The 55605-nt window shown below is 69.2% G+C and carries 59 protein-coding genes (1 of these 59 only partly in view); 36 read left to right on the top strand and 23 right to left on the bottom strand.

What is annotated here, in order from left to right:
* The 5 genes from Pph01_RS37795 to pknB all read left to right on the top strand — a co-directional run.
* A protein-coding gene (locus tag Pph01_RS37795) for an FHA domain-containing protein FhaB/FipA (protein ID WP_204078050.1) crosses the window boundary here: on the top strand, positions 1-83 show its end. 382 nt of this gene lie to the left of the window's left edge; 83 of the gene's 465 nt are visible here — the last part of the coding sequence; its start codon lies beyond the left edge, outside the window; its stop codon occupies positions 81-83.
* Positions 80-1363, top strand: a complete 1284-nt coding sequence (locus Pph01_RS37790) for a Stp1/IreP family PP2C-type Ser/Thr phosphatase (RefSeq protein WP_204078049.1) — start codon at positions 80-82, stop codon at positions 1361-1363. Before Pph01_RS37795 ends, Pph01_RS37790 begins: the two co-directional genes overlap by 4 nt.
* A gap of 26 nt (positions 1364-1389) precedes the next feature.
* The gene (locus tag Pph01_RS37785) at positions 1390-2745 is read left to right on the top strand and encodes an FtsW/RodA/SpoVE family cell cycle protein (RefSeq protein ID WP_204078081.1); all 1356 of its coding nucleotides are present in this window, start codon (positions 1390-1392) and stop codon (positions 2743-2745) included.
* On the top strand, positions 2742-4199 hold the full coding sequence (locus Pph01_RS37780; RefSeq protein ID WP_204078048.1) for a peptidoglycan D,D-transpeptidase FtsI family protein: 1458 nt from the start codon (positions 2742-2744) through the stop codon (positions 4197-4199). Before Pph01_RS37785 ends, Pph01_RS37780 begins: the two co-directional genes overlap by 4 nt.
* Positions 4200-4517: 318 nt before the next feature.
* Positions 4518-6374, top strand: a complete 1857-nt coding sequence (gene pknB, locus Pph01_RS37775) for a Stk1 family PASTA domain-containing Ser/Thr kinase (protein ID WP_204078047.1) — start codon at positions 4518-4520, stop codon at positions 6372-6374.
* 240 nt (positions 6375-6614) lie between these two features.
* On the opposite strand, the gene Pph01_RS37770 is transcribed toward pknB, so the two are convergent.
* Positions 6615-7193, bottom strand: a complete 579-nt coding sequence (locus tag Pph01_RS37770; protein ID WP_204078046.1) for an anthranilate synthase component II — start codon at positions 7191-7193, stop codon at positions 6615-6617.
* 225 nt (positions 7194-7418) lie between these two features.
* Between Pph01_RS37770 and Pph01_RS37765 the strand changes: the two genes are divergently transcribed.
* Positions 7419-7664 carry a cell division protein CrgA gene (locus Pph01_RS37765; protein ID WP_204078045.1) on the top strand — a complete coding sequence of 82 codons (246 nt, stop codon included), beginning with the start codon at positions 7419-7421 and terminating at the stop codon, positions 7662-7664.
* A 146-nt stretch (positions 7665-7810) separates the two neighbouring features.
* On the opposite strand, the gene Pph01_RS37760 is transcribed toward Pph01_RS37765, so the two are convergent.
* Both Pph01_RS37760 and Pph01_RS37755 read right to left on the bottom strand, forming a co-directional pair.
* Complete coding sequence (locus tag Pph01_RS37760; RefSeq protein ID WP_204078044.1) at positions 7811-8677, bottom strand: rhomboid family intramembrane serine protease; 867 nt, start codon at positions 8675-8677, stop codon at positions 7811-7813.
* 64 nt (positions 8678-8741) lie between these two features.
* On the bottom strand, positions 8742-9272 hold the full coding sequence (locus Pph01_RS37755) for a peptidylprolyl isomerase (protein ID WP_204078043.1): 531 nt from the start codon (positions 9270-9272) through the stop codon (positions 8742-8744).
* 153 nt (positions 9273-9425) lie between these two features.
* On the opposite strand from Pph01_RS37755, the gene Pph01_RS37750 reads away from it, so the two are divergent.
* Positions 9426-9911 (top strand): DUF5324 family protein, encoded by a 486-nt coding sequence (locus Pph01_RS37750; protein ID WP_204078042.1) that lies wholly within the window; start codon positions 9426-9428, stop codon positions 9909-9911.
* Positions 9912-10007: 96 nt separating this feature from the next.
* On the opposite strand, the gene Pph01_RS37745 is transcribed toward Pph01_RS37750, so the two are convergent.
* The 3 genes from Pph01_RS37745 to Pph01_RS37735 all read right to left on the bottom strand — a co-directional run bounded on the left by Pph01_RS37745 (position 10008) and on the right by Pph01_RS37735 (position 14531).
* Entirely contained in the window at positions 10008-12278 is a 2271-nt protein-coding gene (locus Pph01_RS37745; RefSeq protein WP_204078041.1) for a HelD family protein, read from the bottom strand.
* A 589-nt stretch (positions 12279-12867) separates the two neighbouring features.
* Positions 12868-14043, bottom strand: a complete 1176-nt coding sequence (locus Pph01_RS37740; protein WP_204078040.1) for a zinc-dependent alcohol dehydrogenase — start codon at positions 14041-14043, stop codon at positions 12868-12870.
* Positions 14040-14531: a hypothetical protein gene (locus Pph01_RS37735; protein ID WP_204078039.1), complete on the bottom strand. Its 492-nt coding sequence runs from the start codon at positions 14529-14531 to the stop codon at positions 14040-14042. The genes Pph01_RS37740 and Pph01_RS37735 overlap by 4 nt, the downstream gene beginning before the upstream one ends.
* A gap of 292 nt (positions 14532-14823) precedes the next feature.
* On the opposite strand from Pph01_RS37735, the gene Pph01_RS37730 reads away from it, so the two are divergent.
* Complete coding sequence (locus Pph01_RS37730) at positions 14824-16764, top strand: sensor histidine kinase (RefSeq protein WP_204078038.1); 1941 nt, start codon at positions 14824-14826, stop codon at positions 16762-16764.
* Here the strand turns inward: Pph01_RS37730 and Pph01_RS37725 are convergent.
* Positions 16687-17292, bottom strand: a complete 606-nt coding sequence (locus tag Pph01_RS37725; RefSeq protein ID WP_204078037.1) for a response regulator transcription factor — start codon at positions 17290-17292, stop codon at positions 16687-16689. The genes Pph01_RS37730 and Pph01_RS37725 overlap by 78 nt on opposite strands.
* 156 nt (positions 17293-17448) lie before the next feature.
* Here Pph01_RS37725 and Pph01_RS37720 point away from each other — a divergent pair, with 156 nt between their 5' ends.
* Positions 17449-17853: a VOC family protein gene (locus Pph01_RS37720; protein WP_204078036.1), complete on the top strand. Its 405-nt coding sequence runs from the start codon at positions 17449-17451 to the stop codon at positions 17851-17853.
* A 63-nt stretch (positions 17854-17916) separates the two neighbouring features.
* On the opposite strand, the gene Pph01_RS37715 is transcribed toward Pph01_RS37720, so the two are convergent.
* A complete protein-coding gene (locus Pph01_RS37715; protein ID WP_204078035.1) occupies positions 17917-18273 on the bottom strand; it encodes an ArsR/SmtB family transcription factor in 357 nt (118 codons plus the stop codon).
* Positions 18274-18544: 271 nt separating this feature from the next.
* Here Pph01_RS37715 and Pph01_RS37710 point away from each other — a divergent pair, with 271 nt between their 5' ends.
* Both Pph01_RS37710 and Pph01_RS37705 read left to right on the top strand, forming a co-directional pair.
* Positions 18545-19525, top strand: a complete 981-nt coding sequence (locus Pph01_RS37710) for a cation diffusion facilitator family transporter (RefSeq protein WP_204078034.1) — start codon at positions 18545-18547, stop codon at positions 19523-19525.
* 171 nt (positions 19526-19696) lie between these two features.
* Entirely contained in the window at positions 19697-20521 is an 825-nt protein-coding gene (locus Pph01_RS37705) for an EamA family transporter (protein WP_204078080.1), read from the top strand.
* Here Pph01_RS37705 and Pph01_RS37700 read toward each other — a convergent pair.
* The 3 genes from Pph01_RS37700 to Pph01_RS37690 all read right to left on the bottom strand — a co-directional run bounded on the left by Pph01_RS37700 (position 20508) and on the right by Pph01_RS37690 (position 23552).
* Positions 20508-21206: a flavin reductase family protein gene (locus tag Pph01_RS37700; RefSeq protein WP_204078033.1), complete on the bottom strand. Its 699-nt coding sequence runs from the start codon at positions 21204-21206 to the stop codon at positions 20508-20510. The genes Pph01_RS37705 and Pph01_RS37700 overlap by 14 nt on opposite strands.
* Before the next feature lie 211 nt (positions 21207-21417).
* Complete coding sequence (locus Pph01_RS37695) at positions 21418-22437, bottom strand: zinc-dependent alcohol dehydrogenase family protein (RefSeq protein WP_204078032.1); 1020 nt, start codon at positions 22435-22437, stop codon at positions 21418-21420.
* Positions 22438-22535: 98 nt separating this feature from the next.
* Positions 22536-23552 (bottom strand): alcohol dehydrogenase catalytic domain-containing protein, encoded by a 1017-nt coding sequence (locus Pph01_RS37690; RefSeq protein WP_204078031.1) that lies wholly within the window; start codon positions 23550-23552, stop codon positions 22536-22538.
* Positions 23553-23741: 189 nt separating this feature from the next.
* On the opposite strand from Pph01_RS37690, the gene Pph01_RS37685 reads away from it, so the two are divergent.
* The 6 genes from Pph01_RS37685 to Pph01_RS37660 all read left to right on the top strand — a co-directional run bounded on the left by Pph01_RS37685 (position 23742) and on the right by Pph01_RS37660 (position 28149).
* Positions 23742-24314 (top strand): TetR/AcrR family transcriptional regulator, encoded by a 573-nt coding sequence (locus Pph01_RS37685; RefSeq protein WP_204078030.1) that lies wholly within the window; start codon positions 23742-23744, stop codon positions 24312-24314.
* Between the two features lie 183 nt (positions 24315-24497).
* The gene (locus Pph01_RS37680; protein ID WP_204078029.1) at positions 24498-25694 is read left to right on the top strand and encodes an FG-GAP-like repeat-containing protein; all 1197 of its coding nucleotides are present in this window, start codon (positions 24498-24500) and stop codon (positions 25692-25694) included.
* Positions 25695-25779: 85 nt separating this feature from the next.
* On the top strand, positions 25780-26238 hold the full coding sequence (locus tag Pph01_RS37675) for a nucleoside 2-deoxyribosyltransferase domain-containing protein (RefSeq protein WP_204078028.1): 459 nt from the start codon (positions 25780-25782) through the stop codon (positions 26236-26238).
* Between the two features lie 69 nt (positions 26239-26307).
* A complete protein-coding gene (locus Pph01_RS37670; RefSeq protein ID WP_204078027.1) occupies positions 26308-26730 on the top strand; it encodes a DNA-binding protein in 423 nt (140 codons plus the stop codon).
* A 43-nt stretch (positions 26731-26773) separates the two neighbouring features.
* Positions 26774-27355 carry a TetR/AcrR family transcriptional regulator gene (locus Pph01_RS37665; protein WP_204078026.1) on the top strand — a complete coding sequence of 194 codons (582 nt, stop codon included), beginning with the start codon at positions 26774-26776 and terminating at the stop codon, positions 27353-27355.
* Positions 27356-27396: 41 nt separating this feature from the next.
* Positions 27397-28149 (top strand): SDR family NAD(P)-dependent oxidoreductase, encoded by a 753-nt coding sequence (locus tag Pph01_RS37660; RefSeq protein ID WP_204078025.1) that lies wholly within the window; start codon positions 27397-27399, stop codon positions 28147-28149.
* Positions 28150-28163: 14 nt separating this feature from the next.
* Here the strand turns inward: Pph01_RS37660 and Pph01_RS37655 are convergent, their stop codons facing one another.
* The 8 genes from Pph01_RS37655 to Pph01_RS37620 form a co-directional block, all read right to left on the bottom strand.
* Positions 28164-28607, bottom strand: coding sequence for a hypothetical protein (locus Pph01_RS37655; RefSeq protein ID WP_204078024.1), 444 nt, complete (start codon positions 28605-28607; stop codon positions 28164-28166).
* A 107-nt stretch (positions 28608-28714) separates the two neighbouring features.
* Positions 28715-29626: a GNAT family N-acetyltransferase gene (locus tag Pph01_RS37650; protein ID WP_204078023.1), complete on the bottom strand. Its 912-nt coding sequence runs from the start codon at positions 29624-29626 to the stop codon at positions 28715-28717.
* Between the two features lie 83 nt (positions 29627-29709).
* Positions 29710-30483: a class I SAM-dependent methyltransferase gene (locus Pph01_RS37645; protein ID WP_204078022.1), complete on the bottom strand. Its 774-nt coding sequence runs from the start codon at positions 30481-30483 to the stop codon at positions 29710-29712.
* Positions 30484-30595: 112 nt separating this feature from the next.
* Positions 30596-31186, bottom strand: coding sequence for a GTP-binding protein (locus Pph01_RS37640; protein ID WP_204078021.1), 591 nt, complete (start codon positions 31184-31186; stop codon positions 30596-30598).
* Positions 31167-31517 carry a DUF742 domain-containing protein gene (locus tag Pph01_RS37635; RefSeq protein WP_204078020.1) on the bottom strand — a complete coding sequence of 117 codons (351 nt, stop codon included), beginning with the start codon at positions 31515-31517 and terminating at the stop codon, positions 31167-31169. The genes Pph01_RS37640 and Pph01_RS37635 overlap by 20 nt, the downstream gene beginning before the upstream one ends.
* Positions 31514-31939, bottom strand: a complete 426-nt coding sequence (locus Pph01_RS37630; protein ID WP_204078019.1) for a roadblock/LC7 domain-containing protein — start codon at positions 31937-31939, stop codon at positions 31514-31516. The genes Pph01_RS37635 and Pph01_RS37630 overlap by 4 nt, the downstream gene beginning before the upstream one ends.
* Positions 31920-34415 carry a sensor histidine kinase gene (locus Pph01_RS37625; RefSeq protein WP_204078018.1) on the bottom strand — a complete coding sequence of 832 codons (2496 nt, stop codon included), beginning with the start codon at positions 34413-34415 and terminating at the stop codon, positions 31920-31922. The genes Pph01_RS37630 and Pph01_RS37625 overlap by 20 nt, the downstream gene beginning before the upstream one ends.
* 509 nt (positions 34416-34924) lie before the next feature.
* The gene (locus Pph01_RS37620) at positions 34925-35863 is read right to left on the bottom strand and encodes an SDR family NAD(P)-dependent oxidoreductase (protein ID WP_204078017.1); all 939 of its coding nucleotides are present in this window, start codon (positions 35861-35863) and stop codon (positions 34925-34927) included.
* 247 nt (positions 35864-36110) lie between these two features.
* Here Pph01_RS37620 and Pph01_RS37615 point away from each other — a divergent pair, with 247 nt between their 5' ends.
* The gene (locus Pph01_RS37615) at positions 36111-36995 is read left to right on the top strand and encodes a helix-turn-helix transcriptional regulator (protein ID WP_204078016.1); all 885 of its coding nucleotides are present in this window, start codon (positions 36111-36113) and stop codon (positions 36993-36995) included.
* Between the two features lie 46 nt (positions 36996-37041).
* Here Pph01_RS37615 and Pph01_RS37610 read toward each other — a convergent pair whose 3' ends face one another.
* Positions 37042-37602, bottom strand: a complete 561-nt coding sequence (locus Pph01_RS37610; RefSeq protein WP_204078015.1) for a dihydrofolate reductase family protein — start codon at positions 37600-37602, stop codon at positions 37042-37044.
* Positions 37603-37699: 97 nt separating this feature from the next.
* Here Pph01_RS37610 and Pph01_RS37605 point away from each other — a divergent pair, with 97 nt between their 5' ends.
* From Pph01_RS37605 to Pph01_RS37550, 12 genes are all read left to right on the top strand, one after another.
* Positions 37700-38221 (top strand): winged helix-turn-helix transcriptional regulator, encoded by a 522-nt coding sequence (locus Pph01_RS37605; protein WP_204078014.1) that lies wholly within the window; start codon positions 37700-37702, stop codon positions 38219-38221.
* 53 nt (positions 38222-38274) lie between these two features.
* Positions 38275-38856: a TetR/AcrR family transcriptional regulator gene (locus Pph01_RS37600; protein WP_204078013.1), complete on the top strand. Its 582-nt coding sequence runs from the start codon at positions 38275-38277 to the stop codon at positions 38854-38856.
* 94 nt (positions 38857-38950) lie between these two features.
* Positions 38951-39382 (top strand): nuclear transport factor 2 family protein, encoded by a 432-nt coding sequence (locus tag Pph01_RS37595; protein WP_204078012.1) that lies wholly within the window; start codon positions 38951-38953, stop codon positions 39380-39382.
* Between the two features lie 66 nt (positions 39383-39448).
* Positions 39449-40390, top strand: a complete 942-nt coding sequence (locus Pph01_RS37590) for an NADP-dependent oxidoreductase (RefSeq protein ID WP_204078011.1) — start codon at positions 39449-39451, stop codon at positions 40388-40390.
* A gap of 135 nt (positions 40391-40525) precedes the next feature.
* The gene (locus Pph01_RS37585; protein ID WP_204078010.1) at positions 40526-41629 is read left to right on the top strand and encodes a Gfo/Idh/MocA family protein; all 1104 of its coding nucleotides are present in this window, start codon (positions 40526-40528) and stop codon (positions 41627-41629) included.
* Between the two features lie 112 nt (positions 41630-41741).
* Entirely contained in the window at positions 41742-42971 is a 1230-nt protein-coding gene (locus Pph01_RS37580; RefSeq protein WP_204078009.1) for a serine hydrolase domain-containing protein, read from the top strand.
* A 133-nt stretch (positions 42972-43104) separates the two neighbouring features.
* On the top strand, positions 43105-43908 hold the full coding sequence (locus Pph01_RS37575; RefSeq protein ID WP_204078008.1) for a helix-turn-helix transcriptional regulator: 804 nt from the start codon (positions 43105-43107) through the stop codon (positions 43906-43908).
* Between the two features lie 221 nt (positions 43909-44129).
* Positions 44130-46376, top strand: a complete 2247-nt coding sequence (locus Pph01_RS37570) for a transglycosylase domain-containing protein (RefSeq protein ID WP_204078007.1) — start codon at positions 44130-44132, stop codon at positions 46374-46376.
* A 225-nt stretch (positions 46377-46601) separates the two neighbouring features.
* The gene (locus Pph01_RS37565; protein WP_204078006.1) at positions 46602-47186 is read left to right on the top strand and encodes a hypothetical protein; all 585 of its coding nucleotides are present in this window, start codon (positions 46602-46604) and stop codon (positions 47184-47186) included.
* A gap of 86 nt (positions 47187-47272) precedes the next feature.
* A complete protein-coding gene (locus tag Pph01_RS37560) occupies positions 47273-48442 on the top strand; it encodes a sensor histidine kinase (RefSeq protein WP_204078005.1) in 1170 nt (389 codons plus the stop codon).
* Complete coding sequence (locus Pph01_RS37555) at positions 48439-49107, top strand: response regulator (protein ID WP_204078004.1); 669 nt, start codon at positions 48439-48441, stop codon at positions 49105-49107. Before Pph01_RS37560 ends, Pph01_RS37555 begins: the two co-directional genes overlap by 4 nt.
* A 27-nt stretch (positions 49108-49134) precedes the next feature.
* Positions 49135-49341, top strand: coding sequence for a hypothetical protein (locus tag Pph01_RS37550; protein ID WP_204078003.1), 207 nt, complete (start codon positions 49135-49137; stop codon positions 49339-49341).
* Between the two features lie 92 nt (positions 49342-49433).
* Here the strand turns inward: Pph01_RS37550 and Pph01_RS37545 are convergent, their stop codons facing one another.
* Positions 49434-49859 carry a nuclear transport factor 2 family protein gene (locus tag Pph01_RS37545; RefSeq protein ID WP_204078002.1) on the bottom strand — a complete coding sequence of 142 codons (426 nt, stop codon included), beginning with the start codon at positions 49857-49859 and terminating at the stop codon, positions 49434-49436.
* A 154-nt stretch (positions 49860-50013) separates the two neighbouring features.
* Here Pph01_RS37545 and Pph01_RS37540 point away from each other — a divergent pair, with 154 nt between their 5' ends.
* Complete coding sequence (locus Pph01_RS37540) at positions 50014-50172, top strand: hypothetical protein (RefSeq protein WP_204078001.1); 159 nt, start codon at positions 50014-50016, stop codon at positions 50170-50172.
* Positions 50173-50185: 13 nt separating this feature from the next.
* Here the strand turns inward: Pph01_RS37540 and Pph01_RS37535 are convergent, their stop codons facing one another.
* Positions 50186-50791 carry a TetR/AcrR family transcriptional regulator gene (locus Pph01_RS37535; RefSeq protein ID WP_239117316.1) on the bottom strand — a complete coding sequence of 202 codons (606 nt, stop codon included), beginning with the start codon at positions 50789-50791 and terminating at the stop codon, positions 50186-50188.
* 102 nt (positions 50792-50893) lie between these two features.
* On the opposite strand from Pph01_RS37535, the gene Pph01_RS37530 reads away from it, so the two are divergent.
* From Pph01_RS37530 to Pph01_RS37515, 4 genes are all read left to right on the top strand, one after another.
* A complete protein-coding gene (locus tag Pph01_RS37530; protein ID WP_204078000.1) occupies positions 50894-51658 on the top strand; it encodes an SDR family oxidoreductase in 765 nt (254 codons plus the stop codon).
* A gap of 350 nt (positions 51659-52008) precedes the next feature.
* Positions 52009-52359, top strand: a complete 351-nt coding sequence (locus Pph01_RS37525; RefSeq protein ID WP_239117324.1) for an ArsR/SmtB family transcription factor — start codon at positions 52009-52011, stop codon at positions 52357-52359.
* Positions 52356-52808: an SRPBCC family protein gene (locus Pph01_RS37520; RefSeq protein WP_204077998.1), complete on the top strand. Its 453-nt coding sequence runs from the start codon at positions 52356-52358 to the stop codon at positions 52806-52808. Before Pph01_RS37525 ends, Pph01_RS37520 begins: the two co-directional genes overlap by 4 nt.
* Before the next feature lie 10 nt (positions 52809-52818).
* A complete protein-coding gene (locus tag Pph01_RS37515) occupies positions 52819-53601 on the top strand; it encodes an alpha/beta fold hydrolase (RefSeq protein WP_204077997.1) in 783 nt (260 codons plus the stop codon).
* Between the two features lie 35 nt (positions 53602-53636).
* On the opposite strand, the gene Pph01_RS37510 is transcribed toward Pph01_RS37515, so the two are convergent.
* Positions 53637-54488, bottom strand: coding sequence for a DUF72 domain-containing protein (locus Pph01_RS37510; protein ID WP_239117315.1), 852 nt, complete (start codon positions 54486-54488; stop codon positions 53637-53639).
* A 180-nt stretch (positions 54489-54668) separates the two neighbouring features.
* Between Pph01_RS37510 and Pph01_RS37505 the strand changes: the two genes are divergently transcribed.
* Positions 54669-55298, top strand: a complete 630-nt coding sequence (locus Pph01_RS37505; protein WP_239117314.1) for a GNAT family N-acetyltransferase — start codon at positions 54669-54671, stop codon at positions 55296-55298.
* Positions 55299-55605: the final 307 nt, after the last annotated feature.

The following is a 55605-nucleotide window of genomic DNA, read 5'->3' as shown; positions in this document are numbered from 1 at the left end:
GCTCTAAAGTGACCCGCCCGACCCCGGTGCCTCTCGGAGTTCCGATCCGCATCGGCAAAACCGTCATCGAATTGCGCAAATGACAATCGCACTCCGCTACGCCGCCCGCTCGGACGTCGGCCTCCTCCGCGAAGGCAACGAGGACTCCGCGTACGCCAGCGGCCGCCTGCTCGCCGTCGCCGACGGCATGGGCGGGCATGCTCACGGCGAGGTGGCCAGTTCGGTCGCCATCGCCGCCATGTCGTCCCTCGACAAGGACGCATTCGGGGGTGACCTGCTCGCCGAAATCGAGGCGGCGGTCCGGGACGCCAACCATCAGCTCCACGCGATGGTGGCCCGGGACCCGAGCCTCAAGGGCATGGGCACCACCCTCACCGCGATGCTCTGGAACGGGCCCCGGTTCGCGCTGATCCACGTGGGAGACTCCCGCGCGTACCTGCTGCGAAACGGCGAGCTCTACCAGATCACCCACGACCACACCCTCGTGCAGTCGCTGGTCGACGACGGCCGCATCACCCAGGAGGAGGCCGCCAACCATCCCCAGCGGTCCATCCTGTTGCGCGCCCTGGACGGCAGCGGCGAGGTCGACCCCGACCTGCAGGACCGGGAGGCCCTCGTGGGCGACCGGTACCTGCTCTGCTCCGACGGCCTGTCCACCGTGGTCAGCGCGGAGACCCTGCACCACACGCTCAGCACGGTCGACGACCCGGAAGAGGCCGTCCGCCAGCTCATCGACCTGGCCAACAGGGGCGGCGGGCCGGACAACATCACCTGTGTGCTGGCCGACGTGGTCGAGGTGGACGAGACCCAGCCTCCGCTCACGGCGGCGGTCGTCGGTGCCGCCGGGTCCGGGCGGGTGCGCGGCGTGCCGCCGGACACGCCGGCGGGCCGGGCCACGGTCGTCACCGCTCCGCAGCCCGTGATCGTGGACGACGACCTCGACGGGGAGCCGCTGGCCGAGTCGCGTGGGGCGGCCCGGCGGCCCAAGAAGCGCCGATCCTGGCCGCTGGTGACCGCCATGGTCGTGGTCGTGGCCGCCGTGCTCGGGGCCGGCGGCTACTTCGGTTACAAGTGGACCCAGGACCAGTTCTACGTCGGCGCCAGCGGAGGCGAGCTCGTGGTCTTCCGCGGCGTCGACGCGCAACTGGGGCCGCTGTCCCTGAACAAGGTCGCCTACACCGATCACGTGAAGCTTTCGTCGTTGTCCGCCGTCCAGCAGGACCAGATCCACAGCGGGATCCCGGTCGACACCCTTCAGGCCGGGATCACCACGCTCAAGGGCTTCACTTCGGACGCGCCGGACTCGGGCACGCCCCCGCAGGGCGGCAGCTCCACGCCTACCCCGTCGAGGTCCGCTAAGTGAGTGCTGTCGACGGCGCCCCCGTCCCGATGACCGCAAAGCGGCGCGGGGCCCAGTTGGCGATGCTGGCCTTCGCCGTGCTGATCGTCATGGGCGCCTACGCCAGCGTCGGCCTGGGGTTGGACGGCGAGATCCCCTCGGGCATGCTCACGTACGGCCTCGGCCTCGGCGCGCTGATGCTCGCCGCCTATCTCGTGCTCGCCAGATTCGCCCCGTGGGGCGATCCACTCCTGCTCCCTCTCGTGACGCTGGTGAACGGCATCGGCATCGTCATGATCTACCGGATCGAGCACTCCGGAAAGCTGGGCGCGGGGGCCAACGCCACCAACCAGCTCATGTGGACGGCGCTCGGCGTCGTGATGTTCTCCGCGACTTTGATCGTGTTGAAGGACCAGCGCGCCTTGCAGCGCATGACGTACACGGCGGGGTTCGTCGGAGTGATCCTGATGGCCATCCCGGCCGTCCTGCCCGGCAGCCTGAGCGAGGTGCAGGGCGCGAAGATCTGGATCCGCGTGGGCGGCTTCTCCATCCAGCCGGGCGAGTTCGCCAAGCTCGCGCTCGTCGTCTTCTTCGCCGGCTACCTCGTGGCCAAGCGCGACGTGCTGGCCCTCGCCGGGCGCCGCCTGCTGTTCATCGACCTGCCCCGCGCCCGCGACCTCGGGCCGGTCCTCATCACGTGGGCGTTCTCGATCGCCACGCTGGTCCTCGAGAAGGACCTCGGCACCTCGCTGCTGCTGTTCGGCACGTTCATCGCGATGTTGTACATCGCCACCCAGCGCACTTCATGGGTGCTCATCGGAATCCTGCTCTTCGTGGGCGGCGCCGTACTGGCCGGAATGGCCTTCAGCCACGTCGAGGCGCGTTTCAACGTCTGGCTGCACGCGGAGGACCCCACGCTCTACGACGCGGGGGGCGGCAGTTACCAGCTCATGCAGGGCCTGTTCGCCATCGGTTCCGGCGGCATCCTCGGCACGGGGCTGGGCCAGGGACATCCTCAGAACATCCCGTTGTCGTTCTCGGACTTCATCTTCCCGGCCACGGGCGAGGAACTCGGCCTCACCGGCCTGATGGCGATCCTCATGGTGTACGCGCTGATCGTCGAGCGCGGGCTCCGAACGGCGCTCGCGGCGCGCGACCCGTTCTCGAAACTGCTGGCCGGCGGCCTGTCGTTCATCCTCGCCTGGCAGGTGTTCATCATCATCGGAGGCGTGACCAGGCTGATCCCGCTGACGGGACTCGTGACGCCGTTCATGTCGGCCGGCGGGTCGGCGCTGCTGGCTAACTGGATACTTATCGCGGTGCTGGTACGCATGTCGGACGGGGCGCGGCGACCGCCGCCCCAGGCGATCCAGGACGAGGGACTCACCCAGGTGATGCAGCGATGAACGGCACGCTCAAGCGCGCGGCCGTGGCCTGCCTCCTCATGTTCGGCCTCCTCATGGCCAACGTGACGTATTTGGGGGTGGTCAAGGCCGACGGCCTGCGCCACGACAACCGCAACGTGCGGTCCTTCTACGAGCGCTACGCCGTGGACCGCGGCTGGATCACCGCCGACAACGGCAAGGTGACGCTGGCCAAGACGGTCGACACCGGGGACCCCACGTACCGGTTCGAGCGGAGGTATCCCCAGGGCAAGGCGTTCGCCCACGTCGTCGGCTACTTCGCGCCGGAAAGCGCGACGGGCATCGAGGGCACGGAGAGCAAGTACCTCGACGGCAGCCACCCCGACCTCGTCGTCCGCCGCGCGATCGACCTCATCACCAACAAGCCGGCCAAGGGCGCCAGCGTCGACCTCACGCTCAACGTGGCCGCCCAGCAGATCGCCTACAAGGACCTGGCGAACACGGGCAAGCGGGGAGCGGTCGTGGCGCTCGACCCGCGCTCGGGGGCGATCCTGACGATGGTCTCGGTGCCCTCCTACGACCCGAACCCGCTCGCTCTCGCGAACAAGGCGAAGGTCAACGAGGCCTACAACAAGCTCGACAAGGACTCGAACAAACCGCTGCTCGACCGGGCCATCGACCTGACCTACGCACCGGGCTCCACCTTCAAGACGATCACGTCGGCGGCGTTCCTCAGCGACAACTCGTCCAGGAGTGCGGAGACCATGGTCGACGCGCCGGACTCGAAGACCTTCAAGGACAGCAACACGCCGCTGGTCAACTATCACGGTGAGTCCTGCGGCGGCCGGGCCACGCTGCTCGAGGCGCTGACCATCTCCTGCAACACGCCCTTCGGCATCATCGGCGTCGGACTCGGCTACGACAAGCTGAAGGAGCAGGCGGAGAAGTTCGGCGTCGGCAAGAAGCTCGCCATCCCGCTGAGCGTCGCGGGGAGCACCATCGGCCCCGACAAGGGGGAGACCGCCCTCGCCCAGACCTCCATCGGGCAGCGCAGCAACCAGATGACGCCGATGCAGATGGCGATGGTCGCCGCCGGGATCGCGAACAAGGGCACGGTCATGACGCCCTACCTCGTCAACAAGGTCATGGGACCTGACGGCAGCGAGGTCACCTCCACCAGTCCCGAGGAGTTCTCCGAGGCGGTCGACCCCGAGGTGGCCTCGGAGCTGACGAAGATGATGGAGAACGTGGTGCGGTCCGGCACCGGCACCGCGGCCCAGTTGCCCGGCATCACGGTGGCCGGCAAGACCGGCACCGCGGAGACCTCGCCCGGCAAGCCGTCGCACGCGTGGTTCATCTCGTTCGCCCCCGCGGACAACCCGCGGGTGGCCGTCGCGGTCTTCGTCGAATCCGGCAGCGCGGGCAACGACGCGACGGGCGGTGCCATCGCGGCCCCGATCGCCCATGACGTCATGCAGGCGGTGCTCAAGAAATGATCTCAATGAAATCGTTGTCGAACAGGCGACCAGGTCGGACCGGCGCCATCGCCGCTCACGTGACGTCGGCACTCCCGTACGCGACCCGGTCGGCTATGGTAAGCACCGCGGCACCATCCATTCGGACGCCCACACCGGCTACGTCCCCGACTCCGACCCCCATCCAGACGCCCGCCTCAACCGCGACGCCAGGTGATACTCCCGGTCCCCCGGGCCCAATCGGCACAAGACCTCTGAATGAGGAGACGTGATGGGGAAAGGGGCCGATGATGGACAGCGGTGGCACCCCAAGATGAACGGCAAGGGACAGTGCAGGAAATGACTCAGCCACGACTTCTCGGTGGACGCTATCAGCTCGACGGCGTCGTCGGGCGTGGCGGCATGGCCGAGGTGTATCGCGCCCGGGACATCCGGCTGGACCGTATTGTCGCGATCAAGACGCTCCGTTCCGACCTGGCGCGCGACCACACCTTCCAGGCGAGGTTCCGCCGGGAGGCCCAGTCGGCCGCCTCGCTGAACCATCCGTCGGTCGTCGCCGTGTACGACACGGGCGAAGACATGATGGACGCGACGCCGGTGCCGTACATCGTCATGGAGTACGTCGACGGGCGGACCCTGCGGGACCTGCTGCGCGCCGACAGGCGACTGCTGCCCGAACGTGCCACGGAGCTGGTCGACGGCATCCTCAGGGCCCTCGACTACAGCCACAGGGGCGGCATCGTCCACCGGGACATCAAACCGGCGAACATCATGGTGACCCGCAACGGCGAGGTCAAGGTCATGGACTTCGGCATCGCCCGCGCGATGGCCGACTCCGCCGCGACGATGACGCAGACCGCCCAGGTGATCGGCACCGCGCAGTACCTGTCCCCCGAGCAGGCCCGCGGTGAGCGCGTCGACGCCCGCAGCGACATCTACTCGACCGGCTGCGTGCTCTACGAACTGCTGACCGGCCAGCCGCCCTTCACCGGCGACTCGCCCGTGGCCATCGCCTACCAGCATGTCCGGGAGGACCCGATCCCGCCGTCGCGGATCGACCCGGAGATTCCCAAGTGGGCCGACGCGATCGTCCTCAAGGCCATGGCGAAGGACCCCGTCCAGCGCTACCAGAGCGCCGAGGAGATGCGCCGGGACATCCAGCGCGCGATGTCCGGCATGCCGGTCGACCCGCAGACCATGGCGATGGCCAGCAACTACGGCTCCTACGGCGCGCAGGACCGCACCCGGGCCATGGCCGCGGGGGCGGGCCCCAACGGCCAGGGCACCCGGGCGATCCCGCAGTACAACTACGGGCCGGAGGAGCGGGGTGGCCGCTACGACGGGCATCGGCGGCAGGACAACGACAACAAGGCGCTCAAGACCACCCTGTGGATCGTCATCCCACTGCTGATCATCGGCGCTTTCGTCGGGGTCGGGTGGCTCGCCTTCGGCGGCGGTGGCGACACCCCCGCCGCGAAGGTCAAGGTGCCGACGGTCGCGGGCCAGACGAAGGAGGCGGCCGAGGCGGCGCTGAAGGCGGTCCCGCTCACGTTCACCTACGGGACCGAGGAGTTCAGCGACGAGGTGCCCAAGGGCACGGTGATCAAGACCGACCCCGAGGCCGACACCGAGGTCGACCCGAACTCCTCCGTCACGATCATCCTGTCCAAGGGCCAGGAGCAGATCGAGGTGCCGGACGATCTGGTCGGCAAGTCTCCGGAGGACGCCCAGGCGGAGCTGGAAGAGCTCGGCCTGAGGGGCAGCGTCGTGCCCGCGCAGTCCAACACCCCGCAGGACCAGGTCTTCAAGATCAGCCCCAGGGCCGGCAGCAAGGTCAACAAGGGCTCGTCGGTGCGGCTCTACGTGCCGAAGGAGATGGCCGACGTCCCGAGCGTCCTCGGGCTGACGGCAGCGGACGCGAAGAACACTCTCAAGGGGGCGGGGTTCAACGTCAGGACCGTCACCGCGGAGAGCACCGTGGTGCCCGCCGGCAACGTGATCGACCAGTCGCCGCAGAGCGGCAAGCTGGCTCCGGGCACCACGATCACGATCACGGTCTCCAAGGGCGCGCCTCAGGCTCCGCCGCCGCCGCCGCCGACGACCCCGGACCCGGGACAGACTCCGGACCCGGGACAGACCCCGGACCCGGGACAGACCCCGGACCCTGGGACCGGTGGCGGTAACGGGGGCCAGTAGATCCTCAGCAGCGAGAGGGCCCGCCAGTTTTCTGGCGGGCCCTCTCGCCGTCCCGGGCAAGGTGCGGAACGGCAGGTCCCAGTGGTGGAGCGCACTCTCCGGGCGGGAAAAACCGTGATCACGGGCGGTGTCGTGATGAGAGAGCCCGCACATGTGGCCGGACGCAAAAAGAGAGCCTCCGCCACTCGGGGGCAATGGCGGAGGCCCTCATCTGTATGTTCGCCGGGCGGCGGGAAAGCGTTACAGGATTCCTCGAAGCCAGTTGCCGAGAAGCCGATGGCCGTGCTCGGACACCACAGACTCCGGATGGAACTGCACTCCTTCGAGGGGCGCGCTCCGGTGGCGCAGCCCCATGACGACGCCGTCGGGGGTGGTGGCGGTGACCTCGAGGACCTCCGGCACGGTATCGGGCACGACCGCCAGCGAGTGATAACGCGTCATCGTCACCGGTGAGGGAATGTCCGCGAAGACGCCCCTCCCGTCATGGGAGATCAGGCTCGTACGGCCGTGCATCAGCTCGGGCGCCCGGGTGACGGTCCCGCCGTACGCGACGGCGAGGGCCTGGTGACCCAGGCAGACGCCCAGCAGGGGGAGCCCACGCTCCGCACAGTGCAGCACGAGGGGCACGCTGACCCCGGCGGCCTCGGGAGTGCCGGGTCCGGGGGAGATCAGGACGCCGTCGAAGCCGTCGGCGTCCTCGACCGTGACATGGTCCCGTGGCCGGACGTCGCATTCGGCGTCCAACTCGCGGAGGTACTGGACGATCGTGTGGACGAAGCTGTCGTGATTGTCCACCACGAGGACGCGGATCGCGGTCATGCGTCCCTCGGGACCGGGAACTCGATGGTCACTCCGCCAGACTATGGCAATCAAGGCATGTCACTGCGGAAAGGTCCAGATCATCGCAGGTCGGGCAGGCGGCGTATGTGGGGATCGCCCTGGGACGGCCACGCCGACTATTCTTACTCCGGACTCCGCCCGAACAGCGGTTAGGCTACTGACAAAGCCCGCACATCCGCGCGGGTGCCCACCAGGAGAACTCCCGTGCCCAAGTCGAAGACCCGCAAGAAGGCCGTCTACACGGCGCCACAGAAGACGCAGTCGGTCAAGGTCAGCCCGCGCTGGCTCGCGCCGGTCATGGTCGCCTCCTGGCTCATCGGCATCGTGTGGATCGCGGTGTACTACGTGGTTCCCGATATGCCGGGTCTGTCCGCGCTGACGAACTGGAACCTGCTGGTCGGGTTCGGGTTCATCATCTTCGGCGTGATCCTGTCGACCAAGTGGCGCTGATCACGGCCCACCCGACACCGAGCCCGGCGCCCTTCGGCGTCCAGACCTCCGGGAGGCCGTGACGCCGCCTGGGTGGCCGCCGTCCCGGCACTTCCCGGAGTGATTCTTTCCACAGGCTTTATCCACAGCCTGTGGGCAGCACGAACTCAAAGACCTGATATGGCGAGCGGCGACAACTGGGTCACCAGCAGGATGAGGACGACGAGGACGGCGGCCGCAGAGCCGAACTGGACCGCGGTGCGGTTCTTCGCCGGAGCGTAGGCGAAGGCCGCGGCGACCAGCGTTCCGGTCACGAGGCCGCCCAGGTGCCCCTGCCAGCTGATGCCGGGCACCACGAAGGTGATGACGACGTTGATGGCGAGCACCCAGAGGACGCCGCGCGCGTCGAACCCGAGCCGTTTGGCGACCACGAACAGCGCGCCGAACAGGCCGTAGATCGCGCCTGAGGCGCCCACCGCCGCGTACCCGAACAGGTAGATCGCGACCGACCCGCCGAGCGCCGACAGCAGGTACAGCGTCGCGAACCGCAGCGAGCCCAGCCTCCGCTCGAGCTCCGGGCCGATCATGTAGAGCGCCCACATGTTGAACCCGATGTGGATCAATCCCGAGTGCAGGAACGCCCCGGTGATCAGCCGCCACCACTCGCCGAGGTAGATGTGGACGGGCGACACCGCGTAGGCGTTCTCGAGTCGGCCGGGCAACAGATACTGCAGCCCGAAGGCGAGGACGTTCGCGATCAACAGCGCCCAGGTGACCCTCGGCTTGACGACATAGGCGCCGCCCATCGGGGCCTGTGCCTGCCGTACGGACTGGTTGCCCTCTCGGACGCACTCGACGCACTGGTGGCCGACGGAGGCCTCACGCATGCAGTCCGGGCAGATCGGCCGTTCGCAGCGCTGGCAGCGCACGTAGGTCTCGCGGTCCGGATGCCGGTAGCAGGTGGGCACGGCCTCGGCGCCCGGCTGGACCGGAGGTTGCTCCGAAGGCGGCGGCGGCGGGGGCTGGGAGGTCATGACGTCCTCTCAAGGGGCAGGTCAATCGCTCCCAGCCTATAAGCCGCTGACGCTCCGCAGCGGTTCAGGAACGCTCGATCGTGACCTCTTCGATGATCACGTCGTTGAGGGGCCGGTCGCGGCCGTCGGTCTCGGTCTTGGCGATCGCGTCCACGACCTCGCTGCCCTCGACGACCTCGCCGAAGATGGTGTGGCCCTGGTTGAGGTGCGGGGTCGGGCCGACCGTGATGAAGAACTGCGAGCCGTTGGTGCCCTTGCCGAACCGCTTGCCCGCGTTGGCCATGGCCAGCAGGTAGGGCCGGTTGAACTGGTTGTCGACGTGGATCTCGTCGTCGAAGCTGTAGCCGGGACCGCCGATGCCCTGGCCCAGGGGGTCGCCGCCCTGGATCATGAAGCCGCTGATGACCCGGTGGAAGATCGTGCCGTCGTACAGCTTGTCGGTCGTCTTCGCGCCCGTCTCCGGGTGGGTCCACTCGCGGGTGCCCTCGGCGAGTTCGACGAAGTTGCGAACCGTCTTGGGCGCCTGGTTCGGGAAGAGCTTGACACGGATCGTGCCGCGGTTGGTGCGCAGGTTCGCGATGAGGTTCTCAGCCATCGGAGGCCGCCCCCTTATGTACAGGTGTTAGTTGTCCGCTGAACAGGGTATCCAGCGTGGCTCCCCGACCTGCCCAGGATTGAGCCGCAATCACACGGGAAGGGGGTCGTCACAGGGCCCCGTCGACAGGGGAGGTTGATTGTGTCCCTGACAATGAAGAAAAGGCGCCACACCGAGGCGATGGCGCCGCAGGCGTGGCTCGGGCTGATGAAAGGGCAGGCCAGGAAGGCCGGCCGCAGAGTGAGCCCGATGGCGGAGACGGCTCGCGATGTGGCCGCCCACCGCCTCGAGGACGCCAGGATCTGGGCGGCGCCCAAGCTCGACCAGGCCTCGCATTCCGTCGAGGAACAGCTCGCGCCGATGGTGAGCGCGTTCCTCGCCGAAATGTCCCGCCGGGTCGACGTGCCGCCCTCGAGATCCCGCCGCAGATGGCCGATGCTCGCGCTGCTCACCGGCGCGGCGATCGGCGCCATCGGCGCCATCATGTACCGCAACAACGCCCAGCGTTGGACGGACACCATGAAGGACAACATGCGGGAGGGCGTTTCCGACACCACGAAGTGGAGCGGAGAACAGGCCAAGGAGACCGTCGACAAGGCGGGCAGGAAGAGCGACGACATATCCGGCAAGATCTCCTGACGTCGTCCCCGCCGGATTCCGGCGATGTTCTTCACAGGATGGACGGGTACGGCCGGCGCCGATCGAAGCGCCGGCCGTACTCGTATGCCGGGGTACTCATCCCGGGCTCGCGCCGAGCCGGCGCAACATCTCGGGCAGCTCACCCTCGTAGACCACGGTCAGCCTCCGGGTCGCCCTCGTGATCGCCACGTACAGGTCCTGGCCGCCCTTGGCCGACTGGCCCAGGATCGCCCCGGGATCGACGACCACCACCGCGTCGAACTCCAGGCCCTTGCACTGGACGACCGTGAGCACCGCCACCGTGGCGTCGAGCGGGTCGGTCACCTCGGGGAACAGCGCGGCGACCTCGGCGCGTCGGGCGTCGGGCGTCACGACCGCGAGGCGGCCGTCCCCGATGCGGCGGAGCTCGGACTCCACCAGACGGCGCAGGTCGGTCTCCGCGGCCGACACGGCGCGCGGCGCGGCCTCGCCGTACCGGACGGACTCGGGGGGCACCTGGTCGGGCGCGACGGCGCACAGGACGTCCGCGGCGACGTCCATGATCTCGACAGGCGTGCGGTAGTTCACGAGCAGCCGCTCCTCCCGCCAGCGGCCCTCGACGTAGCGGTCGAGCATCTCGCCCCATGAGCGGGCACCCGCGGCGGAGCCGGTCTGCGCGACGTCCCCCACGACGGTCAGCGAGTGGGTGGGGACCCGGCGCATGACGGTCCGCCAGGCCATCGCCGACAACTCCTGCGCCTCGTCCACGATGACGTGGCCGTACGCCCATTCGCGGTCGCGGACGGCCCTGTCGGCGGTCGTGACCGGGAGGCCGTCGTCGTGGTGCCGGTCGGCGACGTCCGACGCCGTCATCAGCTCGCCGAGGTCGTTGATCGCAAGGACTCCCGCGGCGTACATCTCCTCGGACTGCCGTCTCCGCTCGGCCAGCCGCTCGCGCCTCCTGGCGGGCCTGTCGTCCTCGCCGAGCAGCGCCGCGGCCTCGTCGAGCAGCGGGACGTCCCCGACCGTCCACGGCGCGTCGTGCTCGCGCAGGAGGACGGCGCGCTCGCCCTCCGAGAGGTACGGCCCGGCGGCCGAACGCAGCAGTTCCTCGTCGGAGAGCAGCTCGCGGATCAGGTCCTCCGGTGTGAGCTCAGGCCACAGGCGGTCGACGGCGTCGCGCACGACCTGGTGCTGCCAGAGGTTCTTCGCCGAATGGCGCAGGTCCTCCTCGTCCACCGGGCGGTCGAGTTGCGCGGCCTCGTCACGCGCGAGCGCGGCGAGCACCTGGCGGACGAAGGCGTCGCGCGCGAGGTTGTGCGGCCGGAGAAGGGAGCGTGCCCGGTCGCGGGCGCGGGCGCAGGAGGCGTGGCCCATCCGGACCGTCATCTCCTCCACCACGACCTCCACGCCGTCGCGCAGGGACGTCCGCACGGGGACGGCTATCTCCAGGTCGCCGTCGGGCACGCGCTGCCGGTCGCTCACCGCCTTCTCCACCACGGCCGCCATGCGCAGACCGCCCTTGACGACGGCCGCCGGGTCGGAGTCCTCCTCGACGGCGTGCACGCCGGAATGGAGCTCTCCCACGCTGGACAACACCACCTCGGTCTCGCCGAGCGACGGCAGGACCTGGCTGATGTACCGGGAGAACATGGCGTTGGGGCCGATGACGAGCACGCCGCGCCGTTCGAGCGTGGCGCGGTGGGCGTAGAGCAGGTAGGCGGCGCGGTGCAGAGCGGCCACCGTCTTGCCCGTCCCCGGGCCGCCCTGGACGACCAGGACCCCGTGGAGGCCGGAGCGGATGACCCTGTCCTGCTCGGTCTGGATGGTGGCGACGACCTCTCCCATCCTGCCGGTGCGCCCGCGCCTGAGCGAGGCCATCAGGGCGGCCTCGCCCACCAGCGTGCGGCGGTCGGCGTCGCTCATCCGATCCAGGTCGAAGACCTCGTCGTCGATGGCGGTGACCGTGCGGGCGCGGAGGTGGAGATGGCGGCGCCGTACGAGGGCGCCGGGGTCGGCCGGCGTCGCGACGTAGAACGGGCGCGCGGCGGGGGCCCTCCAGTCGATCAGCTTCGACTCGTGCTCGTCGTCGCGCAGGCCGATCCTGCCGATGTACAGGGTGTCGCCGCGGTCGTCGTCGATGCGCCCGAAGCACAGGCCGTTCTCGACAGCGGACAGCTGGGCGAGGCGCCGCGCGTGTTCGTCCGCGGTCACCTCGCGCTCGACCATCGCCTGGCGGGTGCCGGACCCGCCTCGGGCCAGCACGTCGCGGAGCGCCTCACGCGTCCGGTCTCGAACGACGTCGAGCCGTTCGTAGAGCATGGAGACGTAGGACTGTTCCCCCCGCAACGCCTCGGCGCGAGCGGTTCGAGATTGACGTCGCTCCATCTCTTTGATAAACTCCTTTCGGAATAGTTGTCGACATCCTGGGAAATTCGACAGAGTATTCCAGCATAGGACACAGGGCTCCCGTCGCGCACGTTCGCATGCCGGGAGCTTTTTCGTTGGGGGACGCCCGAGCCCTCCCGCACCGGCCCCCACGGGGGGTTGTCTCGCCGACTTGACTCTGAGTGCTGTAATTCAAACGCAGAGTGAGAATGCGATAGCCAAGAGATATCGGTCACAACCGCGGAAATTCGCGGCGTCATATTCTCGGGCTGACCAGCCATTACAAGGACGGCCCTCTCTGCCGACGATCACCGTCCAGACTCGATATCGGAAATCTGCGCCTTTATCTGGTGAACCCCTGTGACTATCGAGGCGTCTTTTGTGTCAAGGAGGCCCGGATGGACGTCCTCGACGGGCTGGTGGACGAGGAGCTCCGCTTGGAGCTGATCCTTGTCCAGGCCCTGCATGAAGAGGCGGAACGGCTGGCCGCCCCAACCGTCCGCTGAACCCCTCGAGGCCCGCCGCCTTCCCCCACGGGAGGCGGCGGGCGTTGACCGGAGCCTGCCCCCGACCGGGCTACACAGCCGGGCTACATGTCGGGGCGGAAGACCACTCGGACGCAGCCGTCCTTCTTGTCCCTGAACATGTCGTATCCGGCGGGAGCCTCGTCCAGCGGCATGATGTGCGTGGCGAGGTGCGAGGTCACCAGCTCTCCCCTGGCCACCCGGTCGAGCAGCATCGGGATGTACCGATGACCGTGCTGCTGGGCCCCGCGGACCGTCAGCCCCTTGTTCATCATGGCGCCGAGCGGGAAGCGGTCCACCGCGCCGGCGAAGACGCCCAGGATGAACACCGACCCGCCCGGGCGGCACGCGAGAATCGCCTCCTGCAGGGCGAACGGTCGTTCCTGCCCGGTCCCCGGCCGTTGCTTGGCCTGCTCGTACAGGTGGTCCGGCCCGACGCCGTGCGCCTCCATCCCGACCGCCTCGATGCAGACGTCAGGACCTCGGCCTCCGGTCCGTTCCCGCAGCTCGGCGAGGACATCGGTGGCCGTGTAGTCGACGACCTCGGCGCCGACGTGACGCGCGGTCATCGCCAGGCGCTCGGGGAACCGGTCGATCGAGATGACCTGGTCGGCGCCGAGCAGCATCGCCGCGCGCGCCGCCATCTGGCCGACCGCGCCGCAACCCCAGACGGCGACCACGTCACCGGGCTTCACCCCTCCGAGGTCGGCGCCCATCCACCCGGTGGGGGCGGCGTCCGACGTAAACAGCGCGCTGGTGTCCTCGACGCCCTCGGGCACCGGGAACGCGTTGTGGTCGGCGAAAGGCACCCGGATGAACTCCGCGTGGCTGCCGTGGAAGCCGCCCATCATGTGCGAGAAGCCGAAGACCCCGGCGGTGGCGCCGCCCCAGACCGTCTCCGCCAGGTCGGGAGTGGGATTGCTGTTCTCGCACAGGGACCACAGGTCGTGCCGGCAGGCCCAGCATCGCCCGCAGCCGATGATCGAGCACACGACGACGCGGTCGCCCGGCCTGTGCCGCCGGACGTCGGGTCCGGTCTCGACGATCTCACCGAGGAACTCGTGGCCGATCACGTCCCCCGCGCGCATCGACGAGACGTAACCGCCGAGCAGGTGGAGGTCGGAACCACAGGTGGTGGTCGCGAGGACCTTGACGATCGCGTCCTGACCGTTGAGGATCCCGGGATCCGGCACCCGTTCGACCGTCAACTCTCCGACGCCCTGCCAGCAGACCGCCTTCACAGCCGCTCCTCCCCCGCGGAACGCGCGAGCGCCATGTCGACCACCTTGGCCATCGGCCTCCCGATCCTGGCCGGGCGTGGCCGGGACAGATCCGGGTCCGGGTGCAGCACCTCACCGGTCTCGATGAGGGATTTCACCTGGCGCAGTGCCGTTCTGACCTGCTCGCGCGGATGCTCGCCGCGCAGGCGGGCCAGGACGGCGGCGCGGCCCATCGGCATGGGCATGCGGGGACGCGCGTAGAGCTCGGTGCCCCGGTCACCGGGCGCCTTCTCGATGCGCACCTCGACGTCGAGATCGGCCAGCGGCCGCGGCAGCCGGCCGTCGGGCGCCACGTCGTCGGGGCGGCAATAGATGGTGACCGCCATCCACCTGTGCCGTTCCCTCGGGTCCCTGACCGGCGAAGGGCCCCGGTGCCGCGACGCCAGCCAGCGCGCCACGACCACTCCGGTCCCTGCCAGGCTCACCACGCCGATGACGACACGTTTCATAGTTCGCCCCCTTTGGACGGGTAAGTCCATCGGAGGGCTACCCACCGCCCGTGCGCGGCTATCTCGGCATGAGGTCGCGTGAGGGGGAGTTGGGCAGGGCGGGACCGAGGCCGCCGGGCGTTCACGATCCCCTGACCACCCGGGGAGTTTGCCCAGCCCGGACCCGGCATTGAGTACGGCCGGAATTTGTCCGCCGATATCGAGACTCCTTCTGATATCGACCGGCGGAAAGTCGTGTTCGTCAACCGGGTGCTTCTGTAATCTCGCGCCCAGACGAGCTCACGGAGGTTCGGTGCGACCTGATTCGTCGGAGTCCGGGATCGCGGTGCGTACAGCCCGGCTGGTGGCCGTCGTCGTCAGCGCCGGCTTCTCCTTCGGGGGATTCATCGGCGCCGCGGACTCGGATCAGCCGAACGCCCACAAGGCCGTGGCGTTCGCTCTCCTGGCGACGCTCCTCGCGCTGCACCTGTACAACTGCGTACGCCGGGCCGACGGCCGGAGCCCGCGCGGCTGGCAGTGGACACTCGCCGCCCAGGCGGTGCTCACCTCCATCGGAATGGTCTGGTTCGCCTCCACCTGGTACGGAAACTCCGGGTTCCTCGCCGCGGCCGTGCTGCTGCTGGTCCGGCCTCGCGCACTGGGGTGGGCCGGCTTCGGGCTGGTCCTCGTCACCCAGTTCTTCTCCGCGCTGCCCGTCCGCCCGACGGCCGCCGAGACGCTCTACCTGGTCATCGGGCACACCGCCCTCGTCGGCATCGCGCTGTACGGCGTGGCCAGGCTCGCGGACCTCGTCGCCGACCTGCGCGACACCAGAACCCGGCTGGCGGACGCGGAGGTCGCCAGGGAACGGGTGGCGTTCGCCGAACGTCTCGGCGAACGTGTGGGCACGAGCCTCGATCAGGTCGTGGAGCACAGCGAGGCCGTGCTCGAGACGGCCGATCCGGAAACGGCCCGGCGGCGGCTGAACCAGAGCCTGGACACCGCAAGGGCGGCCTTGAACGAGGCCCGGTCGGTCGCACGGTCCCACCGCGAGAACGGGCCGTCCCGGCGATCCGTCGCCGACGATCTGACCTCGACCTCCGTCACGGTGCTGGGCGTCGCGACGATCTGCCTGATGATCCTTCCGGGGCCCGTGCGGTACGCGCTCAGGACCGACCTGACGGCCGCCGACATCGTGCTCTTCGCGGGGTGCCTCCTCGCCTTCGTCCTGCTCTACCTGCGCAACTGCATGCCGGGCGGCGACCGGGGGCGTCCCGCGGCCTGGCCGTGGACCCTCGGCGCCCAAGTCGTGCTCGCGGCGGCCCCGATCGCCCTGTTCGGCCTGCAGATCTGGCACGTCACGTATTTCCTGCCAGGCCTCACGCTGGTGTTGTTGCGCGGCCCGGCGCGGTGGGCCGTGACGCTGGTGCTCGTCTTCCAGGACGCGATCTTCCACCTGTGGGGGGCCGGCCTGGGAGATCCCGGCCCGCTCGGCAACATCTATGAGGCGGTCTGGGCGGGCGAGCGGGCCGTCGTCGTCTACGGACTGGCCCGCATGGCACTGCTGACGACCGAGCTGAGGGCGGCCCGGGCGGAGCTGGCCAGAACCGAGGTGGCCAGGGAACGACTGCGGTTCGCGCGCGACCTGCACGACCTTCTCGGCTTCAGCCTGTCGGTGATCGTGCTGAAGAGCGAGCTCGCGTTCCGGCTGCTCGGCCGGGACGCCGGCCGCGCACGGCGGGAGCTGTCCGAGGGCGTCGCGGCGGCCCGTCAGGCCCGGGCGGACATCGAGTCGGTAGCCGCCGGTTACCGTCGGATGTCGCTCGCCGCCGAGGCGGAGTCCGCCCGCGCCGCCCTGCTCGCGGCGGGGATCGAGGCGAGCGGGGAACTGAGCGACGTCGGCCTCCCCGCCGAGGTCGACACCGTGCTGGCCATCGTGCTGCGCGAAGCCGTGACGAACGTGTTGCGGCACAGCGACGCTCGGTCCTGCGTGCTGGAGAGCGAGGTCGCGGGCGGCGCCGTACGGCTGCGGCTCGTGAACGACGGCGTGGTCCCTTCCGGGGCTCCACCGGGGACGGGCATCGGCAACCTGGCCCAGCGCGTACGAGCCCTGGACGGCAGGCTGACCGCCGGAGTGGTGGGTGGGACGTTCAGGCTCGAAGCCGAGCTCCCCCTCCTAGAGCCAGCCCTCGTCGGTGGCGATGCGGATGGCGTCGACCCGGTTCCTCGCGTTCAGCTTCATGACGGTCGTTGAGAGGTAGTTGCGCACCGTTCCCCTGGTGAGCGACAGCCGTTCGGCGATCTCGTCGGGCTCGGCCCCGGTGGCGGCCAGTCGCAGGACGTCGGCCTCACGCGGGGAGAGCGGGCTGCCGGCGGTCGAGAGGGCGGCCAGCGCGAGCTGCGGATCGACGACGCGCTCGCCCGCCGCGACCTTGCGGATCGCCTCGATCAGCTCGTCCGGAGGCGAGTGCTTCAGCAGGAAACCCGAAGCCTCGGCGGCGAGCGCGCGGCGCAGGTAACCAGGCCTGGCCATGCCCGTCAACATCAGCGTCCGGCAGTCGGGCACCCGGTCGCGGAGGAGCCGCGCGGCGGTCAGCCCGTCCATCTCTGGCAGGTCGATGTCGAGCACCACCACGTCCGGGCGGAACTCCGTCGCCGTCGCGAGGACCTCGTCCCCGCGGCCGACCGCCGCGACGACGGCGAGGTCGTCTTCGAGCTCGAGCACGGCGGTCAGCGTCTCGCGCAGGATCCGCACGTCTTCCGCGAGCATGACTCGGATCACAGCACTCCCTGTGAATCCTTCATAGGAAACCGCTGAACGTGGCACTACCGGCACATGCCGCCGGACGGTGAGTCTAGTCACACGGTGCGGAGCGTCGATCCCTCCGCTCGCTCCGGACGCCGCCCCCCTCCCGCATGAGACAGAGGAGACAGCAGCATGGCCACCAAGATCTACGTCAACCTGCCCGTGAAGGACCTCGCCGTCTCGAAGGACTTCTTCGCCGGGCTCGGCTTCTCCTTCGACCCGCGGTTCGCCGACGAGAACATGGAGTGCATGCTCATCGGCGAGGACAGCTTCGTGATGCTCCAGGCCGAGCCGTACTTCCGGACCTTCACGAAGAAGGACGTCGCCGACGCGGGCTCGGTCACCGAGGTGATCGTGGCCCTGGGAGCCGAGAGCAGGGAACGCGTCGACGACATGGTCGACGCGGCGCTCGCGTCCGGCGGCCGGCCGTCCAAGGACACGCTGGACCTGGGGTTCGTGTACACGCGCGCCTTCGAGGACCTGGACGGGCACCTGTGGGAGGCGACCTATCTGGACCCGTCGGCTCTTCAGGCCTGACACCGACCTCGTCGCGGTCCGTCCTCCCGCACGCCCCGCCACGAGCCGCGGCGCCGTACGGCGTCAGTCGTGGCGGGGCGTGCCGGCCACCTCGTGGTCGGCGTGGAACAGCGCCTCCGCGATGAGCGCCCTGACGTGGGAGTCGCGGGCACGGTAGACGACACGGCGGCCGTCTCTCCGGGTGTGCACGAGTCCGGCGAGCCGGAGCTTGGCGAGGTGCTGGGAGACCAGAGGCCGCGCCACGGCGATGGTCTCCGCGAGCGAGCTCACGTCGTATTCACCATGGGAGAGAAGCCACATCAGGCGCAGCCGGGTGGCATCGCTGAGCATGCGAAACGCGTCGACGGCGGCGTTCACCCGATCGGCTGCGGGTTGCTCCTGCGACTGGTTGGCACCTGATTCGTTGTCGCGTGCGTACATGACTACATATAATCGCCGGACAGCCATGTCGTCCGCAAGCGGAGGGACCATGTCCGACACCCTGCCTCCGGCGTCGATGCCGTCCGAGCATCCGCACGAGCCGTCCCCCGGCGCCCCGCACGGACATGGGCACGGACATGGGCACGGACACGGACGCCCGCATGGTCGCGGACATGGGCACGGCCAGCACGAGAGTCACGGGCATGCTCACCCGCGCGGGGGCGGAGACGCTCACGACGCCGCCGGTGCCCCGCGGAGCCGGTTCGGCCGGATGGTGTCCACGGTTCGGCACGCGTTCACCCCGCACAGCCATGACAGCGCGGACAAGACCGACGCGGCGCTGGAGTCGAGCACGCGAGGCCTCCGCGTGCTCGGCGTCTCGTTCGCCGTCCTCGTCGTGGCGGCGGCGGTGCAGGCGGTCATCGTGGCGATGTCGGGCTCGGTGGCGCTGCTCGGCGACTCGTTGCACAACGTCGCCGACGCGCTGACCGCCGTCCCGCTGGCCATCGCCTTCTCCGTCGGCCGCCGTCACGCCAGCCGCCGCTTCACCTACGGGTACGGCAGAGCCGAGGACCTCGCCGGGATCGTCATCGTGCTGATCATCGCGGTGTCGGGCGGGCTCGCCGGCTACGCCGCGGTCATGCGGTTGCTCAACCCCCAGGGCGTACATGCCCTGGGCTGGGTCGCGGCGGCGGCGATCGTCGGCTTCGCGGCGAACGAGTGGGTCGCCCGATTCCGGATCAAAGTGGGGCGGGAGATCGGCTCGGCCGCGCTGGTCGCCGACGGCCTGCACGCCCGCGCCGACGGCTTCACGTCGCTCGCCGTGCTGATCGGTGCGGCCGCCACGGCGCTCGGCCTCCCGATCGCGGACCCGATCGTCGGCCTGCTCATCACGGGGGCGATCCTCTACGTGCTCCGCGACGCGGCGCGTGAGATCTACCGGCGGCTCATGGACGCGGTCGACCCCGGCCTGATCGACCAGGCGGAGCGGATCATCGCGGGCACGGACGGTGTGCTGGGCATCGGTTCGGTTCGCCTGCGCTGGGTCGGCCATGCGTTGCGCGCCGAAGTGGACATCGTCGTCGGACACCACCTGTCCCTGGTCGAGGCGCACGCGGTCGCCGTGGAGACCGAGCATCGCCTCATGCACGCCCTGCCCCGCCTGCGCGCGGCGACCGTGCACGCCGATCCCGATAGCCTGGACGGGACCGATCATCACGCCGCGCTCGTGAGCCACCGCCACGCCGCCTGAGCGTTCCGGACGCGAGCCCGCTGAGGCCCGGTCGCTCGCACCGGCGGGCGAGACGTTCCCCTGCCATCCCCGAGGAGCACCTTCCCGGTGACCGCTCATTCCCTGGTCGCGCACGCGGTCATCGCGCCTCTGGCCGCCGGCACGCCGACCTCCGGCGTCGACGCCGTCGTGGTGGCCGTCGTGCTGGGGGCGGCTCTCCTGCACGCGACCTGGAACGCCATCGCCCATGGCTCGCCCGACCGGTTGACCGGCTTCGCCCTCATCGGGATCCCCTTCACCGCGATCGGGGCGATCGGTGTCGCGATCAACGGTCTGCCGCCGGCCGACGCCTGGCCGTTCATCGTCATCTCCTCGATCCTCACGGTCACCTACCAACTCCTCCTGCTGGCCAGTTACCAGCTCGGACAGTTCAGCCAGACGTATCCGCTCGCCCGGGGCACCTCGCCGTGGGTCGTGGCGGTGGTGAGCGTGACCCTGCTCGGCCAGGAGCTTTCCTGGACCGAGACGGCCGGCGTCGCGGTCGTCTCCCTCGGGCTGATGGGTCTGGTCTTCATCGGGGGGCGGCCGGACCGAAGCCGCCTGCCCGCGCTCGCCGCCGCCTTCGCCACCGGGGTCATGATCGCCGCCTACACGACCGTCGACGGCGTCGGCGTCCAGCACGCGCCGGTGCTGACCTATGCGTCGTGGTTGTTCCTGTTCCAGGGGCCGGCGCTGCCCCTGATCGCCGTGGTCCGGCGCGGCCGTGCGCTGCCCGGGCTGATGCGCCCTTCGCTCGCGGCCGGTCTCGGCGGAGGAGTGGCGTCGTTGCTGGCGTACGGGCTGGTGTTGTGGGCCCAGACACGGGGTGCGCTCGCCCCGATCGCCGCCCTCAGGGAGACCAGCATCATCTTCGGAGCGATCATCGGTGCGATGTTCCTCGGCGAACGGTTCGGTTCGAGCCGGGCCGTCGCCAGTGCCGTCGTCGTGGCCGGGATCGTCCTGATCAACCTGTCATAGCGGGCGTCTCCCGCGCCCGCTCGATGTCGGGGCCGCGGTAGAGGTGCTCGGGTATGCGCGCGAGCGTCGAAGGGTGCACCTGGGGGCCCAGGCCGTACAACTTCTGGAAGCTCATGATCAGCGGCCGCCACGCGTCGGGGTCGATCCGGTCGGCCGTGCTCGCCATGCGTATCTCGTCATGGACGTACACCCGCTGGACCCGCACCTCGATGGCCACGATCCCACCACGCTGAGCCTCGTCGTCGTGCGCAACGTCGTGCACCCCTTCGACGACCACCTCCATGCTCACCGGGCACTCCGCGACCCTCGGAGGTCCCACCGTGTCGGATGCGACGGGAGTGAGGCCGGCGCGGGCGAACTTGTCGGCCACGAATCGGTAGCCGCGCTTGACCTTGGACGGCGGGACGGGATCGGAACCCGTCGTCAGCGCCAGCCTGTCGACGGCCGCGGCGAGCGAGTCCGACGGAAGGTTGAGCACACCCTCACGGGTCCTGAGCAGGTTCTGTGCGGTCTTCGAGCGGGCGCCGAGGCCGAGTACGGCCCGCCAGCCGAGCCAGAAGGCGGACGACATCGGCGCCAGGTTGGCCGAGCCGTCCTCGTTGAGGGTGGAGATCAGCACCACCGGGGTGCCGAAGTACAGGATTCCGGGTTCGATCCGCGTGTGCGACGGGATGGTCGTTGCCATGCGGATCAGTGTCTTGCCGCCGTCCGATCGACGCTGGCGGCAATCGGACGGGGCATCGCCACCCCCGGGCCTGTGGGGGACGACGCGGTGCGGCACTGTCCCCAGCCCGGGTTCGGGCGCACCGGCCGCCGGTGCTCCACCGGGGCCTGTCGCCCGCTCGTCGCGCCCCGGGCCGTACGGGGGCCGGGGCACGGACGAGCCGCGGCGCCGGTCAGCGGGGCGTGTCCGCCCGGCCCGCCTGGTCGAAGGTGAACAGCACCTTGCCCGAGCGCTCGGGCCGCTGGGCGTGCGCGATGGCCTCGCGGTACTGGTCGAGCGAGTAGGTGGCCTCGACCGAGGCGCTGAGCACGCCCTTCTCGACGAGCTCGGCGAGCCCCGCGTAGACCTGCTCGATCTCCTCACGCGGCGCGTTCCAGACCCAGTTGATCACGAAGATCCCGTGGACGGAGATCTCGCGGTAGACGAGCTCGCCGAGGGGCATGACCGGCGGCTGACCGGTCACGGACGAAAAGGTGACGAAGGCCCCACCGGTCTCGATCGAAGGCGCCACCTGGGCGGCGACGTCGGCGCCGCCGATCCCGTCAAGGAACAGCCGCAGCTTCGCGCCGTCGAGGGCCTGGGAGACCTTGTCGCCGAGGTTCTCCCCGTCGTCGACGATGACGGCGTCGGCGCCGAGTTTCCTCACGTGCTCGGCCGCCTCCTCTCGGCGGACGACGGCGAGCGTTCTGACGCCCGCCCTCTTGGCCAGGGCGATCACGTTCTGGCCGACGGTGGAGTTGGCCAGCGTGAGGCCGATCCAGTCGTCGGGCTTCAGCGACACGTACCGGTTGAGCAGGTGATGGGCGGTCACCGGGTTGACCCCGAGCATGGCGAGCTGAAGGGCGTCGGCGGCCTCCCCGACGGTGATCACGTTGCGGGCGGGGACGACGATCCTGTCCGCCCACGTGCCCTGCTCGTAGGTGGGGAGGACCAGCACGCGACGCCCGACCAGCGCCTGGTCGGCGGCCGATCCGGCCGCGATCACCCGGCCGACGCCCTCGGCCCCCATCGCGAAGGGCAACTCGGGCAGCACGGCGTACCAGCCGTTCGACAGCAGGAAGTCGGCGGGATTGACGGGAGCGGCCTCGAGGGCGACGAGCAGGTCGCCGGGGCCGGGAGCCGGAACGGGCGCGTCGTCGAGGCGGAACGATTCGGCGTCGCCGCCGAGCTTGGTGAGAAGGATCCTGCTCATTGTGGGTTGCTCCTCATGGAGTCGAGCGGTTCACAGGGGGATCGCCTGGCCGCGCTCACACGGCCTGAGGCGGATTAAGAGGAGATGCGGGGTTCCGCTCAGACCGTGGTGTCCAGGACGACGCGGAACCGGGCCTCGCCGGAGATCATGCGCTCGTACGCCTCGGGCGCGGCCGACAGCGGGAGGGTCTCGATCATCGGCCGGATGCCGTGCCGCCGGCTGAAGGCGAGGTTGTCCTCGTTGTCGATCGAGCTGCCGGTGAGGCTGCCGGTGATCGTGCGCGTCCCGAAGGTGAGGTCGACCGTGCTGACGGAGATGGGATCCGTCGCGACTCCGACGACCACCATCCGGCCGCGCGGCGCGAGCCCGGGAACCAGCGCGCTCATCGACGCCCCGCTGGCGGCCGTCGCGATGATCGCGCCCGCGCCGCCGAGCTCGATCAGAGCCTCGCCCGGGTCGTCCTGGGTGCTGTCGATGTAGTGGTCGGCGCCCAGCCGGTGTGCCAGCTCGGCCTTGCCCGACCCTCGGGCGATCGCGGCGACGCGGTAACCGAGCTTCGCGGCGTACTGCACGCCGAGGTGACCGAGGCCCCCGATCCCCTGGATGGCGACGAGGTCTCCCGGGTGGCTGCTCACCTGCCGCAACGCCTTGAACGTCGTGAGACCCGCGCACAGCAGCGGGCCCACCTCGGCGGAGTCCATCCCCGCGGGAACGCGGACGAGGCCGCTGGTCTTGGCGTACGCCACCTCGGCGTAGCCGCCGTCGACATCGGTGCCCACCCGCTGCTGGTCGGTGCAGTTGACGAAGTCCCCCCGCCGGCACGGGTCGCATTCCCCGCAGTGCCCGGCGAGGAAGCCGACGCCGACCCGCTCGCCGACGCGCCAGTTGCGCACACCGTCGCCGACGGCGTCGATCACTCCGACGAGCTCATGACCGGGAACGATCGGCCGGTCCGGTTCGGCGCGAAGCCCCTCCACGGCGAGGACGTCGGAGTGGCAGACGCCGCAGCTCTCGACCCGGATCCGCACGTGTCCCGCGGCGGGCGGCGTGAGTTCACGCTCGACGAGCTCGAACTTGCGCGATCCGGTCACTTCGACGGCACGGTAGGTGGACATGGTTCTCCTCGATGGGATCGATCCGGGGCCGCTCGCCGTCCCGATGGTCGGCGGCACCCGGCGCCTTCAATATGACCGGTCGTCTTAGAACGTGTCAAGCGTGCTCCGATGTCGGCGGGATCACCCCGATCGCGACTTGACGATGAGCGAGACGACCGACCATATTGAGTCGGGAACGAGGGAGCGACCGTGGCCAGACCCAGCATGCGCAAGGAGATCGTCGAGGCTGCCCTGGAGCAGTTTCACTCGCGAGGATTCAACGCGGCCGGGGTGAAGGACATCACCGACCGCGCCGGCGTGCCGAAGGGGTCGTTCTACAACCACTTCGAGAGCAAGGAAGCCCTGGCGATCGTCGCCCTCGAGGAATACGGCCTGACCCGCCGGCTCCAGGACCTCGCCGATCCCGACACGGAGCCGCTGACCCGCATACGGAAACATTTCGAGTTCTTCCGGGACGAGGTCCTGGGTTACGGGATCACGCGCGGCTGCCTTCTCGGCAATTTCGGCGCCGAGATCGCCGATCACAACGAGGCCATCAGAGCGGCCGTCCGCGAGGGTTTCGAGGCCTGGGGCACCGCGCTCGCCTCGACGATCCGGGAGGCTCAGCAGGCGGGAGCCGTACGCGCCGAACTCGACCCCGAGGCAACGGCCCGGTTCATCCTCAGCGCGTGGGAGGGCGCGCTCCTCCTGGCCAGGACCGATCGCTCGGCCGGCGCCTTCGACTCCTTCTTCGCCGTCACGTTCGGCACGCTGCTCACCTGAACGGCCGTTCCCGACTTCGCGAGATCACCGTTTCGTGAACAATCGTGGCCGGACATATAAATAGATATCTTCCGCCCCATATGTGCGCATAAATTGATCCTCCTCGGCGCCTGGGTCGCCGGGCATTCGGGATCAACGGGGATTGGGAAGATGTCGACTCTCCGCTCCACGCGTGCACGTATCGTGCGTGCAGCCTCCACCATCACGGCACTGGTCGTCGCTGCCGGCGTGACCATGACCGGCTCCGCCAACGCCTCGCCGTCCAGCTACGACCGCTGCCCGAAGGGCTACTTCTGCCTTTTCAGCGGCTTGGACGGCAAGGGCACTATCTGGAAGTTCCGGACGGACCAGCGCGATCTGGGCGTCGCCGGCAGACATGCGGCCTCCTTGACCAACCGGACCGCGGGCTATGCCTGCCTGTTCGGCGGCAAGGACTACACGACGGAGGGCAGCCGCACCACCTTCGGGATGGACTCCTGGGACTCCGGGGGTATCAGCTTCACGACGAGCATCTCCGAGTGGCGCAACCACGCGGGTTCGCTCAACCTCGCACCCACCTGGCACGAGTGCACATCACGTTTGCAGTACGTGGACTGGATCCGGCCGGCCAACGAACCTGACGGCACGCCGAAGCCGTTCGGCTCCTTCCTCGGCGACGGACACAGCCAGATGTTGATGCGTTCGGCTCAGGGCCGTCTCTGGGTGCTTCCCGGCGACGGCAACACGCCGATCGACCTCGGCACGAGGCTGAAGGGCATGACCACGCTGGTCAGGCATGGTGACTACACCGGCGACGGCCGTGAGGACATCATCGCCCGCGACGCCAAGGGCGTGCTCTGGCTCTACCCGGGCAACGGCAAGAAGGCCCTGGGCGCCAGGAAGCTGCTCGCCTACGGCTGGAACAAGATGAGCCTCATCTCCGCCGTCGGTGACCTCACGGGCGATAAGAAGAACGACCTCGTGGCCCGCGACACCAAGGGCGACCTCTGGCTCTACCCCGGCAACGGCAAGAGCGGCTTCGGCAAGCGGCAGCGGATCGGGCGCGGCTGGAACAACCGGACGGCGGTCGTCGGCCTCGGCGACCTCACCGGCGACCACAAGGACGACCTCGTGGCCCGCGACACCAAGGGCGACCTGTGGCTCTACCCGCGAGCCGGCAAGGGCACGTTCGCCGCCCGCCGCATCGTCGGCCACCGGTTCTCCAAGACCTGGAGACTGTTCGCCATCGGCGACGTCAACGGCGACCTCAGGAACGACCTCTACGCGTCCGGCAACAACGACCTGCGTCTCTACCTGGGCACCACCAAGGGCACCCTCAAGCTCAGTTCCGCCTGGGGACATGTCAACAACGGCATCGAGCCCAACGAAGTCGTCTTCTGACCTGTTCTGTCCGGCCGGCCGCGTGACTCTGGTCGCACGGCCGGCCGCACACGCCGGTGTCGTCCATCGTGGTGAGGGTGAACACGTGATCCAGGTCGAGGCTCCCAAAGAATTCGACGGCCAGGCGCGCAGCATCTTCCTCGCGGGCGGCATCACGGACTGCCCGGACTGGCAGGCGGAGGTCGCGGCCGGGCTGGCGGACCTCCCCGTCGCCGTCCTCAACCCTCGCCGCGCCGCGTTCGAGGACTCCCCGGAGGCCGCGGCCGAGCAGATCGGCTGGGAGTACCGCCACCTCGCGGCCTGCGACCTGGTCCTCTTCTGGTTTCCCGGCAGCCGCTCCGTCCAGCCGATCGCGCTGTACGAGCTCGGCATGTGGGCCGGCCGCACGAAACCGATCGTGGTGGGCGCCGATCCCGCCTACGCCCGCCGTCTCGACGTGACCATCCAGCTCTCACACGTACGGCCGGGCCTCGTCGTGCACGACTCGCTCGACGAGACCGTCGCGGCCGCACGCACGGCCTTGCAGGGACTACCAGGCCTTTGAGGTCGTGTGAACATTTTGTTTAAAACAGATCGTTGACAACCATTTGATTGGCCAGGCATGCTCTGACGCATGACGTCCGAAAGCGATCCCTTCACCCCGCCGGATCCCGACCAGGTGCGCGCGCACCGCGTGCACGCCGCCCTCGCCCGCATCGCCGAACGGCACGCGGCCACCGAGGACCAGCGCTCCCGGCAGGTCCATCCCCATGTGCTCGGGCCGCACGAGGCCATCAGGCTCGTCTCGTTCCTCGCCGGCGGAGTCGCCCAGCGCGAGGAGACGGAACCCGAGGTGGACACCGCGGACATCACCGCGGCCCTGACCCTCATCCCCCTGGCGCGCGGAGAGATGGACCAACTCGAGGCCGGCCTCCTGCTCATGGCCCGCGGACGCGGCCTCACCTGGCAGGAGATCGCGTTCGGCCTCGGGCTCGGCACCTCGCAGGCCGCCCGGCAGCGTTACGCCCGGCTGGCGGGTCGCATCGCGCCCGACTGACCCCTCACTTTATTAGACCGTTCGTTCTTGATACGGTGCGGACATGGCGAGGACGAAGGAGTTCGACCCCGATGTGGCGCTTCAGGCCGCGCTCGACCTGTTCTGGGAGCGCGGCTACGAGGCGACGTCCATGGCCGACCTGGTGGACCACCTGGGGATAGCACGCGCCAGCCTGTACGCGACCTTCGGCAACAAGCGCGACCTCTATCTCAAGGCGCTCGAGCGCTATCTGGAGACCAGGAATCCGTCGCCCATCGAGATCCTCTCGCAGCCGGGCCCCGCACTGCCGGCCGTACGCGCGCTGGTCGAGTTCTACGTGACCGACTCCATCGCCGACACACGGCGGCGCGGCTGCATGATCGTGAACGCGGCGGCGGAGATGCTCCCCGGCGATCCCGAGGTCTCACGCCTGCTCGACACCAACTGGAGCGCGCTGGAAGCGGCGCTCACCTCGGCGCTGATCAGGGCTCGCGGCGAGGGCGACCTGCCCGCCGACCGTGATCCGCGCGCGCTCGCCCGGTTCCTGCTCGTCTTCCTCCAGGGGCTGCGGCTGGTGAGCAAGGGCTCCTCGGACGCGAGGCGACTCCGCGAGGCGGCCACCGAGGCGCTCACCGTCCTGGCGTGACGACACCCATATCAAGACCGATCGTTCCCAAAAGGAGCCGCATGAAGTTCGCCGGCAAGGTGGTCCTGGTCACCGGAGGAGGCTCGGGCATCGGCCGGGCCGTCGCCCTCGGCTTCGCCCGGGAGGGCGCCCTGGTCATCGTCGCGGGGCGCCGCGCGGAGCCGCTGGACGACACCGTGAGGCTCGTCGAGGCCGCAGGCGGCGACGCCTGGGCGATCACCGCCGACCTGACCCGGTCAGGCGACGTGGCCCGGATCGTCGACGAGATCGTGCGACGGCACGGCAGGCTCGACATCGCGATCAACAACGCCGGGGTCTTCACCGCGGCCAAGGTCGCCGACATCGACGAGGACGACTGGACGCGCACGCTCGACGGCAACGTGACCGGCGTCTTCCTGTCCATGAAGCACGAGATCGCCGCCATGCGCCGTACGGGCACGGGAGTGATCGTCAACGTGGCGTCCCAGATCGGCGCGCACAAGAGGGTGCCCGGTCTCGGCGCGTACGGCGCGGCCAAAGCGGCGGTCACGGCCCTGAGCCGTACGGCGGCGCTGGAGTACATCCGCGAGGGCATCCGGATCAACGTGGTCAGCCCCGGACCGCACGACACGCCGATGTCCCTGCGTCCCGGCGAGAGCGCGGCCGACCGGGATGCCCGGCTGAAGGAGCAACTGCCGATCGGACGGGTCGGCACACTCGACGAGATCACCGCCACCGTCCTGTGGCTGGCGTCGGACGACGCGGGCTTCGCCGTCGGGCACGACCTGGTCGTCGACGGAGGTTCGGCCGCCTGAAACGACGGGCGCGATCAGACGTTCCGGCGCTGCCGGCGCCGGGAGACCACCATCCCGGCCACACTCGCCACGAACAGGCCGATCGCGGCATAGACGACGGGGTTGACGTACCCGGGCACCAGGTCCACCGGCACACCCCCTTCCTCGCACGCAGGATTGTGCAGCGGCCACATGCTCGCCGGCTCGGGCGACCCGGAGTACGACAGTCCTGAGACCAGGCACAGGTCCTCGGGTTGGGACATCCACATGACACCGCCGAACAGCAGCCCCATTCCGTACACGGCAAGCCCGACGCACAGCACGACCACCGCCAGCCTGGCCCACAACGCCGCCGGCCGCGGCCTCCGCCCCCGTGCCGTGACGACGACGGTGTGCACGACCACCCCGGCTGCGACGAGGAGGAACGCCGGCGCCGCGAGCGGGAGGAACAGGAGGGGGACCAACAAGAACTCGAACATGATGACCGTCACACTATGAGCCACGATGTCGCATTAAGCAGTCTCTGCCGCTTTTGAACGCCATCTGCACGTGTTCTGCACACGCCGGTACCGGCTATGACCCGTGTTCACGGGTTCGGCGCGGGCCTGGCCCGGCGGAAGCCGTACGTCTGGTGCCTCCTCTCGAAGCCGACGGAGCCGTACAACGCGCGCGCGGCCAGGTTCCCGGCGTCGTGGTTCACGGTCACCGTCGTCATCCCCCGGTCACGCATCCGCGCCATCGCGTACGACATCACCGCGCGGGCGAGGCCGAGGCGCCGGAAGTCGCGATGCGTCCCGACCGGCTCGAAATGCCCGATCTTGTTGTGGTCGTCCGTCCAGTACAGGGCGAAGGCCGCGATCGTCCCCTCGGCAGACTCGGCCACGATCTCCCGCTCGGGGTCGTAGCCGGGCTTGTCCATGACCGCCGTTCGATACCGCTGTCCGGTCCAGTCCTCCTGGAACGAGTGGTTGCGGGCCGTCGCCAGGCCGTCGGCGTCGCCCGGCCGGGCAGGGCGCAGGACGAAACCGTCGGGAACGGCCGGATCCGCGATCGGCTCGTCCAGTCGGCGCTCGTTGACGTCGTCCCACGTCCGGAAATGCTCGAAGCCGAGCCGTACGAGCAGGTCGATCCTCGTCGTGTCGCAGTCGAAGAGGTCGGTCAGCACGTACGCCTCGTCCTCGGCCATGTGGCGGGCCGTCGTCTCGTAGGCGACACGCAACATCTCGGACTCCGCGGCCGCGCCCCGGAGCGCGGGCGAGGCGAACACGTCGAAGGCGCAGCCGAAGCGCAGGTTGATGGCGAGTCCGGCGATTTCGGAGTCGTCCTCCCAGACGTGCACGAGGTCTCCGACGGGACGCCGGCCGCGGAGGTTCTCGTAGACGCGATGCGGCAGTTCGCCGATGTGGTCGTAGCCGCACCGGCCCGCCTCGGCGATCCACGCCGCGACGGTCTCCTGAAGCCGCGGCATGTCCGCGTCCGTGTAGGGGCGCATCCTCATGGCGGCCTGTCTAGCGCAGCCGGCCACCGGAACGCACACGGTTATCCCCGGAAGCGGGAGGTGAGAGGCGCCGACCCGCCGGTTCACGAACTCGGGAGAGTGGCCCGCCGGGCGGACAGGACGTGGGTCTCGCCATGTGACCGGACGGCGCCGCCGAGACCTTGGATCGCCTCGTACAACGCGCGCTGCAGCAGGGCGAGACGTTCGGGTCCGAGGCGCTGGTGGTCGCTGTAGGTCGCCACGAGCCTGACCCACTCGTCGGCGCTCAGCGTGTCCTCCCAGCGGTACTTGCGCGTCTCGACCGAGGAGAACGCGTCACTTTCCGCGAACGGGTCCACCTCGGTGCTCTTCTCCGCGGTGCGCCCGTGCACCGGCGCGTCCGGCGCGAGGCGGCCGTAGACGGCGTCCAACACGGCGAGCACCGGTTCTTCCAGCAGGTGGTAGCTCCAGAACCGGGCGATCACACCGCCCGGACGCAGCACCGCGGCGGCCTTGAGAACGCCCCGGGCCGGGTCGATCCAGTGCCACGCGTTCCCGCACGTGATCAGGTCGAATCGCCGCCCGGCGTCGTCCCAGGTCTCGAAAGGCGCGATCTCCACCGGAACGCCGTGGCCGCGGGCCACCTCGGCCATCCGCTCGTCCGGTTCCACACCGAGTACGGACAGCCCGTGCTTCGCGAGGGGGACGGCCACCTTGCCGGTGCCGCAGGCGACGTCGAGCACCCGTTCCGGCCGTAGCGCCACGAAATCCTCGATCAAAGCGTCGGGGCAGGCCGGGCGGTAGCGGTCGTACTGGTCCGCCACCGAGCCGAAGGACCTGGCCCGCCGGCGATCGAGATGCAGGTCTTCCGAGGTCACGCAGCGATGATAGGCGCCTCCGGGGAGGCGGCCTCACAGCGGGATCGGACAAATCGCCCTTGTCGGCCGACCGGCCGACAAGCCGCACCCGCCCTTCACCGCCCTGCGGGCCTCATTCCGCGGGCACGCCCTTCACCGCGTAGGTGACCAGTGTGGTCAGCACTTCCTTGACCGACTCGCGCTCCCGCACGTCACACAGCACGATGGGGGTGGCCCCTCCCAGGCCCAGTGCTCGCCGTACCTTGTCCGGGTCGTGCCGCCGGGCCCCGTCGAAGCAGTTGACCGCCACCACGAACGGGATCCCGCGCTGCTCGAAGTAGTCCACGGCGGGGAAGCACTCCTGCAGGCGGCGGGTGTCGGCCAGCACCACGGCACCCAGCGCGCCGACGGCCAGCTCGTCCCACATGAACCAGAACCGGTCCTGGCCGGGCGTGCCGAACAGGTAGAGCCACAGGCCCTCGCGGATCGTGATCCGTCCGAAGTCCAGAGCCACGGTCGTGGTGATCTTTGACTCCACGCCGGAGACGTCGTCGACCCCGACGCCTCGTTCGCTCAGCAACTCCTCGGTGTGGAGCGGCCGGATCTCGCTGATCGTGCCGACCATGGTCGTCTTGCCGACCCCGAATCCCCCCGCGATGAGGATCTTGATGGCCAGCGCCGAGACGGCCCCGGTCGTTTCCTGCTCAGAGGCTGCGTAGCCCATGCAGCACTTCCCTGTAGATGCGTTCGTCGATGGTCTGCGCCGCCGGCCGCGGGCGGTCGATGGACACGAGGCCCTCGCGTCGCAGATCGCCGAGGATCACGCGGGTGATGTTGAGCGGCAGTCTCAGGTGTGCCGCCACGTCCGCCACCGGGGTCGGACTGCGGCACAACGACAACACCGCGAGATGCTCGGGAATGTGCTCAACCGGCTGGACGCGCGTGCTTACGGTCGTGACGATGGCCACCAGGTCGAAGGTCTCGCCGACCGGGCGCGCGCGGCCCCCGGTCAGCCCGAAGAGCCTGATCAGCGGCCCGGGGTCCTCTGCCGTCACGACCCCACGCCGTTCCAGACGGGCGCCGGAGCCGCCCCCCTCGGCTGCGCGGACAGGTGTTCGCCGACGCGCTTGACCAGGAGTGCCATCTCATAGGTGACCATGCCGAGCTCGGCGTCGCTCGCGGCGAGCACGGCCAGACGGGCGCCCTGCCCGGCGGCGGTGACGAAGAGGAAGCCGCCTTCCATCTCGATGATGGTCTGCCGGACGCCGCCGAGGCCGAAGTGCCGTCCCGCGCCCAGCGCGAGGCTGTGGCTGCCCGCGGAGATCGCGGACAGATGTTCGGCGTCCTCCCGCGTCAGCTCCTTGGACCCGCCCATGGCCAGCCCGTCGGCGGACAACACGATGGCGTGCCGGATGTCCGGGATGCGCTGGGTCAGATCGTCGAGCAGCCAGTTGAGTTCAGTTCTGGAGTCGGCCATCGGGGGTGCCGTCCTTTCTGTTCCACACGTCCTGTCCGTGCTCCACCTGGCCGCGACCCTGCTGCCAGCCTCGTTGCATGGACGACATCAGTTGGGCGAGCTCCTCCGGAGATCGCACGGAGACCTCCTCCTCCTGCCGCCGCGCGCCGCGGAGCTGAGGAGCGATGCTGGCCTGCGGTATCCGCATGGGGAGCCCGTCGAGGTCGTCGTCGCTGCCCGGCTCGGGGATGGTCCACCGCGCCGGAGCGGGAGCCGGAGGAGGCGTCACGACGGGCGCCGTCGCCGGCCCGACCGCGGGAGACGGGGTGGACGCCGAAGACGGAGCGGACGCCGGAGACGGGACGGACACCGTGGCGGAGGCCGGAGAGGGTGAGGACAGCGCGGCGGAGGCCGGCGTCTGGGGCGGCACGGAGGCGTGCTGGGCCGAGAACCACCCCGACGCGGGCGCCGGCGTGGCGCCCTCCGGCTCCCCCCGGACGGCGGAATCCTCTCCCGAGCGGGTCGCCGACACGGCGCCCAGCGCGCGGAACGGCCTGCCCACCCGGGCCTTGCCGGCCAACGCCATCTGGGGTGAAGCGACCTCGACGTCCGGCGTATCCGCCGTGGCGAGCAGGCTCGTGGGCAGCAACACGATCGCGGTGGTCCCGTCGTACGGCGAGGGCCGCAGCACGATCTTGATGTTGTGCCGGGTCGCGAGCCTCGCGACGACGAACAGACCGAGGCGGTCGCTGTCGGCCAGGTCGAACTCCGGCGGGTCGGCGAGCCTCGCGTTGAGGTCGTCGAGGGTGGCCCGGCTCAGCCCGAGCCCCCGGTCCTCGACCTCCAGGGCGAAACCGTTGGCCGCGACGCTGCTCCTGATGTGGACGGTGGTGTCGGGCGGCGAGAAGACGGCGGCGTTCTCCGCCAGCTCGGCGATCAGGTGGATCACGTCGGTCACCGCGGCGCCGACCAGCAGCGGCGCCTGCGGCATGGGGGCGACGACGACGCGGGTGTAGTCCTCGACCTCGAGCACGGCGGCCCGCACCACGTCGAAGAGCGGCACCGGGTCACGCCAGATGCGGGCGGGGGCCGAGTCAGACAGGATGATCAAGTTCTCCGCGTGCCGTCTCATGCGCGTGGTCAGATGGTCGAGCTTGAAGAGGTCCTCCAGAACCTCGGGCTCCTCGACGCGGCGCTCCATGGTGTCGAGGAGATTGAGCTGACGGTGCAGGAGCGCCTGGTTGCGCCGGGCCAGGTTGAGGAAGACCTGGCCGACGCCCTTGCGGAGGGTCGCCTGGCCGACGGCCGCCTCCACGGCGGTCCGCTGCACCGCGGAGAACGCGTGCACGACCCCGTCGACCTCGGCGGTGTCGGCGGGCGCGAGGTCGGGGGCCTCCGTCGCGGGATCCACGTCGTCGCCCCTGCGCAACCGCTCGACCAGGCGCGGCAGGCGTTCCTCGGCGAGCTCGACGGCCGACCTCTGAAGCCGCTTCAGCTCCGAGATCATGGATCGGCCGAAGCGGTAGGACAACGCGAGCGACGCGAGGACGGCGAGGAGGCCGATGAGCAGCACCAGCCCGATACGCCAGTACGCGCCGATCTTCTGCGACTCGCTCTCGGCCGCGGCGCGGTCGAGTTCCTGCAGGGTGTCCCGGTTGATCGTGTTGAGAACCGTCTCCGCATCGCTCTTCCATTCGGCGGGGTCCACCGGCGGCGCGCCGTCGGTGTCCCACACGAAGAGCCGGTCCTCGACCTCAACGAGCCGCTTGTAGGCGTTGCTGTTCACAAGGTTCTGATAGCGCGCCCGCAGGTCGGGGCCCATGTCGCGGTCGGCGTTGGCGAAGACGAGCCTGCGGCTGGTCATCGCGGCCACGAACGTGGCCCGATCGGTTGGGCTCATCTGGCGATGCACGATCGTGCTGGTCAGCACGGCGTGCTCTCTGCCCAGGTATTCGGCGGTGGCGCTGTAGGCGGACATGCCGCGCACCGCGCGGTAGGACGACACGTCGCTCAACGCGTCCTGATCGCTGAACTGCTGGTTGGCGTTGCTGATCAGGCTGTTGTAGCCCTCAATGATCTTGATTGGACTGGTGAGCCTGCCGACGTCGGCGGAGTCGCGAAGGTACTGCACGCCGTCCACCGCCGCCACCAGGGCACGCACCGCCGCAGGGGTCTCCTCGCCCTTGGGGGCGATCGACTCGATCACCTGGCGCAGGCGCTCCACCTTTTCGTCGGTGATGCGACGCTGCTCCGCCAGCGGCTCGTCGTCGGCGGTGCCGCCGGGCGCGGCGGCGGAGAGCTGACGCTCCCGCTGGAGTTCCACGATCAACTGCAGCACCGGCGATCCGATGCTCTCCCAGCGATTCTGCGTCCGGGAGACGTCAACGATCTCCTGGACGCTCGAGTAGGCGATGAAACCCCACAGGGCGATCATCGAGACGAGCGGAAGCAGCAGGATTCTGAGGAGCTTCGAGCGGATCGGGGGAGGCGAGCTCATCCATCATGTCCAATTCCGCGCGTGGTGCGCCGTCGCGGTCGTGCTGTGACCTGTGACCGTCCCCGAGAATGCATGCCACGGCTGATACGCCTGTGGTTGGTCCACTATGCCCATGGCACAGAGGGACTTCAAGCAACAGATGCGAAGAACGGATACGAATCCGATTGGCATTGATCATGACGAACCGCCACATCACACCCAGTCGCTACGGTGCGGTGCCGGAGTGATCACAGCACGTACGGTTCCGATGTGACGGACGTGCTGGTCGAACGCTTTTCTCCTGCCACCGGGCACTCGAGACAGCGGTGGGAGGGGCACGTTCCGTGACTTCGGGCGTGCGGCGAATACAGGGGAGGTCCGATTAAGGCTCCGGGTCGCCTTGAGGGCGGAGCCGGACGCTCGCCCCCAAGCGACCCGAGCCACTTGTCTTAATCGTGTGGAATATAGAAGGAAATTCTGTCGGACTCGGCGAGAAATGGCGGGTTATCGACTGAGGTCGTAATTTCTAGTCAGAATGCCGAGGCGAGCATGTCGAGGGACACCTGCCACAGCCGCGCCGCCGCCTCGGGGTCGAGGGCGTGCGCGGCGACGCCCCGGAGCTCACCGGGCACGGGAGGCAGCGCCTCGTTGCAGTCCTCGAAGTACCGGCCGCCCACACCTTCGAGCGGCGGCCAGGTCGCGAGCAGCGCGGATGTGGCGGCGCCCTGCTGGGGCGTCTTGAACACGTAGCCGGAGGCCATCGAACGTTCGAGCGCCTCCTGGCTCATGTGCCGCGCCAGATTCGTCAGTACGGCCCCCGGGTGCACGGCGTTGACCGTGATGCCGTCCGCAGCCCACCGCTTGTTCGCCTCGACCGCGAACAGGGCGTTGGCCGTCTTGGACTGGCCGTACGCGATGGAGGGGTCGTAGGCGCGCCGCATGAAGTGGATGTCGTCGAAGTCCACCCCGGCCCGCAGATGACCGACCGAGCTGAGCGACACGACACGGGCCCGCCCGGCCGCCACGAGCGCCGGGTGCAGCCCGGTGGAGAGCGCGAAGTGCCCGAGATGGTTGGTCGCGAACTGCAACTCCCAGCCCTTCGGCGTACGCGCCTCGGTCGTCATCATCACGCCTGCGTTGTTGACGAGGATGTGCAAGGGACCGTCCCACGCGGCGACGAAGGCCGCGACGGACGCCTGGTCGGAGAGGTCGAGCGGCGCGACCAGGATGTGCTCGTTCCCGGTGGTCGCTCTGATGTCCGCGGCAACCTCCTCGCCGGCGCCGACGCCGCGCACCGCCAGGGTGACCTCCGCCCCCGCGCCCGCGAGCGCCCTGGCGGTCTCGATGCCGATGCCGGATGAGGCGCCGGTCACGATGGCACGGCGGCCGGTGAGGTCCACGCCCTCCACCACCTCGGCAGCGGTGGACAGGGCCGTGAACGGCGTGGTGACGAGTGTCGGTTGGGTCATGGGGCTGCCTCTCTGTGATGCTCCGGCCCGGAGGCCCGACGGCGGACGCGCCCGGATCCGGGCCGCCGCTGCTCGCCTGACCTCGCGAAACAAGGCCAGAGGGCGTTTTCTTCAGCACACCACCGGTGCGACCCCCGCCCGCTTCGTAAGACAGGCACGTCTCCACCCGGGGTCCGGCGTACCAGGGGTCCAGCAGGCCCCCTCACGGACCTCGCCGTCCGTTCACCCCGGTCATACTCTGAATGCCATGAGCGACCCCTCCTCCGGCGCCGGGGCGAATTCGGAGCTCCGGGAGTTCCTGCGCTCGCGCCGGGCCCGGATCACACCCGAGGAAGCAGGGCTGTCGACGCAGCCGGGCACCCGCAGGGTGCCGGGTCTGCGCAGGGAGGAGGTCGCCCAGCTCGCCGGAGTGAGCGTGGACTACTACGTGCGCCTGGAGCGCGGCCGCCACGTCAACGTCTCCGAGACCGTCCTGGACGCCCTCGCCCGGGCGCTGCGCCTGAACGACACGGAGCGCGGTCACCTCTTCGACGTGGCCAGGCCCACCATCGGGCGGAGCCGCCCGATGCCGCCGCAGCGGGTACGGCCGGGGCTGTACCGCGTGCTCGACCTTCTGAGCGACACCCCTGCGCTGATCCTGGGCCGCCGCATGGACGTCCTGGCAGCCAACAAGATGGCCCGGGCCCTGTACACCGACTTCGACGCCCTCCCGCACCGGGATCGGAACATGCTCCGGTTCATGTTCCTCAACGAGGCCGCCCGCGGGCTGTACGTCGACTGGGAGTCGGCCGCTCGCGGCACCGTCGCCGGCCTGCACCTGTACGCCGGACGCCATCCCGACGACGCCCGCCTCGCCGAGCTCGTCGGCGAGCTCTCCCTCCGTGACAAGGACTTCCGCCGCTGGTGGGCCGACCACGACGTCCACCGTCGCACGTACGGCGCCAAGGACTACCACCATCCCGTGGTCGGCGACCTCACCCTGGGCTACGAGGCCTTCGGCTCCGAAGGCGATCCCGACCAGGTCCTCGGGATCCACACCGCGGAGCCGGGCTCCCCGTCCGAGCAGGCCCTGCGCCTGCTGGCCAGCTGGATCAGCGAGCCGGCCACCATACGCCTGCCGGGCCCCGCCTAGGGTTCCGCACCGGGTCCCGAGGTTCCGCAACGGGCGGGAACGCGGCTCACACCCTGGTGCGGTAGTGGAGATGGACCACGCCGTTGCCGAAGCGGCGTTCGTCCAGCAGGTCGAGCTTCACGCGGACGCCGGCGGGGAGAGCCGGATTCCCGCCTCCCACGACGACGGGCGTCAGGAACAGGTGGCACTCGTCGACCAGCCCGGCCCTGAACGCGTGGGCGGCGAGCTCGGGCCCGCCCACGGAGATGTCCCGCTCCGCGGACGCCTTCATCCGGCGGACCGCTTCGGCGTCGAAGGCTCGCTCGATCCGCGTCCTGGCCGTCCGCGCCGTCTCCAGCGTCCGGGAGTACACGACCTTGTCGGCCGCCTGCCATATCGCGGCGAAGTCCAAAGTGACGGGCGACTGGCCGGGGAGGGTGTGCATGGTCTCCCAGCCGGCCATCACGTCGTACATGCGACGCCCGTAGAGATAGGTGCCGATCGGCCGCTCGAGGTCGTTGACGAAGGCGTGGACCTCCTCGTCCGGCTCCGCCCAGTCGAACTTGCCGTTCTCGTCCGCGACGTAGCCGTCGAGCGACGCGATCGCCGCGTAGACCAGTTCGGCCACGACTGCCCTCCTTCACTTGACTGATTGCATTTTGCTAGCAGTCAGCGAGCCTAAGTAAACTGCTCGTCTAATGCAACCAGTTGTCCCTAGGGGTTCGATGACCAAGGCCCACCGCTCGGGGTGTCCCGTCAACCTGTCACTCGAGGTCTTCGGCGACAAGTGGAGCCTGCTCATCCTCCGCGACATGATCTTCGGCGGCCGGCGGCATTTCCGCGAGATCCTGAACGGATCGCAGGAGGGGATCGCCTCCAACATCCTCGCCAACCGGTTGAAGAGGCTGGTCGACCTGGGCATGCTCACCAGGCGCGACGACCCGTCCCACAAGCAGAAGGCGATCTACCGCCTGACCGAGCCGTCGATCGAACTCGTGCCGATCATGGCGGCGCTGGGCACCTGGGGCAGCAGATGGCTGCCCGTCACCGAGGAGTTGTCGATCCGGGCGCGCGTGCTGGGGGAAGGCGGCCCCGAACTCTGGGACCGCTTCATGGCCGAACTGCGCGAGGAGCACCTCGGCATCCCGGCCGGCCCGGCCCCCGACGGCCGGACGGTCCGCCAGACCCTGCAGGAGGCCTACCTCGCCGTCGTCGCCGAGGCCGGCGCCGACTCGTCATCTGTGTGAGCGTCGCCACGGAAACTTGACCGCACGTTCCAGATAGCCCTAGCGTGCGTGTCATGGCACGAGTCAGGGAGTTCGACACCGAGGCCGCGCTGGAGGCGGCCATGTCCGCGTTCCGCCACAGGGGATACGAGGGCACCTCGGTGCAGGACCTGGTCGACGCCACGGGCATCGGACGCGGATCGTTGTACGCGGCGTTCGGCAGCAAGGAGGGCCTGTACCTGGCGGTCATGGACCGCTACCGCGAGCAGTACGCGGTCCCGCTGGTCGAACTCCTCGACAGCGGGGCGCCGGCACGCGAGCTGATCCGCAACGTGTTGCTCGGCGTGGTGGACGAGATCGTGCGCGACGGCACCCGCCAGTCGTGCCTCATCGTCAGCGCCACGACGGAGCGACTGCCGCACGATCCCGAGGTCGCCGGGCGTGTGCGGGCGACGACCTCGTCGCTGGAGGACGCGCTGACTGAGCTGATCACAAAGGGCCAGAAGGACGGCCAGTTGACGAGTGTCCGCGACGCGAGGGACCTGGCGCGGTTCATTCTGACGACCGTCCACGGACTGCGGGTCATGGGCGCGATCAACACCGACCGGGGAATCCTGACGAACATCGCGGAGGTGGCCCTGGGCTGCCTCGACTGAGTTTTTCATACCCTGATTATGTAACGATCATTCAAGATTTTTTAATTGACGGCCCCGTGGCCGTGACCGCGAAGGAGCGACATTGGAGGACGACATGCTTCGGCGTCTCCGGGACGTCGAAGAGATCAAGCAGCTCAAGGCGCGTTATTTCCGCCACGTCGACGCCAAGGACTGGGACGCCTGCCGCGAGTTGTTCACCGCGGACGCGCGCATCGACATCGGCGGCACCGTCAGAACGCTCGACGAGTTCGTCTCCGTCACCCGCGCATGGCTCGGCGACGCGGTGTCCGTGCACAGCGGGTCCATGCCCGAGATAGAGATCACCGGTCCCGACGAGGCCACCGGGATCTGGAGCATGCACGACTACATCGCCTTCCCCGACGACGGCCACGCCCCACGGGGAATGCACGGCTACGGGCACTACCACGAGCGATACCGGCGGGTCGACGGCCGCTGGCGCATCCACACCACGAGGTTGACCCGCCTGCGGATCGACCCGTTCGAAGGAGGCCTCCCCGATGTGTGAGCACTCGGGCGGGCGAACCGCTTCACGACTCGGGCACGGCACCAGGGTCCGGACGCCGGAGGACGTATGAAAGCGGTGGGAGCCTTCGCGTTCGGCGGCCCGGAGGTGCTGCGAGTCGTCGACGTTCCCGAACCGCACGCGGGACCGGGGGAGGTGCGCATCCGCGTGCACGCCGCGGCGGTCAATCCGGCGGACACGCTCATGCGCGCGGGCCTCGTCCCCCTCCCCGGCGTGCGGCCGCCGTACATCCCCGGCCAGGACGCCGCGGGAGTCGTCGACGCGATCGGGGAAGGCGCCGTCACCGGGCTGCGAATCGGCGACCGGGTGATGGCGATGGCCATTCCGACCGGACCACGCGGCGGCGCCTACGCGGAGCACGTGGTCCTGCCCGCGTCATGGGTGACCAGGGCGCCGGCCGGCACGAGTCACGCCGAGGCCGCGACCCTTCCGATGAACGGGCTCACCGCCCGCATGACGCTCGACCTGCTGAACCTCTCGCCTGGACGGACTCTCGCGGTGACCGGTGCCGCAGGGGCGTTCGGCGGCTACACGGTCCAACTGGCGAAGGCAGCGGGGTTACGCGTCGTCGCCGACGCCTCGCCGTCCGACGAGGACCTCGTCCGGTCTCTGGGCGCGGACATCGTGGTGGCGAGGGGCGACGACGTCGGAGCCCGCATCCGCCGGGCCGTACCCGAGGGTGTGGACGGGTTGGCCGACGGCGCGCTCATCGGGGCGTCCGTGGTGGCAGCGGTGCGTGACGGCGGAGGCGTCGCCGCTCTGCGCGGCACCGGACCTTTCGGCGCACCCGAGCGCGGCATCACCTTTCACACCGTGTACGTCCCGGACTATCGCGGCAACTGGGACAAGCTCGATCAATTGCGACGTCTGGCGGACGCCGGTGCGGTGACCTTGCGGGTCGCGGGCGTCTTCCCGCCCGCGCAGGCGTCTGAGGCCCACCGCCTTCTTGAAGCCGGCGGCGTCCGGGGCCGGCTGGTCATCGAGTTCTGAGGCCGCCCGCCGGCCGTACCGGCGGACCCGCGCGTCCTCGTTCCTTCTGCACGTTTCGGCACGTTTCCGCATTTTCAGCACACATCACAACACCCGGGCCGCACCCGCGGCCGGTTCCACCACGGGGGGAAGCACATGAAGAAGATCGGTGTCGGCGTCATCGGGGCGAGCTCACAAGGATGGGCGGCGATCAGCCACATCCCCGCGCTCAAAGCCCTTTCCGACTACGAACTGCGCGCGATCAGCACCTCGCGCCGAGAGTCCGCCGAGCTCGCCGCCAAGGAGTTCGACGTCCCGACGGCGTACGACGACCACAGGGACCTGATCGCCCATCCGGGCGTCGACCTGGTCGTGGTGGCGGTGAAGGTGACCCACCACCACGCGCTGGTCTCGGCGGCGCTGGAGGCCGGGAAGATGGTCTACAGCGAATGGCCGCTGGGCGTGGATCTCCGTGAGGCGGCCGATCTGACCGATCGGGCCCGGGCCGCGGGCGTGCGCACGGTGATCGGGCTGCAGGCCCGCTTCTCCCCCGTGGTCCGTTACGCCCGCGATCTGGTCGCGAACGGCTACGTCGGCCGGGTGCTCGGCACGACGCTGATCGGGTCGGGTCTGTCCTGGGGGGCGGAGACCGACCGCGCCCACGCCTACATCTTCGACGCCGCCAACGGGGCGACGCTCCTGACCGCGGCGGGGATGCACGCTCTCGAGGCGGTGAACTTCGCGCTGGGGGACTTCGCCGGCGTCTCGGCCAACCTCGTCAACGGCCGCAAGGAGGTCCGGGTGGTGGACGAGGGGACCACGATCCCGGTGACGACGGCCGACCAGCTGTCCGTCACGGGGACGCTGGACAGCGGCGCGGCCGTGTCGTTCTTCTACCGGGGCGGCTTCTCGCGTGGCGACAACCTGCGCTGGGAGATCAACGGCACCGAGGGCGACCTCATCCTGACCGCACCGGGCGTCAACGGAAACCTGCAGGCGGCGGACCTGAAGCTGGAAGGCGGCCGGGGCGCGGACACCGTGATCGCCGAGATCGCCGTGCCAGGTCACTACTTCGATCCCGTCCCCCGCACCCTGGCCGCACTCCCGCAGAACGTGGCGCAGACCTACGCGTTCCTCGCCAGGGATCTGCGCGAAGGCACCGACACCGTCCCCGGCTTCGACTACGCCCTCGAACGGCACCGGCTCGTCGAAGCGATCGAGCGGGCGTCCCGGACCGGGGCGGTCCAGCTCCCAGCATGACTCCAGGCGATCCGTCGCGACGGACGTAGGCCGCGAATCGCTCTCTCGCGGAAATCGGCTCCGATGACTAGAATCATGTTCTATTTTCCGGCTCCGACTGCGAGGGAGCGGCATGGGCGAGCTGAAGATCACCTGCGATCCGGAAGAGGTCGGCTTCGACGGCGGCCGCCTGCGCCGCATCGACGCGCATTTCGCGTCCTACGTCGACGACGGAAGGCTGCCCGGCTGGCTCGTGCTGGTCACCCGGCGCGGCGAGATCGCGCACCTGTCCACGTACGGAACACGCGACATGGCCTCGGGGGCGCCGGTCGAGGCCGACACCCTCTTCCGGATCTATTCGATGTCGAAGCCGATCACGTCGGTCGCGGCCATGATGCTCTACGAGGAGGGAGCGCTCGAGCTGACCGACCCGATCAGCCGCTTCATCCCCTCCTTCGGCGACATGCGGGTCTACGAGAAGGGCACGGCGGTCACGCCGATCACTCGCCCCGCCACCGAGCCGATACGGCTGTGGCACCTCCTCACCCACACCGCCGGCCTGGTCTACGGCTTCCAGCACGTCAGCGTCGTCGACGAGATCTACCGCAACGCCGGCTTCAACCGGGGACTGCCGCGGGACCTCGACCTCGCCGAGGTCGTGGACCGGTGGGCGGGCCTGCCCCTGCTCTTCGAGCCCGGCACGCAGTGGAACTACTCCGTCGCCACCGACGTGCTCGGCCGGGTGGTCGAGGTGGTGTCGGGGCAGTCGCTGGACCGGTTCCTCGCCGAGCGGATCTTCGACCCGCTGGCGATGACCGACACCGGATTCTCCATCCCCGCCGAGAAGGCCGACCGGATGGCCTCGCTCTACACGGCCGGCCCGAACGGGCGGGCGGCCCTCCTCGACATGGGCGACACCGCCTTCAGGCAGCCCAAGGCGCTGTCGGGCGGCGGCGGGTTGATCTCCAGCGCCGGCGACTATCACCGGTTCACCCAGATGTTGCTGCGCGGCGGCGAACTGGACGGCGTGCGACTCCTCAGCCCGCGCACGGTCGCGTACATGACCCGCAACCACCTGCCCGGCGGCGCCGACCTCGAGGAGTTCGGCCGACCGGTGTTCGCCGAGGTCACCTATGCCGGCGTCGGCTTCGGACTCGGCTTCGCGGTGGTGCAGGACGCCGTGCGGCACAAGGCCCTGGCCTCCGAGGGCGAGTACAACTGGGGCGGCGCGGCGAGCACGACGTTCTGGGTGGACCCGGCGGAGCAGGTGACGGTCGTCTTCCTCACCCAGCTCACTCCCTCGAACGCCCACCCGATTCGGCCACAGTTGCGACAATTGGTCTATCAGGCGCTCGTCGACTGACCGGAGAGATCGTCACACCGGGGCGGTCCGGCCGCCACCTGCGGCTCGATCGCCCGCCGACATCAGGCGAATCTTGAGTCCTAGGTGTAACACACCCATAGTAAATAGGATTATCAGGTCATAACGTGACGGAGTGGAAGTACTTGCTGACTTGCTTCGCGCCCTCCGCAACACCGCGCCGCTGGACGCACTGAGGCGGCGACACGGCCACCGGCACATGCCGGGACTGGGGCGCGAAGAGGTGGCCCTCATGGCAGGCCTCGATCCGGCCTACTACGCCCGGCTGGAGCAGGGGCTGGAATCCCACCCGCCCGATGACGTGCTGAACGCCCTGGCACACGTCTACAACCTCGACACCGACCGCGTCGACCACCTGTACCGCGTCGCGCACCCGGCGGGGCAGGTTCAGATCTCCCAGAAACTGCAGAAGACCGTGGAGAACTGGTATCACGCGCCGGTTTTCGCGGTGAACCACCAGTTGGACGTCCTGGCCGCCAACAGCATGGCCCGCGTGCTGTTCAAGGGCATGGATCACACCGACAACCTGATGCGCCACGCGTTCCTCGCTCCCGGTGCCCGCGAGTTCTTCCCCGACTGGGAGCGCGAGGCCCGCTCGAAGGTGGCCCACCTGCGTGCCGCGGCCGAGGAGGACGAAGACGCGCCCGCCCTGCGTGAACTGGTGGACGAACTCTCCTCGGAGAGCAGGGAGTTCCGCCGGATGTGGTCGAACCACGATGTGCAGGTGGACGAGTACAAACACATGCGCCATCACGAGATCGGCGACGTGGACCTCCGGCATGACACGCTGTGCGTCCAGAGCAGTCCGGGCGTGCTGCTCTTCGTCTGCCACGCCGACCCCGGCGGCGCCGCCGAGGAGGCTCTGTCCCTGCTGAGCATCCTCGCGGCGGACGAGGGAGTGAACTCGGCCGTGGACTGACCGGCCGCCGGGCCCGCCCCGCGACTCCGTCACGGCCATCCCGTCCGTCCATGTCAGCGAGGTGCTCAGGACAGGAAAGCTACGGAGGCGACCGTCCCGCCCGGTATCGGACGAGTGACCAGTCGCGGTCCGGAAAACCGATCTCCGTGTCGCCGTATCAGATCTGCTTTTCCGTTCCATGACAGCCACACGAGTCACTTGGGGCTAATAACCTGGCGTGTATGCCAACACGGGGGATATTTCGGACAGAGGTAGGTCGAGGGGTCGCGCTGCTCCTGGCACTCGGGGTCGCCGGGGGCGCCCTCGTGGCGGGGATCTCGTTGCCGGCGGTGGGCGGCATCGGCGTCGGGATCGTGACCGCGTCGAACGACCTGGACATCAATCCGGCCGACCTCGTCGAACCCCCGCTGCCGGAGAAGTCGACCGTGGTGGACGCCAACGGTCACCAGATCGCCCAGTTCTACGACCAGTACCGGGTGAGCGTCTCGCTCGACCACGTTGCCGACGTGATGAAGACGGCGATCATCTCGATCGAGGACTACCGCTTCTACGAGCACGGGCCGATCGACATCGAGGGCACGGTCCGCGCGCTGTCCAAGAACGTGATCGCGGGTGGGGTGAGCCAGGGGGGCTCCAGCATCACCCAGCAGTACGTCAAGCAGGTGCTGCTCAACAAGGCCACGACCAAGGAGGAGCAGGAGCAGGCCCTGCAGCCGAGCTACGGGCGCAAGCTCGCCGAGCTCCGGTACGCGATGGGCCTGGAGCGGAAGTACTCCAAGGACCAGATCCTGGAGAAGTACCTGAACATCGCCTACTTCGGCGCTGGGGCCAACGGGATCGAGGCCGCGGCGAAGCGGTTCTTCGGGGTGTCGGCGTCCCGGCTGAACCTGACCCAGGCGGCGACGCTGGCGGGAGCCGTACAGCAGCCCAACAGCACCGACCCCTCAGCCGGGAAGAAGAGCCAGGACCGGCTGCGGGCGCGGCGCAACACCGTGCTCGACCGGATGGCGGAGCTCAAGAAGATCACCCCGGAGCAGGCAGCCGCGGCCAAGAAGAAGCCGCTGGGATACAAGGACACTCCGCTCCCCGGCGGGTGCGAGTCCAGCAAGTACCCCTACTTCTGCATGTACGTGCGCGCCGACATCCTCACCAACCCCGCGTTCAGCGCCTTCGGCAAGACGGCCGACGCCCGCGACCAGTTCCTCAAGCGCGGCGGCCTGACCATCAAGACCACACTCGACCCGAAGATGCAGGCCGCAGCGGACAAGGCCATCAAGGACCGCGTCTACGCCACCGACAACCCGGTCGCGTCCGAAGCCCTGGTCGTGCCGGGCACCGGCGAGATCAAGGCCATGGCGGCCAGCAGGAAGTACGGCACCAACAAGCGCAAGAAGCAGATCTCCTACAACGTGGTGGCCAACGTCGCCCACGGCGGCGGCACGGGCTTCCAGGCCGGGTCGACCTTCAAGGTGTTCACTCTGCTCACCGCCCTCAAGGAGGGCTGGAAGCTCAATGACGGCATCCAGAGCCCCGCGGGTTACACGGCGCCCGGCTATGCCGCTTTCAAGAACTGCAAGGGCCAGAGCATCGGCGACCCGAGCCACACCGTCACCAACGACGAGGGATCGGGCGGGTTCAAGACCCTGCAGACCGGCACCTGGGAGTCGGTCAACACCTTCTTCGTGTCGCTGGAGCAGAAGGTCGGCCTGTGCAACGTGGTCAAGACGGCCAAGTCGCTGGGCATCAAGCGCGCCGACGGACAAGCGCTGCAGGAGTTCGAGGGCTTCACGCTCGGCATCAACGAGATGGACCCGGTGACCGTCGCCTCCGCGTACGCCGCCATCGGCGCGCGGGGCATGTACTGCCCGCCCCAGGCCATCACCTCGATAACCGACCGCAACGGCAAGACCACGACGTACAAGCCGAATTGCAAGCGGGCGCTGGATCCGGAGGTCGCCGACGCCGCCGCGCACATCCTGACGGGAGTCTTCGGCCCGTCGGGCACCATGAGCGCCGTCGGAGGCATCGGCCGCGACGCGGCGGGCAAGACCGGCACCAGTGACGACTCCTCCTCCGCGTGGTTCGCCGGGTTCACCCCCGACCTGGCCGGCGCGGTGAGCCTGGGCGACCCCCGCGGCGCGGTCAAGCACAAGCTGAACAACGTGACCATCGGCGGCACCACGTACGGCTCGGTGTTCGGTGCGGACATCTCCGGCCGGATCTGGAAGTACACCATGATCGATGCCCTGAAGGGCATCCCGGCAACGGACTTCACCCCGGTGAACACCGCACGCTTCGGCGGCTGTGGCGCCGGCTGCGCCCCCCACAACGAGGAGCCGACGGACAACGGCCAGGGCCAGAACGACCCCGGGACGACGCCGGGCGGTCCCATCGGCGATCCCGGCGGCCCCAACGGCGGTCAGCCGATCGGCGGCCCCAAGGGGACCAAAGGCACCCTCGGGCGCTGACACGACGAAGCAGTGAAGGAGGGCGGGCGTCTCGCGACGCCCGCCCTCCTTTTTGTCCGGCCCTTCGCGTGACCTGGTGCGGCCTCCGCTTCACGGGGACCTCGCCGGTGTGGGGGATGAACCCCCTCCTGAGAGGGAGCGGCGAGATGGCTCTCTTCGGCGATGTCCTCCGAGCAGGAGAAATCCACCATTGAGGTGTTACCGAAACCGCTGAGGAGACACCCAATGAACCCCCGCATCGCGTTCGTCGCAGCCCCCCTGCTCACCATGGCCTACGGAGTGATCCGGATCCTTGACGGGTTCGACGGAGAGAGAGGTCCCGGCCTCGCCTGGACCATCGGCCACCTCGCCTTCCTGGGCGCCCTGGCCATGTTCGTCGTGACCTTCGTGCAGATGCGCCGGATGGCTGGACGGAACACGTTGTCCACAGTGAGCGCCACGATCGGGATCATCGGCATCCTGTCGCTCATCGCACAGTTCGTCATCGACATGGTGGTCGGCTTCCTCTCGGCCGACCACGCCGCCATGGGCGTCCATTTCGAACGGATCCAGGCTGTCCCCGGCGTCCTGTTCGCGGTCTACACCGTCGTTCCGCTCTTCTTCTTCATCGGCCAGTTCGCGATCGTCGCCCAGCTCGCCGTCCAGCGTCGCGTCAAGGCCTGGACGCCCGTCCTGGTCCTGCTCGACTGCGTCGTGCCGAACCTCGACAAGGACCTCATGCCGCTCGGGGCCCTCTTCCTGCTCATCTCCTTCATCCCGCTCGCCGGTCTGGCCTCCCGTGCCGCCGAGCCCGTTCCCGTCGCCGCGTGACACGACACCGATCGGCGGGCCCACCCGGGCCGCCGATCGGCGTTCCCGGCTTCGCCGTACTGAATGGTCAGGCAAGATTGAGCCTCGTGTCCGCTTTGCCGTTTCTCGCCCCGGCACACAGCCGGTGGAAGTCCCTCCCCGTCCTGTGGCTGGACACGGTGCTCGCCGTACTGGTGCTGGTCGTGCAGATGTGGCCGCTCCTGTCCCGCTCGAATCCCTCCGGCGGACCATGGGACTGGTGGGGATACGCGGTCGTGGTCGCCTCAGCCGTGCCGATCGTGTGGAGACGCCGGGCGCCGGTGACCGTGCTGCTCGCCAGCGTCATCGCGACCTCCCTCTACGACCTCGCGGACCAGGTCGCCGCGCAGCCGATCTGGTACGGCGGGCTCATCGCGCTCTACACCGTCGCCGCCTACTCGCCGCCCCTGCGCCGCGTGGTCATCCTGGTCGTCACCCTCGGCGGCGGCCTGCTTCTGGTCGGCTCCTCGGACACGGCGCTACGCGGCATCGTTCTGTTCGTCGCCGCGTACGCCGTCGGCCGCGCCTCCGCCACCTCCCGCGCGTACGCCGCGGCGCTGGAGGAACGGGCCGTCCAACTGGAACACGAACGCCAGGCTGAGGCCGAACGGGCCGCCGAGCGCGAACGGGCCCGGATCGCCCGGGACATGCACGACATCCTCGCCCACGCGGTCAGCCTCATGGTGGTGCAGGCCGAGGCGGGTCCCGTCGTGGTCAGGAGCAACCCCGCCCGGGCCGAGGCCGCGTTCGACGCGATCGCCTCCGCGGGACGGGACGCCATGGTCCAGCTCCGCCGCATGCTGAGCGTGCTCAAGGAGGACACGGGCCCGCGAGCGCCGCAGCCGACCCTCGACGATCTGGCCGGGCTGTCCGACCAGGTCGCCGGCACCGGGCTCGACGTGGTCTTCTCCTCGTCGGGTGAGGCCAGGCCGTTGCTCCCCGACATCGAGGTCGCCGCCTACCGGGTGGCGCAGGAAGCCCTCACGAACATCGTCAAGCATGCCGGCGCCACCCGTGCCGACATCCGGCTCATCTGGCAGGACGACACACTCATGATCAGCATCACCGACGACGGCCGCGGCTCCGGGACGTCCTACCCCTCCGGGGGGAACGGCCTGATCGGCATCCAGGAGCGGGCGAGCGCCCTGGGCGGCTCGGCGACCATGGGCCCCCGTGCCGACGGGCCGGGCTTCCAGGTGCTCGTACGGCTGCCGCTCGCGGAATCGGTGGCGGCATGACCGTGAGGGTGGTGGTCGCCGACGACCAGGAGCTGGTGCGCGCCGGGTTCAGCATGATCCTCGACGCCCAGCCCGACATCGAGGTCGTCGCCGAGGCGGGCGACGGGGCCGAGGCCGTCGCGGCGGTGCGAGAGCACCGGCCGGACGTGCTCCTTCTCGACATCCGCATGCCCACGATGGACGGAATCGAGGCCGCCGGCATCGTGTCCGCAGAGACCGACTGCCGGGTGCTCATGTTGACCACCTTCGACCTGGACGACTACGTCTACGACGCGTTGCGGGCGGGCGCGAGCGGGTTCCTGCTCAAGGACGTCCGTCGTGACGATCTCGTGCACGCGGTGCGGGTGGTGGCGGCCGGGGATTCGCTCCTCGCGCCTTCGGTCACCAGAAAGCTGATCGCCGAGTTCACCTCCAGGACCGTCGCCCGCCCTGTGGCACCGCCCTCGGACCGGCTCGCCGTACTGACGGTCCGCGAGCAGGAGACGCTCCAGATGATCGCGCGCGGGTTGTCCAACGCGGAGATCGCCGTCGAGATGGTCCTCAGCGAGCACACGGTCAAGACGCACGTCAGCAACGTCCTCACCAAGCTCGGGCTGCGCGATCGGGTGCAGGCGGTGATCGCGGCCTACGAAACGGGGCTCACGGTCCCTGGTGAACAGCTCTGAGAGCTGTTGGGCAGCAAGTTCGTCCACATGACCAAGCGCCGGGTCGACTTCTACTTCCAGGCCAAGGGGAGCAAGACCGCCAAGTACATGGGGAACACCGTCATCGATTCCAAGGGCCGGTTCAGCAAGAAGTTCACCGCCGTCAAGGACGGCAGCTGGAGCGCGACCTGGGAGACCTTCAGCTCAACGTATGTCAACGCCAACAGCCTCAAGGACTACGTCGACGTGCGTTGACCCGAGTCGGGAACCGATCACATCGGGCCGGTGCCGTTCAGGTGCCGGCCCGACGCCTTTGGTCAGCGTGGAAGTGGCGACACAGTCCCACTTCACCCGGTGAAAGGGAACGAGTGATGTTCGTGGCGGACGACCCAACGGCCCTGCTCCTTGGCCAGCCCGAGGGTGAGGCGCAGGCGGTTCCCGGGGTCGGCGGCCAAATCCTGGGGCGTGCCGCAGCGCAGCAACGCGTAGGCGAAGGCCACATCCGTCCCGGCTGTGATCTCCAGTGACGTGATCTCGAACGAGGCTCCGTGCGACTGCCACTCGAAGAACGGCGGCCAGACGTCCCGGTAGGCGTCGATCCCGCGCACCCCCTGAACGGGCGGCGGCACGTCGAACATCACGATCTCGTCCGAGTGGTCGGCGATGACCGTTTCGAGGGCGCCGGCGTGTACCGCGGCAGCCCAGCGTTCGACCAGTTCACGGATCAGCTGTTCGTCGTCCATGCTCGGCTCCCGCCCCTCCCCGTCGGCCATGATCGTCCCCTTTCCTGCGCCGCCCACATGAATCTGGACATGCGACTCCGTCCGTTGCTATGTCTAGCGAATTCAGCAGTGGCAATTATGCGAGGTGCATGTCGATGGCGCACGGTTTTACCTGCCGGGCCCACAGGCCGGCCAATGGATACGAATGAAGCGCGACAGATCGAAAGGCGACGAGGACGACCACGACGCCCGCTGCCGTTTCATCGCGGAGCTGGGCATGGGCGGCTGGGAAATGGTGAGCGCCGCGTATCCCGGCAACCGCGACCCCGTGGTCCTCTGGTTCAAACGGCCGATAGAGAATTGACGGCGATCACGCATTATGCAGGCGTTCCAGGCCTGGTGACCGCCCGGGCCAACCGGGTCGCCACCTCGGCGGTCACAGGGGAGCGAGCGATCAGAATCCGGTACCACATCAGCCCGTAGATCTGGTCGATCGTCAGTTCCAGGTCGGTCTCCGCCGGCAGTTCCCCGCGATCCAGACCTCGGACGAGCAGGCCGCGGAGTTCGTTTCTCCGGGCGGCGATGAATTCACGCATTCCCTCGGCGGCCACGGTGTCCCGCAGGGCTTCGGCCATGAGGCCGCGCAACAGGGGGGCCACCTCTTCCACGGCGCGGAAGGTGTCCGCGAGGAACGCCTCCAGATCCGCGGCGAGTGCGCCGGTGTCAGGGATGGTCACCTCTTTCTGCGCACGTTCGACCGTCGCCTCCAGCAGCACCGCCCCCTTGGAGGGCCACCATCGGTAGATCGTGTGCTTGCTGACGCCCGCGGCCTGGGCGATGGCGTCGATCGAGACGGCCATGCCGTCCGGCCCGGCGAGCAACTCGGCGGCGCAGTCCAGCACGGCCTTGCGCACCGCGGGATTGCGGCGGCGTCCCGTGTGGGGACGGGGCGGGACCGGCTCACCGGCGACATCGAGCGACACGTGCCGACACTACCATTTGACGAAACCATGAGTTCCGGCAAAGCTCTGACGGAACTCATGGTTTCGACAACTGCTTGAACGTCGCACACACGGGGGCTTGCGATGGATCTGAACCTGCGCGGCAGACGCGCTCTCATCACCGGCGCGTCGAAGGGCATCGGCGCCGCGACCGCGGAGGTGCTCGCCGAGGAGGGCTGCGACCTGCACCTCGCCGCCCGCAGCGCGTCCGCGCTCGAAGACCTCGCGCACCGCCTGCGCGCCGCCCACTCCGTCGAAGTGTCCGTGCACCCGGTCGACCTGCGGCAGCCGGAGGATCTCGACCGCCTCGCCGGCGACGTGCCGGATCTCGACATTCTGGTCAACAACGCCGGAGACATCCCCGGCGGCTCCCTCGACGCGGTCGACGGGAAGGCATGGCGGCACGCGTGGGAGCTCAAGGTCTTCGGCTACGTCGATCTCACGCGACTCGTCTACGCGCGGATGAAGGCCCGCGGGCGTGGAGTGATCATCAATAACATCGGCAACGCCGGCGAGCGGGTCGACTCCAATTACATCGCCGGAAGCTCCGGCAACGCCGCCCTCATGGCGTTCACCCGAGCCCTGGGTGGTCGCAGCCTGAACGACGGCATCCGTGTGGTCGGCGTCAACCCCGGGCCGGTGGCGACCGAGCGGATCCTCACCCTCCTCAAGGCACACGAGGGCGAGGAGAACGCGTACGCCGACCTCATGGCCGGCTACCCGCTCGGCCGGGCGGCGAACCCGCGCGAGATCGCCGACCTCGTCGCCTTCCTCGCCTCCGACCGCTCCGCCTACACCAGCGGCGTCGTCTTCACCGTCGACGGCGGCATGTCCGCCGGGGGCGCCTGACCGGGAAGCTCTTCACAGCCGGGGACGCTGTGGCGAGCTCCAGTGGTCTTACAGGGTCGAAGCCCGGCCAAGGGGGCAGGGCCCGCGATTTCGTTTCTCATGGAATCTCGAACGACTTCCATGAGAAACGAAAAGGCCGGGGCTTCAGGAGCGATCCGCCACGGCCGCTGAACCTCCGGACCGAACGTGTGGATGCCATCGATCCTCACAGGAGAGCTGCCTCCGCGATACGGCGGTCCGGGGTGGGCTCCACCCCACACGTCGGCAGAGGCGCAGGGCGACCTCGCGCTTGCACAACCATGTGGTTGTGCAAACTCGCGGTTGTGCGTAGGGTCGGGGGCGTGGCAGTCATGGAAGACGAACTGAGCCTGGTGTTCTCGGCGCTGGCCGACCCCACCAGGCGCGCGATCCTGGAGCGCTTGGCTCATGGCGACGCGACGGTGAACCAGCTCGCTGAGCCGTTCGCGATGACGCAACAAGCAGTGTCCAAACACCTGAAGGTGCTCGAGCGCGCCCGCCTGATCTCGCGGACGCGCACCGCGCAGTCACGGCCCTGCGTCCTGGACACCGAACGCCTCGATGCGGTCGCCGGCTGGATCGAGCGCCATCGGCGGATCTGGGCCGGCCGACATGACCGGCTCGACCAGCACCTGGCCGCCCTCCAAGCCGCCCAACGCCGGGACGGGGAGACGACACGATGACCGAGACCGGCGAGCTGACCTACCGGCGCGTGCACCGGGCCTCGCCCGAGGTGCTGTTCGACTGCATGACCACGCCGGAGCATCTCACCCATTTCTGGGGCCCGGCCGGGACGACGACGCCGGTCGGGAACATCACCATCGACCTGCGGCCCGGTGGCGTCTTCGAGACCACCATGGTCAGCGATGCCGACGGCAGCACGCACACCATGCGGGCCGTCTACGTCGAGGTACGCCGTCCCGAACTGCTGGTGTGGGTCGAGGCCGACGTCGAAGGGGGCATGCGGACCACGATCACCTTCATCGATCTGCACGACGGGCGGACCGAGGTCGTCACCCATCAGACCAATGTCCCGGCGGCATATCTCAGCGCGCAGGCGAGGGCCGGCTTCACCACCAGCCTCGACCGCTTCGACGTCTACGTGGCCGAGCTGAACGCCCAGCGAGAGTAGGGAACACGACATGCCGACAGTCACGTCAGCCGACGGCACCACGATCGCCTACGAGCGCACTGGCAGTGGACCGGCGCTCGTCCTCGTCGACGGCGCCATGTGCTACCGCGGCGCGGGGCCGATGCGGCCCCTCGCCGCGCTCCTGCGGGACACCTTCACCGTCTACACCTACGACCGTCGCGGCCGGGGCGAAAGCTCGGACACCCTGCCCTACGCGGTGGCTCGCGAGGTCGAGGACCTCCACGCCCTCATCGCACAGGCAGGGGGCGAGGCATACGTCTACGCCATCTCCTCTGGAGCGGGTCTCACCTTGGCGGCCGCGGCGGCCGGCCCCGGGATCACCAGGCTGGCGCTCTACGAGCCACCGTTCATGGCCGAGGTCGAAGGCGACACCCCGAGCAAGGAGTACACAGAACGGCTCCACGAACTACTCGACGCCGGACGCGGAGGCGACGCCGTAGCCCTGTTCATGACGCGCGTCGGCATGCCCGCCCCAGTCGTCGCCGGCATCCGGGCGCAGCCGGGCTGGGCCGAGCTGGAGGCGATCGCCCCGACGCTCGCCTACGACGACGAAGTGCTCGCCGGCTGCACCGTACCGCGTGACCTTGCTTCGGCGATCGCCGTTCCGGCGCTGGTCCTCGCCGGCGAGGCCAGCCCGCAGGGGCTCCGCCAGGCGGCGAGGGCGACGGCGGACGCGCTGCCCACCGCGGAGCACCGGACGCTCGGCGGCCAGACGCACGACGTGGCCCCCGAAGCACTCGCACCCGTGCTGGCCGAGTTCTTCGCCGCCTGACGATGCGCCGAGGTCTCCTGTTCGGGCGCCGGTGATCAGAAGAGGGTCGGCGGCTCGGCGGGAAGGGGTTCGGGCAGGGGGTCGACCTCGGGCACACGCGCCCGCACCTCATCGTGGAAACGACGGGCGAGCGTCAGTGCGTCGGCGTTGTCGGGCGTGTGGATGAACACCGTCGGCGAACGGCCTTCCCGCAGCCATTCGGTGACCGTGCCGATCCAGGGCCGCCACCCTTCGACCGTGTGCTCAGTGGCGTCCCGTCCGAGGTAGCGGATGATCGGGCGGTCGGTGAGCGCGGCCGTCCGGCGTGGCACACGCGGTTTCTTCACCCACGCGTCACGTTCGGCGTCGCTGGTCGGCGGGCTCCGGAAGAGAGTGACGGTGTCGAACGGAATCCACTCCGCCCCGACACCGGCGAGGACCCTTTCGAGAAGTCCTTCGGATCGCCTGTCGTCGAAGAACGCCCGGTGGCGCACTTCGACGGCGTACCTGTACGTGTGGGGGAGCCGGCGGAGGAATCCCGCCAGCGTGCCGAGATCGGCCGGACCGAACGAACCCGGCAGTTGGATCCAGAGAGCGTGGGCCCGCGGCCCGAGCGGCTCGATCGCGTCCAGGAACGACCGCAACTCCTCCTCGGCACCGTTCAGCCGCCGCTCATGCGTGATCGACTTGGGCAGCTTCACCACGAGACGGAAGTCGGGTGCGGTCTGCCGCGCCCACGACTCCACCGTGCTCCGCGCGGGGGTCGCGTAGAACGTCGTGTTGCCCTCCACCGCGTTGCACCAGGTGGCGTAGGTCCGCAGGCGCTCCTCGGGAGGAAGCGGATGGGGCAGGAAACGCCCCCGCCACGGAGCGTGTGTCCACATCGCGCAGCCCACGTGTAATTTCATGACCGGTCCAGAGGAGCAAGAAGAGGCACGCAGACACCGTAGCGTCGCCAGGATCGAGGAAGATCCCGGCTCATCCCGGAGAGCCGCACAACCTGACGCCACCTACCAAAACGGCTCGCGCGGACAGCCGCCCTGCGAGTTACATTGCGCAGTGCTCATTTCACGTGGAAGGCGGGGCGGATGAGTTTCACGCTGGAGGCGCCGGTTCTGGAGGGCGCGCTCGTACGCCTGGAGCCGTTGAACCATCGTCATGCGCCGGACCTGGCCATGGCGGCGGAAGAGGATCGGCGTTCATACGGGTTCACCTGGGTGCCCAGAGCCGACGAGGTCGCACAGTACATAGACGCGCAACTCGCCCGCGCCGCGACGGGGCGGCTCGCCCCGTACGCGCAGGTGGCGAAAGCGACGGGGCGGGCGGTCGGGGCAACGGCCTACTGGGATCCGCGGCTGTGGTCGTCGGAAGACCGCCTGGACGCCGTCGAGGTCGGGTTCACGTGGCTGGCGACGTCGGTTCAGGGCACCGGGCTGAACGTCGAATCCAAGTTGCTGCTGTTCGGCAACGCCTTCGAGAACTGGGACGTGGCGCGGGTCGACCTGAAGACGGACGCGCGCAACCACCGCTCTCGTGCCGCCATCGAGAAGGTGGGCGCGCGGTTCGAAGGGGTGTTGCGGAACTGGTCGCAGTCGTGGGCGCCGGGAGAAGAGGGACTGCTCCGCGACTCCGCGATTTACTCGATCATCGCGACGGAGTGGCCAGATGTCCGGTCGCGGCTGGAACAGCGGCTGGCCAGGGCCCTGACGCGCTCGTAAGCCGCAGGTCACGAAGCTCTCACCAGTTAAGGGCCCCTGCTGGCGCATCCGCGCGCCAGCGCAGCGCTCGCGGAACCCGCCGGACGGGGACTAGATAATTCGCGCCATTTGCTGAGAAATGCTGCGAACTGCCCGAATTGGCAATTGCGCCTGGCGAGAGTTCTCTAATTACTCACAGGTATGCCTTGCTCACCATCCGTGCTCATGAAATGATTCGTATAGGTGTTCGAATCTCTTGGGGTGGGGTGGGGGCGTTGTTCGAGATCGTTGAGCCGGTGGGGCGGGCACCGGATGGCGAGTGGCTTTC

Origin of the sequence: Planotetraspora phitsanulokensis, assembly GCF_016863295.1 — a bacterium.
Lineage (GTDB): Bacteria > Actinomycetota > Actinomycetes > Streptosporangiales > Streptosporangiaceae > Planotetraspora > Planotetraspora phitsanulokensis.
This window is presented reverse-complemented; position numbering and strand designations above follow the sequence as displayed.

Coding starts and splice junctions, on each gene's coding strand:
- Pph01_RS37605 (WP_204078014.1), top strand. CDS start 37,700: ATGACCAAGGCCCACCGCTCGGGGTGTCCCGTCAACCTGTCACTCGAG.
- Pph01_RS37785 (WP_204078081.1), top strand. CDS start 1,390: ATGACCGCAAAGCGGCGCGGGGCCCAGTTGGCGATGCTGGCCTTCGCC.
- Pph01_RS37595 (WP_204078012.1), top strand. CDS start 38,951: ATGCTTCGGCGTCTCCGGGACGTCGAAGAGATCAAGCAGCTCAAGGCG.
- Pph01_RS37745 (WP_204078041.1), bottom strand. CDS start 12,278: ATGGAGCGACGTCAATCTCGAACCGCTCGCGCCGAGGCGTTGCGGGGG.
- Pph01_RS37780 (WP_204078048.1), top strand. CDS start 2,742: ATGAACGGCACGCTCAAGCGCGCGGCCGTGGCCTGCCTCCTCATGTTC.
- Pph01_RS37585 (WP_204078010.1), top strand. CDS start 40,526: ATGAAGAAGATCGGTGTCGGCGTCATCGGGGCGAGCTCACAAGGATGG.
- Pph01_RS37555 (WP_204078004.1), top strand. CDS start 48,439: ATGACCGTGAGGGTGGTGGTCGCCGACGACCAGGAGCTGGTGCGCGCC.
- Pph01_RS37525 (WP_239117324.1), top strand. CDS start 52,009: ATGGAAGACGAACTGAGCCTGGTGTTCTCGGCGCTGGCCGACCCCACC.
- pknB (WP_204078047.1), top strand. CDS start 4,518: ATGACTCAGCCACGACTTCTCGGTGGACGCTATCAGCTCGACGGCGTC.
- Pph01_RS37565 (WP_204078006.1), top strand. CDS start 46,602: ATGAACCCCCGCATCGCGTTCGTCGCAGCCCCCCTGCTCACCATGGCC.
- Pph01_RS37690 (WP_204078031.1), bottom strand. CDS start 23,552: ATGTCCACCTACCGTGCCGTCGAAGTGACCGGATCGCGCAAGTTCGAG.
- Pph01_RS37510 (WP_239117315.1), bottom strand. CDS start 54,488: ATGAAATTACACGTGGGCTGCGCGATGTGGACACACGCTCCGTGGCGG.
- Pph01_RS37630 (WP_204078019.1), bottom strand. CDS start 31,939: ATGGCCGACTCCAGAACTGAACTCAACTGGCTGCTCGACGATCTGACC.
- Pph01_RS37735 (WP_204078039.1), bottom strand. CDS start 14,531: ATGAAACGTGTCGTCATCGGCGTGGTGAGCCTGGCAGGGACCGGAGTG.
- Pph01_RS37665 (WP_204078026.1), top strand. CDS start 26,774: ATGGCGAGGACGAAGGAGTTCGACCCCGATGTGGCGCTTCAGGCCGCG.
- Pph01_RS37620 (WP_204078017.1), bottom strand. CDS start 35,863: ATGACCCAACCGACACTCGTCACCACGCCGTTCACGGCCCTGTCCACC.
- Pph01_RS37590 (WP_204078011.1), top strand. CDS start 39,449: ATGAAAGCGGTGGGAGCCTTCGCGTTCGGCGGCCCGGAGGTGCTGCGA.
- Pph01_RS37720 (WP_204078036.1), top strand. CDS start 17,449: ATGGCCACCAAGATCTACGTCAACCTGCCCGTGAAGGACCTCGCCGTC.
- Pph01_RS37520 (WP_204077998.1), top strand. CDS start 52,356: ATGACCGAGACCGGCGAGCTGACCTACCGGCGCGTGCACCGGGCCTCG.
- Pph01_RS37670 (WP_204078027.1), top strand. CDS start 26,308: ATGACGTCCGAAAGCGATCCCTTCACCCCGCCGGATCCCGACCAGGTG.
- Pph01_RS37580 (WP_204078009.1), top strand. CDS start 41,742: ATGGGCGAGCTGAAGATCACCTGCGATCCGGAAGAGGTCGGCTTCGAC.
- Pph01_RS37760 (WP_204078044.1), bottom strand. CDS start 8,677: ATGACCTCCCAGCCCCCGCCGCCGCCGCCTTCGGAGCAACCTCCGGTC.
- Pph01_RS37530 (WP_204078000.1), top strand. CDS start 50,894: ATGGATCTGAACCTGCGCGGCAGACGCGCTCTCATCACCGGCGCGTCG.
- Pph01_RS37710 (WP_204078034.1), top strand. CDS start 18,545: ATGGTGTCCACGGTTCGGCACGCGTTCACCCCGCACAGCCATGACAGC.
- Pph01_RS37515 (WP_204077997.1), top strand. CDS start 52,819: ATGCCGACAGTCACGTCAGCCGACGGCACCACGATCGCCTACGAGCGC.
- Pph01_RS37770 (WP_204078046.1), bottom strand. CDS start 7,193: ATGACCGCGATCCGCGTCCTCGTGGTGGACAATCACGACAGCTTCGTC.
- Pph01_RS37640 (WP_204078021.1), bottom strand. CDS start 31,186: ATGGGCTACGCAGCCTCTGAGCAGGAAACGACCGGGGCCGTCTCGGCG.
- Pph01_RS37570 (WP_204078007.1), top strand. CDS start 44,130: ATGCCAACACGGGGGATATTTCGGACAGAGGTAGGTCGAGGGGTCGCG.
- Pph01_RS37505 (WP_239117314.1), top strand. CDS start 54,669: ATGAGTTTCACGCTGGAGGCGCCGGTTCTGGAGGGCGCGCTCGTACGC.
- Pph01_RS37540 (WP_204078001.1), top strand. CDS start 50,014: ATGAAGCGCGACAGATCGAAAGGCGACGAGGACGACCACGACGCCCGC.
- Pph01_RS37750 (WP_204078042.1), top strand. CDS start 9,426: ATGAAGAAAAGGCGCCACACCGAGGCGATGGCGCCGCAGGCGTGGCTC.
- Pph01_RS37650 (WP_204078023.1), bottom strand. CDS start 29,626: ATGAGGATGCGCCCCTACACGGACGCGGACATGCCGCGGCTTCAGGAG.
- Pph01_RS37550 (WP_204078003.1), top strand. CDS start 49,135: ATGACCAAGCGCCGGGTCGACTTCTACTTCCAGGCCAAGGGGAGCAAG.
- Pph01_RS37700 (WP_204078033.1), bottom strand. CDS start 21,206: ATGGCAACGACCATCCCGTCGCACACGCGGATCGAACCCGGAATCCTG.
- Pph01_RS37695 (WP_204078032.1), bottom strand. CDS start 22,437: ATGAGCAGGATCCTTCTCACCAAGCTCGGCGGCGACGCCGAATCGTTC.
- Pph01_RS37615 (WP_204078016.1), top strand. CDS start 36,111: ATGAGCGACCCCTCCTCCGGCGCCGGGGCGAATTCGGAGCTCCGGGAG.
- Pph01_RS37755 (WP_204078043.1), bottom strand. CDS start 9,272: ATGGCTGAGAACCTCATCGCGAACCTGCGCACCAACCGCGGCACGATC.
- Pph01_RS37545 (WP_204078002.1), bottom strand. CDS start 49,859: ATGGCCGACGGGGAGGGGCGGGAGCCGAGCATGGACGACGAACAGCTG.
- Pph01_RS37715 (WP_204078035.1), bottom strand. CDS start 18,273: ATGTACGCACGCGACAACGAATCAGGTGCCAACCAGTCGCAGGAGCAA.
- Pph01_RS37625 (WP_204078018.1), bottom strand. CDS start 34,415: ATGAGCTCGCCTCCCCCGATCCGCTCGAAGCTCCTCAGAATCCTGCTG.
- Pph01_RS37790 (WP_204078049.1), top strand. CDS start 80: ATGACAATCGCACTCCGCTACGCCGCCCGCTCGGACGTCGGCCTCCTC.
- Pph01_RS37655 (WP_204078024.1), bottom strand. CDS start 28,607: ATGTTCGAGTTCTTGTTGGTCCCCCTCCTGTTCCTCCCGCTCGCGGCG.
- Pph01_RS37660 (WP_204078025.1), top strand. CDS start 27,397: ATGAAGTTCGCCGGCAAGGTGGTCCTGGTCACCGGAGGAGGCTCGGGC.
- Pph01_RS37600 (WP_204078013.1), top strand. CDS start 38,275: ATGGCACGAGTCAGGGAGTTCGACACCGAGGCCGCGCTGGAGGCGGCC.